Origin of the sequence: Mesorhizobium sp. M1322, assembly GCF_040318085.1 — a bacterium.
Lineage (GTDB): Bacteria > Pseudomonadota > Alphaproteobacteria > Rhizobiales > Rhizobiaceae > Mesorhizobium.
In genome coordinates, this window is record NZ_JAMYLP010000002.1 from 55,537 (window position 1) to 111,681 (window position 56,145).

The 56,145-nt window shown below is 60.2% G+C and carries 57 protein-coding genes and 2 tRNA genes (2 of these 59 cut by a window edge); 15 read left to right on the forward strand and 44 right to left on the reverse strand.

Annotated features, from left to right (window positions below):
- The 6 genes from ntrC to hflX all read left to right on the forward strand — a co-directional run.
- Positions 1–717, forward strand: the 3' portion of a protein-coding gene (gene ntrC / locus NKH12_RS01060) for a nitrogen regulation protein NR(I) (RefSeq protein WP_352951480.1). Its footprint begins 744 nt before the window's first position; 717 of the gene's 1,461 nt are visible here — the last part of the coding sequence; its start codon lies off the left edge, out of view; it ends in the stop codon at positions 715–717.
- Positions 718–887: 170 nt separating this feature from the next.
- Complete coding sequence (locus NKH12_RS01065) at positions 888–3,218, forward strand: sensor histidine kinase NtrY-like (protein WP_502910717.1); 2,331 nt, start codon at positions 888–890, stop codon at positions 3,216–3,218.
- Positions 3,208–4,569, forward strand: a complete 1,362-nt coding sequence (gene ntrX, locus NKH12_RS01070) for a nitrogen assimilation response regulator NtrX (RefSeq protein WP_065008746.1) — start codon at positions 3,208–3,210, stop codon at positions 4,567–4,569. Before NKH12_RS01065 ends, ntrX begins: the two co-directional genes overlap by 11 nt.
- A gap of 186 nt (positions 4,570–4,755) precedes the next feature.
- The gene (locus NKH12_RS01075) at positions 4,756–5,616 is read left to right on the forward strand and encodes a D-amino-acid transaminase (RefSeq protein WP_352951482.1); all 861 of its coding nucleotides are present in this window, start codon (positions 4,756–4,758) and stop codon (positions 5,614–5,616) included.
- A 144-nt stretch (positions 5,617–5,760) separates the two neighbouring features.
- Positions 5,761–6,006: an RNA chaperone Hfq gene (gene hfq / locus NKH12_RS01080; protein ID WP_006202172.1), complete on the forward strand. Its 246-nt coding sequence runs from the start codon at positions 5,761–5,763 to the stop codon at positions 6,004–6,006.
- A complete protein-coding gene (gene hflX, locus NKH12_RS01085; protein WP_352951483.1) occupies positions 6,007–7,398 on the forward strand; it encodes a GTPase HflX in 1,392 nt (463 codons plus the stop codon).
- Positions 7,399–7,404: 6 nt separating this feature from the next.
- On the opposite strand, the gene mazG is transcribed toward hflX, so the two are convergent.
- From mazG to NKH12_RS01100, 3 genes are all read right to left on the reverse strand, one after another.
- On the reverse strand, positions 7,405–8,229 hold the full coding sequence (gene mazG, locus NKH12_RS01090) for a nucleoside triphosphate pyrophosphohydrolase (protein WP_352951484.1): 825 nt from the start codon (positions 8,227–8,229) through the stop codon (positions 7,405–7,407).
- Between the two features lie 128 nt (positions 8,230–8,357).
- Entirely contained in the window at positions 8,358–9,542 is a 1,185-nt protein-coding gene (locus NKH12_RS01095; RefSeq protein ID WP_352951485.1) for an amino acid aminotransferase, read from the reverse strand.
- A 191-nt stretch (positions 9,543–9,733) separates the two neighbouring features.
- Entirely contained in the window at positions 9,734–10,888 is a 1,155-nt protein-coding gene (locus NKH12_RS01100; protein WP_352951486.1) for an OpgC family protein, read from the reverse strand.
- A gap of 343 nt (positions 10,889–11,231) precedes the next feature.
- Here NKH12_RS01100 and NKH12_RS01105 point away from each other — a divergent pair, with 343 nt between their 5' ends.
- The 3 genes from NKH12_RS01105 to NKH12_RS01115 are packed head-to-tail and all read left to right on the forward strand — an operon-like array spanning position 11,232 to position 13,270.
- Positions 11,232–11,750, forward strand: coding sequence for a sigma-70 family RNA polymerase sigma factor (locus tag NKH12_RS01105; RefSeq protein ID WP_352951487.1), 519 nt, complete (start codon positions 11,232–11,234; stop codon positions 11,748–11,750).
- Between the two features lie 8 nt (positions 11,751–11,758).
- The gene (locus NKH12_RS01110; protein WP_352951575.1) at positions 11,759–12,532 is read left to right on the forward strand and encodes an anti-sigma factor family protein; all 774 of its coding nucleotides are present in this window, start codon (positions 11,759–11,761) and stop codon (positions 12,530–12,532) included.
- A 21-nt stretch (positions 12,533–12,553) separates the two neighbouring features.
- Positions 12,554–13,270, forward strand: coding sequence for a Bax inhibitor-1/YccA family protein (locus NKH12_RS01115; protein ID WP_292513732.1), 717 nt, complete (start codon positions 12,554–12,556; stop codon positions 13,268–13,270).
- A gap of 70 nt (positions 13,271–13,340) precedes the next feature.
- Here NKH12_RS01115 and NKH12_RS01120 read toward each other — a convergent pair whose 3' ends face one another.
- Together NKH12_RS01120 and NKH12_RS01125 are read right to left on the reverse strand one after the other, a co-directional pair.
- Positions 13,341–14,252, reverse strand: a complete 912-nt coding sequence (locus NKH12_RS01120; RefSeq protein WP_352951488.1) for an agmatinase — start codon at positions 14,250–14,252, stop codon at positions 13,341–13,343.
- Positions 14,253–14,544: 292 nt separating this feature from the next.
- Entirely contained in the window at positions 14,545–15,492 is a 948-nt protein-coding gene (locus tag NKH12_RS01125) for a homocysteine S-methyltransferase family protein (RefSeq protein WP_352951489.1), read from the reverse strand.
- Positions 15,493–15,735: 243 nt separating this feature from the next.
- On the opposite strand from NKH12_RS01125, the gene NKH12_RS01130 reads away from it, so the two are divergent.
- Positions 15,736–16,395 carry a TetR/AcrR family transcriptional regulator gene (locus NKH12_RS01130; protein ID WP_292076300.1) on the forward strand — a complete coding sequence of 220 codons (660 nt, stop codon included), beginning with the start codon at positions 15,736–15,738 and terminating at the stop codon, positions 16,393–16,395.
- Positions 16,396–16,412: 17 nt separating this feature from the next.
- On the opposite strand, the gene NKH12_RS01135 is transcribed toward NKH12_RS01130, so the two are convergent.
- The 8 genes from NKH12_RS01135 to NKH12_RS01170 form a co-directional block, all read right to left on the reverse strand.
- A complete protein-coding gene (locus NKH12_RS01135) occupies positions 16,413–16,883 on the reverse strand; it encodes a YbaK/EbsC family protein (protein WP_352951490.1) in 471 nt (156 codons plus the stop codon).
- Between the two features lie 15 nt (positions 16,884–16,898).
- The gene (locus NKH12_RS01140) at positions 16,899–17,717 is read right to left on the reverse strand and encodes an MBL fold metallo-hydrolase (protein WP_352951491.1); all 819 of its coding nucleotides are present in this window, start codon (positions 17,715–17,717) and stop codon (positions 16,899–16,901) included.
- A 3-nt stretch (positions 17,718–17,720) separates the two neighbouring features.
- Positions 17,721–18,515 (reverse strand): TatD family hydrolase, encoded by a 795-nt coding sequence (locus NKH12_RS01145; protein WP_352951492.1) that lies wholly within the window; start codon positions 18,513–18,515, stop codon positions 17,721–17,723.
- On the reverse strand, positions 18,515–20,068 hold the full coding sequence (metG, locus tag NKH12_RS01150) for a methionine--tRNA ligase (protein ID WP_352951493.1): 1,554 nt from the start codon (positions 20,066–20,068) through the stop codon (positions 18,515–18,517). The genes NKH12_RS01145 and metG overlap by 1 nt, the downstream gene beginning before the upstream one ends.
- Before the next feature lie 80 nt (positions 20,069–20,148).
- Positions 20,149–21,204, reverse strand: a complete 1,056-nt coding sequence (locus NKH12_RS01155; RefSeq protein WP_352951494.1) for a DNA polymerase III subunit delta' — start codon at positions 21,202–21,204, stop codon at positions 20,149–20,151.
- Positions 21,201–21,872, reverse strand: a complete 672-nt coding sequence (tmk, locus tag NKH12_RS01160) for a dTMP kinase (RefSeq protein ID WP_352951495.1) — start codon at positions 21,870–21,872, stop codon at positions 21,201–21,203. Before tmk ends, NKH12_RS01155 begins: the two co-directional genes overlap by 4 nt.
- 156 nt (positions 21,873–22,028) lie before the next feature.
- Positions 22,029–23,195: a D-alanyl-D-alanine carboxypeptidase family protein gene (locus NKH12_RS01165; RefSeq protein ID WP_352951496.1), complete on the reverse strand. Its 1,167-nt coding sequence runs from the start codon at positions 23,193–23,195 to the stop codon at positions 22,029–22,031.
- Between the two features lie 114 nt (positions 23,196–23,309).
- Positions 23,310–24,539 (reverse strand): septal ring lytic transglycosylase RlpA family protein, encoded by a 1,230-nt coding sequence (locus NKH12_RS01170; RefSeq protein WP_352951497.1) that lies wholly within the window; start codon positions 24,537–24,539, stop codon positions 23,310–23,312.
- Between the two features lie 403 nt (positions 24,540–24,942).
- Between NKH12_RS01170 and NKH12_RS01175 the strand changes: the two genes are divergently transcribed.
- Positions 24,943–25,032, forward strand: a tRNA-Ser gene (locus NKH12_RS01175).
- 142 nt (positions 25,033–25,174) lie between these two features.
- Entirely contained in the window at positions 25,175–25,582 is a 408-nt protein-coding gene (locus tag NKH12_RS01180; RefSeq protein WP_352951498.1) for a ParB/RepB/Spo0J family partition protein, read from the forward strand.
- Here NKH12_RS01180 and NKH12_RS01185 read toward each other — a convergent pair.
- The 4 genes from NKH12_RS01185 to NKH12_RS30530 all read right to left on the reverse strand — a co-directional run bounded on the left by NKH12_RS01185 (position 25,579) and on the right by NKH12_RS30530 (position 26,713).
- Entirely contained in the window at positions 25,579–25,776 is a 198-nt protein-coding gene (locus NKH12_RS01185; RefSeq protein ID WP_352951499.1) for a hypothetical protein, read from the reverse strand. The genes NKH12_RS01180 and NKH12_RS01185 overlap by 4 nt on opposite strands.
- Positions 25,777–25,845: 69 nt before the next feature.
- Positions 25,846–26,175 (reverse strand): HNH endonuclease, encoded by a 330-nt coding sequence (locus NKH12_RS01190; protein ID WP_352951500.1) that lies wholly within the window; start codon positions 26,173–26,175, stop codon positions 25,846–25,848.
- Positions 26,123–26,455 (reverse strand): hypothetical protein, encoded by a 333-nt coding sequence (locus NKH12_RS01195; RefSeq protein ID WP_352951501.1) that lies wholly within the window; start codon positions 26,453–26,455, stop codon positions 26,123–26,125. Before NKH12_RS01195 ends, NKH12_RS01190 begins: the two co-directional genes overlap by 53 nt.
- 96 nt (positions 26,456–26,551) lie before the next feature.
- On the reverse strand, positions 26,552–26,713 hold the full coding sequence (locus NKH12_RS30530) for a hypothetical protein (RefSeq protein ID WP_502910718.1): 162 nt from the start codon (positions 26,711–26,713) through the stop codon (positions 26,552–26,554).
- An 84-nt stretch (positions 26,714–26,797) separates the two neighbouring features.
- Between NKH12_RS30530 and NKH12_RS01205 the strand changes: the two genes are divergently transcribed.
- Positions 26,798–26,938: a hypothetical protein gene (locus NKH12_RS01205; RefSeq protein ID WP_352951503.1), complete on the forward strand. Its 141-nt coding sequence runs from the start codon at positions 26,798–26,800 to the stop codon at positions 26,936–26,938.
- Positions 26,935–27,315 (forward strand): hypothetical protein, encoded by a 381-nt coding sequence (locus NKH12_RS01210; RefSeq protein ID WP_352951504.1) that lies wholly within the window; start codon positions 26,935–26,937, stop codon positions 27,313–27,315. Before NKH12_RS01205 ends, NKH12_RS01210 begins: the two co-directional genes overlap by 4 nt.
- Here NKH12_RS01210 and NKH12_RS01215 read toward each other — a convergent pair.
- The 5 genes from NKH12_RS01215 to NKH12_RS01235 form a co-directional block, all read right to left on the reverse strand.
- Positions 27,308–27,652, reverse strand: a complete 345-nt coding sequence (locus NKH12_RS01215; RefSeq protein WP_352951505.1) for a hypothetical protein — start codon at positions 27,650–27,652, stop codon at positions 27,308–27,310. The two genes, NKH12_RS01210 and NKH12_RS01215, sit on opposite strands and share 8 nt — an antisense overlap.
- Positions 27,649–28,050 carry a hypothetical protein gene (locus NKH12_RS01220; protein WP_352951506.1) on the reverse strand — a complete coding sequence of 134 codons (402 nt, stop codon included), beginning with the start codon at positions 28,048–28,050 and terminating at the stop codon, positions 27,649–27,651. The genes NKH12_RS01215 and NKH12_RS01220 overlap by 4 nt, the downstream gene beginning before the upstream one ends.
- A gap of 5 nt (positions 28,051–28,055) precedes the next feature.
- On the reverse strand, positions 28,056–28,367 hold the full coding sequence (locus NKH12_RS01225) for a hypothetical protein (RefSeq protein WP_352951507.1): 312 nt from the start codon (positions 28,365–28,367) through the stop codon (positions 28,056–28,058).
- A gap of 3 nt (positions 28,368–28,370) precedes the next feature.
- Positions 28,371–28,961, reverse strand: a complete 591-nt coding sequence (locus tag NKH12_RS01230; RefSeq protein WP_352951508.1) for a hypothetical protein — start codon at positions 28,959–28,961, stop codon at positions 28,371–28,373.
- A 195-nt stretch (positions 28,962–29,156) separates the two neighbouring features.
- Entirely contained in the window at positions 29,157–31,589 is a 2,433-nt protein-coding gene (locus tag NKH12_RS01235) for a right-handed parallel beta-helix repeat-containing protein (RefSeq protein ID WP_352951509.1), read from the reverse strand.
- Between the two features lie 56 nt (positions 31,590–31,645).
- Between NKH12_RS01235 and NKH12_RS01240 the strand changes: the two genes are divergently transcribed.
- Positions 31,646–31,987: a hypothetical protein gene (locus NKH12_RS01240; RefSeq protein WP_352951510.1), complete on the forward strand. Its 342-nt coding sequence runs from the start codon at positions 31,646–31,648 to the stop codon at positions 31,985–31,987.
- Here the strand turns inward: NKH12_RS01240 and NKH12_RS01245 are convergent.
- From NKH12_RS01245 to NKH12_RS01350, 22 genes are all read right to left on the reverse strand, one after another.
- The gene (locus NKH12_RS01245; protein ID WP_352951511.1) at positions 31,965–36,170 is read right to left on the reverse strand and encodes an AAA family ATPase; all 4,206 of its coding nucleotides are present in this window, start codon (positions 36,168–36,170) and stop codon (positions 31,965–31,967) included. The two genes, NKH12_RS01240 and NKH12_RS01245, sit on opposite strands and share 23 nt — an antisense overlap.
- Positions 36,170–39,262, reverse strand: coding sequence for a transglycosylase SLT domain-containing protein (locus NKH12_RS01250; protein ID WP_352951512.1), 3,093 nt, complete (start codon positions 39,260–39,262; stop codon positions 36,170–36,172). Before NKH12_RS01250 ends, NKH12_RS01245 begins: the two co-directional genes overlap by 1 nt.
- Positions 39,262–39,759, reverse strand: coding sequence for a hypothetical protein (locus NKH12_RS01255; protein WP_352951513.1), 498 nt, complete (start codon positions 39,757–39,759; stop codon positions 39,262–39,264). Before NKH12_RS01255 ends, NKH12_RS01250 begins: the two co-directional genes overlap by 1 nt.
- The gene (locus tag NKH12_RS01260; protein ID WP_352951514.1) at positions 39,741–40,103 is read right to left on the reverse strand and encodes a hypothetical protein; all 363 of its coding nucleotides are present in this window, start codon (positions 40,101–40,103) and stop codon (positions 39,741–39,743) included. Before NKH12_RS01260 ends, NKH12_RS01255 begins: the two co-directional genes overlap by 19 nt.
- Positions 40,104–42,830 (reverse strand): phage tail protein, encoded by a 2,727-nt coding sequence (locus tag NKH12_RS01265; RefSeq protein WP_352951515.1) that lies wholly within the window; start codon positions 42,828–42,830, stop codon positions 40,104–40,106. It lies immediately after the preceding gene.
- On the reverse strand, positions 42,831–43,457 hold the full coding sequence (locus NKH12_RS01270) for a phage connector family protein (protein ID WP_352951516.1): 627 nt from the start codon (positions 43,455–43,457) through the stop codon (positions 42,831–42,833).
- Between the two features lie 2 nt (positions 43,458–43,459).
- Entirely contained in the window at positions 43,460–43,885 is a 426-nt protein-coding gene (locus NKH12_RS01275) for a hypothetical protein (RefSeq protein ID WP_352951517.1), read from the reverse strand.
- Between the two features lie 76 nt (positions 43,886–43,961).
- Complete coding sequence (locus tag NKH12_RS01280) at positions 43,962–44,606, reverse strand: hypothetical protein (protein WP_352951518.1); 645 nt, start codon at positions 44,604–44,606, stop codon at positions 43,962–43,964.
- A 155-nt stretch (positions 44,607–44,761) separates the two neighbouring features.
- Positions 44,762–45,349: a hypothetical protein gene (locus NKH12_RS01285; protein WP_352951519.1), complete on the reverse strand. Its 588-nt coding sequence runs from the start codon at positions 45,347–45,349 to the stop codon at positions 44,762–44,764.
- Between the two features lie 57 nt (positions 45,350–45,406).
- Positions 45,407–45,685 carry a hypothetical protein gene (locus NKH12_RS01290; RefSeq protein WP_352951520.1) on the reverse strand — a complete coding sequence of 93 codons (279 nt, stop codon included), beginning with the start codon at positions 45,683–45,685 and terminating at the stop codon, positions 45,407–45,409.
- 14 nt (positions 45,686–45,699) lie between these two features.
- Positions 45,700–46,542: a phage capsid protein gene (locus NKH12_RS01295; RefSeq protein ID WP_352951521.1), complete on the reverse strand. Its 843-nt coding sequence runs from the start codon at positions 46,540–46,542 to the stop codon at positions 45,700–45,702.
- A 183-nt stretch (positions 46,543–46,725) separates the two neighbouring features.
- The gene (locus tag NKH12_RS01300; protein WP_352951522.1) at positions 46,726–47,694 is read right to left on the reverse strand and encodes a hypothetical protein; all 969 of its coding nucleotides are present in this window, start codon (positions 47,692–47,694) and stop codon (positions 46,726–46,728) included.
- Entirely contained in the window at positions 47,694–47,975 is a 282-nt protein-coding gene (locus NKH12_RS01305) for a hypothetical protein (RefSeq protein ID WP_352951523.1), read from the reverse strand. The genes NKH12_RS01300 and NKH12_RS01305 overlap by 1 nt, the downstream gene beginning before the upstream one ends.
- Entirely contained in the window at positions 47,972–49,612 is a 1,641-nt protein-coding gene (locus NKH12_RS01310) for a portal protein (RefSeq protein WP_352951524.1), read from the reverse strand. Before NKH12_RS01310 ends, NKH12_RS01305 begins: the two co-directional genes overlap by 4 nt.
- 6 nt (positions 49,613–49,618) lie before the next feature.
- Positions 49,619–49,804 (reverse strand): hypothetical protein, encoded by a 186-nt coding sequence (locus NKH12_RS01315; protein WP_352951525.1) that lies wholly within the window; start codon positions 49,802–49,804, stop codon positions 49,619–49,621.
- An 11-nt stretch (positions 49,805–49,815) separates the two neighbouring features.
- Complete coding sequence (locus NKH12_RS01320) at positions 49,816–50,052, reverse strand: hypothetical protein (protein WP_352951526.1); 237 nt, start codon at positions 50,050–50,052, stop codon at positions 49,816–49,818.
- Positions 50,049–51,614, reverse strand: a complete 1,566-nt coding sequence (locus NKH12_RS01325; RefSeq protein WP_352951527.1) for a terminase — start codon at positions 51,612–51,614, stop codon at positions 50,049–50,051. Before NKH12_RS01325 ends, NKH12_RS01320 begins: the two co-directional genes overlap by 4 nt.
- Entirely contained in the window at positions 51,611–52,084 is a 474-nt protein-coding gene (locus NKH12_RS01330) for a terminase small subunit (RefSeq protein WP_352951528.1), read from the reverse strand. The genes NKH12_RS01325 and NKH12_RS01330 overlap by 4 nt, the downstream gene beginning before the upstream one ends.
- 215 nt (positions 52,085–52,299) lie before the next feature.
- Positions 52,300–52,370: transfer RNA gene (locus NKH12_RS01335), tRNA-OTHER, on the reverse strand.
- 150 nt (positions 52,371–52,520) lie between these two features.
- Entirely contained in the window at positions 52,521–52,670 is a 150-nt protein-coding gene (locus tag NKH12_RS01340) for a hypothetical protein (protein WP_352951529.1), read from the reverse strand.
- Positions 52,667–53,659 carry a hypothetical protein gene (locus NKH12_RS01345; RefSeq protein ID WP_352951530.1) on the reverse strand — a complete coding sequence of 331 codons (993 nt, stop codon included), beginning with the start codon at positions 53,657–53,659 and terminating at the stop codon, positions 52,667–52,669. Before NKH12_RS01345 ends, NKH12_RS01340 begins: the two co-directional genes overlap by 4 nt.
- Before the next feature lie 221 nt (positions 53,660–53,880).
- Positions 53,881–56,145, reverse strand: partial view of a bifunctional DNA primase/polymerase gene (locus NKH12_RS01350; RefSeq protein WP_352951531.1) — the 3' portion only. 105 nt of this gene lie beyond the right edge of the window; the window shows 2,265 of its 2,370 coding nt (coding positions 106–2,370); its start codon lies beyond the right edge, outside the window — the gene reads right to left on this strand; the stop codon is at positions 53,881–53,883.

Genomic DNA, 56,145 nt, shown 5'->3' on the forward strand with positions numbered 1-56,145 from the left:
GCGCAGACGCGCCTGCTGCGTGTCCTGCAGCAGGGCGAATACACCACCGTCGGCGGCCGTACGCCGATCAAGACCGATGTGCGCATCGTCGCCGCCACCAACAAGGATCTGCGCACGCTGATCAATCAGGGGCTTTTCCGCGAGGATCTGTTCTATCGCCTGAATGTCGTGCCGCTAAGGCTGCCGGCGCTGCGCGAGCGGTCTGAGGACGTTCCGGATCTCGTCCGGCACTTCTTCAAGCTCGGCGCCAGCGAAGGCCTGCAGACCAAGCGCATTTCCGCAGGCGGCATCGAACTGATGAAGCGCTATCCGTGGCCAGGCAACGTGCGCGAGCTCGAAAATCTTGTCCGCAGGCTGGCCGCGCTCTATTCGCAGGATGAGATTTCCGCCGAAGTGATCGAGGCGGAACTGAAGACCGGCGAGAGGCCGGTCGTTCCCGGTGGCGGCAACCTCATTCCCGACGATCTGTCCATCGGCCAGGCGGTGGAACATTTCCTGCAGCGCTATTTTGCTTCGTTCGCCGGCGATTTGCCGCCCGCCGGCCTCTATCAGCGTATTCTCTCCGAGGTCGAATATCCGCTGGTCCTGGCCTCGATGACGGCAACCCGCGGCAACCAGATCAAGGCTGCGGAGCTCCTTGGGCTCAACCGCAACACGCTGCGCAAGAAAATTCGCGAACTCGGCGTCAACGTCTACAAATCGAGCAGGCAGGCTTAAAGCGACATCCGCTCGGACGTAGAAAGTTCGCTCTAGCACTTTAAGTGTCGCATCGTGCTTTGCGAAAATCGATTCCGATTTTTGGGCTGGTGCGACAGAGCGAGGCCTTTTCGGGGGATCGATCACCGAAACAGTTCCGTCCAGGTCACACTTGTTGCATAATCGCCACAATGCGTTGCATACATCCGACGCATTCACTGGCTCTAGACGGCGACATGGCTTCACAGGCACCGACACCGAGCAAAACGCTTTTCAGCGAACCTGGCACACGGGACGGGCGTCGGCTGCTTGCGCTGCCGGGCGTGGTGGCAATTGTCGGTGCGCTGGTTACGGCGGCGATCTCCTTCGCCATCCTCGTCGGCGCCACGCCGATCACGCCGGACGAGAGGACAACGCTGGCGCTTATCGCCCTCAATGCGGCGTTCATCCTGTTTCTGATCGCGCTGGTCGGCCGCGAAGTGCATCGTATCGTGATGGCGCGCCGGCGCGGCAAGGCGGCGTCGCGGCTGCATGTACGGATCGTGGCGATGTTCGCGCTGGTCGCCGCGATTCCCGCCATCATGGTGGCGATCATCGCCTCGATCACGCTCGACATCGGCCTTGATCGCTGGTTCGAGATCCGCACCAAGACAATCGTCAATTCGTCGCTGTCGATCGCCGACGCCTACGTGCAGGAGAACGCCCGCAATCTCCAGGGAACGACCCTGTCGATGGCTTACGATCTCGACGCCTCCCGTACGCTCTACGGCCTCGATCGAACCGGCTTCCTCGATCTCATGAACAAGGAAGCCGTCGGCCGCTCGCTGGCCCATGCCGCCCTGGTCAGGCCCGACGGTTCATTCGTCATGAGCGCCAAGACCGACGCCGATTTTGCCATGCCGGAGCCGCCGGAAGGCGCCATGGCCAGTGCCGCCGGCGGCAGGCCGGTGCTGATCGAGCCGAAGACGCGCAACATCATGGGCGCCATTGTCAAGCTGCGCGAGATCGAAGGGCTCTATCTCTACACTATCCGGCTCGTCGATCCCGAGGTGATCAAGGCGCGGCAGATTGTCAGATCCAACACCGACGAATATCGCGGTCTGGAAGACAATCGCCGTACCTCGCAGGTGGCCTTCGCACTTCCCTACCTGTCGCTGACGCTGATCATCATTCTGTCCGCCATCTGGACCGGCATTGCCGTGGCAGACCGCCTGGTGCGGCCGATCCGCCAGCTCATCGGCGCGGCCGACGAGGTCGCGACCGGCAATCTCGATGTTGCGGTTCCGGTTCGGCCCTCCGACGGGGACGTCGCATCGCTCGGCGATACCTTCAACAAGATGCTGCTGGAACTGAAATCGCAGCGTAACGAGATACTGTCCGCCAAGGACTTGATCGACGAGCGGCGGCGCTTTTCGGAGGCCGTGCTTGCTGGTGTCACCGCCGGCGTCATCGGCGTCGATCCATATGGCATCGTCACCATCGTCAACCGGTCGGCCGAAACGATGCTGGCCATATCCGCCACCGCCGCACTCGGGCAAAACCTCTCCGCCGTGCTGCCCCATGTCGGCCGCGTCTTCGAGATCGGCCGCAAGTCCGGCAAGCCTGTCCACCGCGAGCAGGTGACTTTCTATCGCGCCGGTACGGAGCGCACGTTCAACGTGCAAATTACGGTCGAGGCCGGCGACGACGGTTCCGAGGAGAAATCCTATGTCGTGACGGTCGATGACATCACCGATCTGGTCCAGGCGCAGCGTTCCTCGGCCTGGGCGGATGTGGCGCGGCGCATCGCCCACGAGATCAAGAACCCGCTGACACCGATCCAGCTTTCCGCCGAGCGCATCAAGCGCCGCTACGGCAAGGTCATCACCGAGGACCGCGAGGTTTTCGATCAGTGCACCGATACGATCATCAGGCAAGTGGAGGACATCGGCCGGATGGTCGACGAGTTCTCCGCTTTCGCACGCATGCCCAAGCCCGAAATGAAGGCCCTCGATTTGCGCGAATCGTTGCGCGAAGCCTCATTCCTCGTCGAAGTGAGCCGCGCCGATATCACCTTCGAGCGCGTGTTCGGCAACGAACCGCTCAAAGGCACCTTCGACAGCCGCCTGATGGCGCAGGCTTTTGGCAATGTTATCAAGAATGCAGCCGAGGCGATTGACGGACTTGATCAAAAGGACCGCTCGCACGGCATAATTCGGATTCAAGCCGGGCGCCAGAATGGTGCGATTCGCATCGACGTCATCGACAACGGCAAGGGCTTGCCGCGCGAGAATCGCCAGCGATTGCTCGAGCCTTACATGACGACACGCGAGAAAGGCACGGGGCTCGGCCTCGCTATCGTCAAGAAGATAGTGGAGGACCATGGCGGCCGGCTCGAACTGCATGACGCGCCGGCGGATTTCCACGACGGGCGAGGCGCGATGATCAGCATCATTCTGCCGCTCGCCGCCACCGTGCCGTCGCGCGGCGAAGGCAGGACGGAAAACGAAAGAGAAACTGAAAAGGTCGGTAATGGCGTCTGACATTCTCATCGTCGATGACGAGGAAGACATCCGTGAACTTGTCGCCGGTATCCTAAGCGACGAAGGTCACGAAACCCGCACGGCATTCGATGCCGACAGCGCGCTGGCGGCGGTCGCCGACCGCGCGCCGAGGCTGATTTTCCTAGACATCTGGCTGCAAGGCTCACGCCTGGACGGACTGGCGCTGCTGGACGAGATCAAGACGATGCACCCGAGCCTGCCTGTGGTGATGATCTCGGGCCACGGCAACATCGAGACGGCGGTCTCGGCCATCCGCCGCGGCGCCTATGACTTCATCGAGAAACCGTTCAAGGCCGACAGGCTGATCCTCATCGCCGAACGTGCGATTGAAACCTCGAAACTGAGACGCGAGGTTTCTGATCTCAAGCTGCGCAGCGGCGAAACCTTCGACCTGATCGGCATGTCGTCGGCGATGAGCCAGTTGCGCCAGACCATCGAGCGCGTTGCGCCGACCAACAGCCGCGTCATGATCATCGGCCCGTCCGGGTCGGGCAAGGAACTCGCGGCTCGCGCCATCCACACGCTGTCGGCGCGCAAGAGCGCACCATTTGTCACGCTGAGCGCTGCCAACATCACGCCCGAACGCATGGAGGTCGAGCTGTTCGGCACCGAATCAAACGGTGTCGAACGCAAGGTCGGTGCGCTTGAGGAAGCCCATCGCGGCATTCTCTACATCGACGAAGTGGCCGACATGCCGCGCGAAACCCAAAACAAGATCCTGCGCGTGCTGGTCGAACAGCAGTTCGAGCGGGTAGGGGGCACCAAACGGGTCAAGGTCGATGTTCGAATCATCTCATCGACCTCGCAGAATCTGGAGGCCATGATCGCCGACGGTCGTTTCCGGGAGGATCTCTATCACCGTCTGGCGGTGGTTCCGGTCATGGTGCCGGGATTGGCCGAGCGGCGGGAGGACATCCCCTATCTTGTCGACAATTTCATGAAGCAGATCGCCCGCCAGGCCGGCATCCGGCCGCGGCGCATCGGCGACGACGCGTTGGCGGTGCTGCAGGCGCACAACTGGCCAGGCAACGTCCGCCAGTTGCGCAACAACGTCGAGCGGTTGATGATCCTGGCGCGCGGCGACGATATCGATGCACCGATCACCGCCGATCTCTTGCCTGCCGAGATCGGCGATGTCATGCCGCGCACGCCCAACCAGTCCGATCAGCACATCATGGCGCTACCGTTGCGTGAAGCGCGCGAACAGTTCGAGAAGGACTATCTGATCGCCCAGATCAACCGTTTTGGCGGCAACATCTCGAAGACGGCCGAGTTCATCGGCATGGAGCGCTCGGCGCTTCACCGCAAGCTGAAGTCGCTGGGCGTCTGATAGCCAATCCATCCTGGCCTACGCAATTATCGGTTACGGCGCCGGCGGAATCGCATAAGAAAGCGCTGCAGCGCCGCGGGTCTTTGGGGCGCTCAAAGGACGCTGTAGCATTTTGATTTTTGCGCATGACCCCGAAAATCGATTTCGATTTTCGGGGTCATGCGCTGACTTCTCCAGGGGTGCCCCATGCCGCGCATTGCCTATGTGAACGGGCGCTATGTCGCTCACGCCGACGCTTTCGTCCATATCGAGGACCGTGGCTATCAGTTCGCCGATGGCGTCTACGAGGTCTGCGAGGTGGCGCGCGGCTTCATCGTCGATATGCCTCGCCATCTCGGACGGCTGAACCGCTCGCTGACCGAATTGTTGATCGACTGGCCGGTCACGCGGGGCGTGTTGCCGATCATCATGCGCGAGGTGGTCCGCCGCAACCATGTCACCGATGGCCTGGTCTATCTTCAGGTGACGCGTGGCGTCGCCAGCCGTGACTTTGTTTTTCCGGCGGGCACGAAACCGTCGCTGGTGGTGACCGCCAGGAAAGCCGACCCCGCTGCTGCCGCGGAGAGAGCCGAAAGCGGAATCAAGGTTATCACCGTGCCGGAGAACCGTTGGGATCGGGTTGATATCAAGTCGGTCGGCCTGTTGCCAAATGTGCTCGCCAAGCAGAAGGCCAAGGAAGCCGGCGCCCAGGAAGCCTGGTTCGTCGATGCCGACGGCACCGTCAAGGAAGGTGGATCGTCGAACGCCTGGATCATCACCAGGGATGGCGTGCTGGTCACGCGTCCGGCCGAGCACGGCATCCTGCGCGGCATCACCCGTACCACGCTGTTCGAAGTGGCCGCCAAGCTCGGCCTGAAAATCGAGGAGCGGGGCTTTTCGGTCGCCGAAGCCAAAGCCGCGCGCGAGGTTTTCATCAGCTCCGCCACCACAATCGCCATGCCGATCGTGGCGATCGACGGTGCTCCCGTCGCCAACGGCCATCCGGGCTCGATAACACTTTCCTTGCGGCAAGCCTTTTTTGACGTTGCGGAAAAAAGTCCAGCCTGATAACCGCACAGGTGGAATGAACATCAATATATCTCGTTCTGCTTGTCGTATTGATGGCAAGATGGTGTTTGCGCGCTTGACACGTGCCGGGTAATTTGGCGCATTGGCCTGCAAACCGAAGGGGATCGGCGAAAGACAAGAACAATGGCGGAACGATCGCAAAATCTTCAGGACCTGTTCCTGAACTCAGTTCGCAAAAGCAAAAACCCACTCACCATCTTTCTCATCAACGGCGTGAAGCTGACCGGGGTGGTCACTTCGTTCGACAATTTCTGTGTTCTGCTGCGTCGAGACGGCCATTCCCAGCTCGTCTACAAGCACGCCATTTCCACGATCATGCCGAGCCAGCCGGTTCAGATGTTCGATGGCGAGGAAAGCCAGGGCGCCTGATTGGCACGTAAGAAAGACGCGGACCGCAGCGTTCGCGAAAAACCAGCATATCAGCCGGGGACGGAAGCCGAAGGCCCGACCCGGGCCGTGGTCATCGTGCCGGTGCTGACCCGTCAGCCGCGCAGCGACGAAGACACCAATCGTCCGCGCCTGATGCGTTCCGCCGAGGCCCGACACGACGAGGCGGTTGGCCTTGCCCAGGCCATTGACCTCGACCCGATCCATACCGCGGTGGTGACCGTGAATGATCCGCGGCCTGCAACCTTGCTCGGCAGCGGCAAAGTCGCGGAGTTCGCCGAGATCGTCAAGGAGGGCCGTGCCGAACTGGTTATTGTCGACCATCCGCTGACGCCGGTGCAGCAACGCAATCTGGAAAAAGAATTGAACGCCAAGGTGCTGGATCGCACCGGACTGATCCTGGAAATTTTCGGCGAGCGCGCGCGGACCAAGGAAGGCACGCTGCAGGTCGATCTGGCCCACCTTAACTATCAGAAGGGCCGGCTCGTGCGAAGCTGGACCCACCTTGAGCGCCAGCGCGGCGGTGCCGGTTTCCTTGGCGGTCCTGGTGAAACGCAGATCGAGTCGGACCGCCGTGCCCTGCAGGACAAGATCAAGAAGCTGAAGCACGAGCTGGAAACAGTGCGGCGCACCCGTGACCTGCACCGCGCCAAGCGCAAGAAGGTGCCTTTCCCGGTGGTGGCGATCGTCGGCTATACCAACGCCGGCAAGTCGACGCTGTTCAACAGGCTAACCGGAGCAGGGGTGCTGGCCGAGGACATGTTGTTTGCCACGCTCGACCCGACATTGCGTCGGGTGCGACTGCCGCACGGCACGCCGGTCATCCTTTCGGACACGGTCGGTTTCATTTCGGATCTGCCGACGCATCTGATTGCAGCCTTCCGGGCTACGCTGGAAGAGGTGGTCGAGGCCGATCTGGTCATCCATCTGCGCGATATTTCGGACCCCGACACGGCCGCCCAGGCCGAGGATGTCGAGCGCATCCTCGCCGATCTCGGCGTCGATGCCGGCGACACCAAGCGTGTCCTCGAAGTGTGGAACAAGATCGACCGGCTCGATGAAGGCAATCGGGCGCGATTGCTCGCCGACGGCATCGACGGCAACAAGGCGCCGCCGATTGCCATATCGGCCGCCACTGGCGAGGGCATCGATGTGCTGAAGGCGATCATCGAGACAAGAGTGTCTGGCGAACTGGAAACGCTGACCGTCACGCTCAAGCCTGAACAGCTCGGGCTCGTCGACTGGCTCTACCGCAATGGCGACGTCGTCTCGCGCACCGACAATGAAGATGGCGGCGTGACCGTCGCGCTCAAGGCGACGCAAACCGCGCATGAAGAGATAGAAAGCAGATTGCGCCGTAAAAACAACGGATAATCGCTGTTACTTCGCGCTCTTGGCTTGCTGCCAAAGCGCCTCCATCTCATCGAGCGTCGCCCTTTCCAGAGTGTTTCCGGACGCCTTCAGTGCTTGCTCGACATAGTGGAACCGCGACCGGAATTTCTCGTTGGTGCCGCTGAGCGCCGCTTCGGAATCAACCTTGAGATGACGCCCGAGATTGACGACGGCAAACAGCATGTCGCCGAACTCGTCCTTGATCGAAGCCATATCGCCCTTGGCAAGGGCCTGGCGCAACTCGCCGATCTCTTCCTCGATCTTGTCGAGGATCGGTGTGGCCTCGCTCCAGTCGAAGCCGACGCGGGCCGCTTTTTCGTGCAGCTTGAGCGCCCGGGTCAAAGCGGGCAGGGCGACCGGAACGCTGTCCAGAAAACCGTTGCCATGATCCTCAGAATCGTGCCCGCGGGCGAGGCGGGCATTTCGCTTATCCGCTTTTTCCTCGGCCTTGATTTTCTCCCACATGCCCTTGGCCATGCCGGCGCTGCGCGCCTTCTCGTCGCCGAAGACATGCGGATGGCGGCGGATCATTTTTGTGGTAATGGCCTGGACCACGTCGCCAAAGGCGAATTCACCGGCCTCCTCGGCCATCTGCGCATGGTAGACGACCTGCAGCAGCAGGTCGCCGAGCTCATCGCGCAGATCGTCCAGGTCGCCGCGCGCGATCGCATCCGCCACCTCGTAGGCCTCTTCGATCGTGTAGGGCGCGATGGTCGAGAAATCCTGCTCGATATCCCACGGGCAGCCGGTTTCCGGCGCCCGCAGTGCCGCCATAATCTCGATCAGCCGGGAAATGTCCTTCGAGGGTTTCATCAGTCGAATGCTATCGTGCAACGATCACTCGGCAAATGCTGTCAGCCGGCAAGGCCGCATTGTCCACAGTTGCGCAGGCCATGATCCCGAAAAGTGGAAGCCGGTTTTCGGAACGTCAAGCAAAGTGTTCAATCGAGCACGGAGACGATCGCCTTGGCGAGCGCGTCCATGCCGTCCTCTGGCAGGCCGGCGACGTTGATGCGGCTGTCGCCGACCATATAGACGCCGTGCTCGACGCGCAGCCGCTTGACCTGCGCTTCGGACAGGCCAAGCCGGGAAAACATGCCACGATGGCTGGCGACGAAATCGAAGCGATCGGAATTGGACTGCCGCCGCAGCGCTTCGGCGAACTGCACCCGAAGCCGCAGCATGCGCAGGCGCATCTCCTCGAGCTCCGCTTCCCAGTCGGCGCGCAGCGTGGCGTCTTCAAGCACGATGCGCACCGCGGCCGCGCCGTGGTCCGGCGGCATCGAGTACATAGCGCGCGCCGCCGACAGCATCTGGCTCATTGCCACATCCGCCTGCGCGCTGTCTTTGGCCAGGATCATCGCCGCGCCGACACGGTCACGATACACGGCAAAGTTCTTCGAGCAGCTCGAGGCAACGACCATTTCCGGAACTTTCGCTGCCAGCAGGCGCAAGCCGGCGGCGTCCGCGTCGAGCCCCTCGCCAAAGCCCTGATAGGCAATGTCGACAAAAGGCAGCAGGCTGCGCTCGACGACGAGGTCGGCTAATTCAGTCCACTGCGCGGTATCCAGATTGGCGCCTGTCGGATTGTGGCAGCAACCATGCAGCAGCACCACGTCGCCGCTCTTGGCGGTCGCCAGTGCGCTCATCATGTCCGGGAAGCGAACAGCACCTGAGACGGCGTCGAAGTAGGGATATTCGCGTATCTGCAAGCCGGCGGCGCGCATCACCGGCATGTGGTTCGGCCATGTCGGGTCCGACAGCCAGATCGTCGCGTCGGATCGCGTCCTTTTGAGCAACTCGGCCACGAGCCGCAGCGCGCCCGAACCACCCGGCGCCTGCGCCGCACGGATTCGCGTCAGTTCGGCCGCAGGGCCAAAGACCAGCCCCGCCATCGCCGTGTTGAAGCCGGTATCGCCGGCAAGGCCGAGATAGGTCTTGGTGTCCTGGCTCTGCAGCAGTCGCTTTTCGGCTTCGCGCACGGCGCGCATCACCGGCGTCTTGCCATCGCGATCCTTGTAGACGCCGACGCCGAGGTCGACCTTGCCGGGGCGGGGATCGGCGCGATAGAGGCCGATCAAGGCAAGGATCTTGTCGGCTGGGGCAGGTTGGAGGTCTTCAAACATCGGCTCGGTTCCGGTGGCGGCGGAGTGATACGCAAATCAGCCGTGCTGCGCCAGCGGTTTCATTTGCACCAAGCTGAAAACCGCCAAACCGGGAGACAAGCCTTGATTGGCACGGCTCATCGTACTCGTCATTTCCACGACACGATGAGGAGGCGCAGCAGGCAAATGCGGCTTTCCGCATGTCAGCCGTTCTATGACGCCAGCTTGAGGGCAGCCGACGGCAAGGCGGCGACAGGTTGCTGTTTCTTGCCGCCCCAACCGATCCGTGGCAACCATTCGAGGTAATAGGCGAAGCCGAACTGCAGCGCGATGCCTGTCGAGATCAGGATTGCGTCGTAGAGGAGCCCGCCCGGGCTGACGACCTTCATGACCTGCGCGATCATGGCGAGGATCGTTCCGGCGACGAAGACCGGCAGCGAGTGCTTGCCGAGAACCGCGAGCGGGTTTCCGGGCCCAGTCTTCGCCAGGTTGGAAAGCGCCGGGATCGCCACGATCAGATAGGCGATCGCCAGAATGTGCATGAGGCGCGACAGCGACAGGAACGTCTTGTCGAAGCCGGTCAGCACGGTAGGCAGGCCGGAGGCCGTCTCGATGCCCCACAGCGGCAGCCGCACCCAAATCAGCGCGCCGACCAGATACCCGATGGCCGCGCTCGCCATCATCCAGTTGAAGCGGATTTCGCCGCCGCGCTTGATATGCAGCATGCCGGCGATCCCGATGACGAAAAGAAACTGCCAGGAGAGCGGGTTCAGGAACCAGAAGCCGTCGCCGGGAAAATTCGAAGGCGCGATCTGGAAAATGCCGACGATGAGCCAGAGGAGAGCGGACGCAGCAAGCATCAGGCGCAGGCTGAAAGTGCCGATCCACAGGAAAAGCGGCATCATCAGAAGTACGACGGCATACATGGAAAGAATGTTGTTATAGCCGATCTGATGCCCGAGCGCCGCGATGCCGAGCAGCGCTTCCGGCGTGTCCTCGATGATCATCTGGATGTTGATCAGCTTCAAAAGATCGGGCCGCGAGAAATGCAATGCAGCCGCCGAGAAGATCGCCAGCGTCGCGACAGTGGTCATGACATGGGTGACGTAGAGGACACCGGCACGCCGCCAGGCCTTCAGGGTGATGAGCAACCGGTTCCCCGGCTGGAACTTCAACCCGTAGGCGAGCCCAACGGCAATCCCTGAAATCAGCACGAAGGCTTCGGCCGAATCGGAAAAGCCGAAGTTCTTGTGCGTGAAATACTCGAAGATCGTCCCCGGCACATGGTTGACGAAGATCGTCAGTAGCGCTAGCGCGCGAAAGACATCGATGCGGGTATCCCGCTGGGCTGGCACATTGCTTGTCATGTCGGGTCGATAATTCGTTGAACAAGGAGGGCCCAAAGGGCAGTCGCCGAACGGAAGATTCGGCGGTGAATGTTTCCTGCCTATAACTCGCAAGTGCCCCGAAAAAGATGACACCTTCGCGATTTTCCGCGTCACAAATTAATTCAGGTATAAACATCGAAATCCCCGGTGGCGGTAAAACCGCGCGGCGAATTGTGGCGACTGAGGGATCGTTCGCGGACAAAGAAGCCGTACCCGCGATGGTGGCATTGTACCGGAGATGCCAGACCTTCCCGGATCGCAAAAAACTCAAAGAGCGGGATTAAAACCTGCCATGCTCCGTAAACAGGACATGAGAGGGTCGATGCCACGCTTCGATATCATAGGACAGCTTGGGTCCCTGCGGCGCTACGCGCGTTCGCTGACGCGCGACAGCGCCGAAGCAGAGGATCTGGTGCATGACGCGCTGGTGCGTGCCTATGAGCGGCGCGGCACATTCCGATCCGGCGGAAACCTGCGCGCATGGCTGCTGTCGATCGTCCACAATGCTTTCATTGACGGTTTGCGGTCCCGCAAGTCTGAAGCGGTGCGCGTCGAGCAGGCCGGATATCTTGTCGACGCCAGCGTGCAGGCTCCCCAAGAGCATTCCGTCCGCCTGGCACAGGTGCGCGAAGCTTTTTTCAAATTGCCGGATCAGCAGCGTTCGGCGCTGCATCTCGTCGCCATCGAGGGACTTACCTACAGCCAGGCGGCCGAGGCCTGCGGCGTACCGCTGGGAACGCTGATGTCGCGTATCGGCAGGGCGCGCGCGACGCTCCGCGAAATGGAGGACAAATTGCCGGCACGTGCGAAAAGCCACCTCAAGATCGTGGGAGACCCGTGATGTCTGTGTTGAGCGAACTGCGCGACCCGGTGACCGATGCCGACCTTGACGCCTATGTCGACGACCAGCTGGACGTTGCCCGCCGCATCGAGGTTGAGGCGTTTCTTTCCGCCCGTCCGGAGGCGGCCGCGCGCGTGATGTCCGACCTCAGGACGCGCGACGAACTGCGGGTGGCGCTTGCCGGATCCAAGGGCATGGCGCGGCCGGCAACGGCCGATGCGGCACGGCGGCTGGAACGGGGACTGGCTCGAGGGCGCGCCTTACGCGCGTTGCAGCGGGCTGCGGCGGTCGCAGTCTTGGTGGCTGCGGGCTGGCTGGCGAACGGGATCGTCGGGCCGATATCGGTGACGAAAGTCGTCGCTTCGACCCAGCCGCCTGTCTATCTGGAGGAGGCGATCCGGGCGCACATGACGACGATCATGAGCGAGGCCATGTCATCCCAGCCCGAAGCGCCGAATTACGATGCGGAAGAAATCCGCGCCGCCACGGCGATCGTCATGCCGTCGCTGCCGAAAGACTGGAAGGTCCGTGACGTGCAGATCTATCCGTCGCAGTTCGGCCCGAGCGTCGAGATGGCTGTCGAGACAAGGGATCTGGGACTGGTCTCGCTCTTCGCGATCAGGCCCGGAACGTTCGACGTGGTCCAGCCGACCGTCGCCCCGTCGGGCGAAATTTCCTCGGCCTATTTCCAGATCGGCGAAGTCGCTTACGCAGTCGTCGCCCGAAGCGGTGTCCGCGATCTCGATCGCACCGCGGAAACGCTCGCCAACACGCTTTACTGACCTTCACAAAGGAGAGCCCGCATGAACACCCCCAATCTAGGATACCGCACCGGCGTCGGAGCCCAAACCGGCGCCGTCTATGACGAAAGCCTCCGCCAGCACATGCTGCGCGTCTACAACTACATGGGAGTTGGCCTCGTCGTTACCGGCGTCATCGCCTTCGTCGTGGCTTCCACGCCAGCCCTCTACGTGCCGATCTTCTCCAGTCCGTTGAAGTGGGTGGTGATGCTGGCACCGCTCGCCTTCGTGCTGCTGTTCTCGTTTCGGATACAGACGATGTCCGCGGCTGGCGCTCAGGCGATGTTCTGGGCATTCTGTGCGGTCATGGGCCTGTCGCTGGCTTCCGTGTTCCTGGTGTTTACCGGGACCAGCATAGCGCGCACGTTCTTCATCGCCGCCACAATGTTCGGCGCGACCAGCCTTTACGGCTACACGACCAAACGCGACCTGACGCAGTTCTCGTCCTTCCTGATCATGGGCCTGATCGGCGTGGTGATCGCCAGCATCGTCAACATCTTCCTCGGCTCGACCGCGCTGCAGTTTGCCATCTCGGTGATCGGCATCGCCGTCTTCATCGGTCTCACCGCCTGGGATACGCAGACGATCAAGGAGCAGTTTGCGGAAAACTTCGGTGCGGAATCGCAGCAGAAGCTCGCCGTCTTCGGTGCATTCTCGCTTTATCTGAACTTCATCAACATCTTCCAGCTGCTGCTGAACTTCACTGGCGAGCGCGAATAGGGCCATCAAATCAACTGCATGTCGCGGCAGGAGCCGCGACATGGGTTGCGCAGCCGGTCGGGGCGATGCTTCAAACCTGCCGGACGATGGTGCCGATCACATTGACGAGAAGGCGCGCGGCGGTGAGGGCCGACAAGCCGTCAATGTCGGCCGGAGGATAGAGCTCGACAAGGTCGAATCCGGCGATCCTGGCCCGCTTGCCGAGGCCCGCGATCAGGTCAATCACTTGCGTGTAGGTGAGGCCGCCGGGCGTACGCGCCGCCACACCCGGCATGATGCCGGGATCGAGGCCGTCGCAGTCGAGGGTGACGACGACCCGCGCTCCTTCCGGAATATGCCGGAGAGCGGCTTCGACGCCCTCGGCGTGAACTTCGCGAGCGGTCACGAAGCGGCTGCCATAGTGCCGCGCCGCTTCGATTTCGCTGAGGCGTGCGCTGCCGACGCCACGGATGCCGACCTGCACGATGCCGGCGACATGCGTCATCTCACTAGCCCGGCGCATCGGGTTGGAATAGCCGTAGCGTTCGCCATGCAACTCGTCGCGCCAGTCGATGTGGGCGTCGATCTGCAGGATCCACACCGGCCCGTGATCCGCGAAGCCGGCGAGGAAGGGAATGGGCACGGAATCGTCGCCGCCGAGCAGGATCGGTACGGCCGGCAATGCCAGGATCTCGCGCGTCTTCGCCTCGATCCGGGCTCGGTTGCCGGGATTGTCATGCATGGTGGTCGGGATGTCGCCGTCGTCGATGCAGCAGACCGGCTTGCCGTCGAACAGCGGGCCGCCGAGATCGAAATCCCAGTGCTCGACGAGCTCGGCATCGACCTGGCTCGCAGCGCGGATGGCATCGGCTGCCAAGGCATAGCCGCTGCTGTCCTTGCCGGGATAGGTGCTGCCGTGACCGGCTCCGAAGATCACCGCACGGGGCATGCGACCATCGGCGAGGCGTTCGGGAAAGCCGAGAAAGGGAGGCGAAGGGGTCATCTCTGGATGGGCTTGATGATGGCTTAGCTGAAATTTCGGTGTCGAGGGTGCAGGATCGGGTCGCTTGTGGTAGGGGCGAAATCCTACGCTAAACCAATCGACGCAAAAATCAGAGAGTCTTTCGTTCGGTTCACGCCGAGATTTCCACCCATCTGAAAGTCGCATAAGATAGATTATGGAACTGAACTGAGGTGCGGTTTTGGTTGCGTTGCTTTTCGGCCCAACCGCAGTTCCTATTCCCTAAACGGAATTGCGGTTGGTAGCGTTTCGTCTCCTGGGACGCACACAGGTCCTACGCCGCTTGCGGCACGCAGGCCTCGCAGATCGCCGCGATGTGCCGGTGGTCGGTGCCGCAGCAGCCGCCCAGGATGCGCATCGTCGGAAACGAAGCTGTCAGTCTGCTGTAGCGCCGCCCGAGATCCTCCGGATCGCCCGCGTCAAGCGTTTCCGATTCGTCCAGTTCGGCATGGCTTTTGGCCGAAGCATTCGCCTTCACTCCATAGACGCGGTCGAGCCAGCGCTCGCCCTTTTTCAGCGCCTGGATGAAATGCGTCGGATGGGCGCAGTTGATCATATAATAGGCCGGCGCACCGTCTGTCGCGTCGTCGACCCTGTCGATCGCCTCGCCGAGGGCCATGCCGGTCACCAGCTTCCCGTCCGTCTCCACGGTGAACGAGATCATGCAGGGCATGGCATGCGCTTTGGCCGCCAGCGCCACGCCGATTGCCTCTTTGAAATTGGTGAGCGTATAGGCCGCAACCATGTCGGCTTCGGTCCGCGCGAAACTCTCGATCTGCGCCGCGTGATAGGTTTCCGCGTCGTTGGCGTCCATCTTGCCGGCTTTGTAGCCGTCGCCGCGCGGTCCGATCGCGCCGCTGATGACGCAGGGCGTTTCCGCGGTCTCGAACTCCTTGCGCAGGTCGAGAAGAAGCTCGATCGAGGCCTCGTTGACGGCGCGTAGCGCTTCCGGCCCGTAGCCGAGCAAGGCTCCCCAATCCGGGTTGGCCCGCCACGTCGGCGTGTCGAGGATGAAGCCGGTCCCGCTGCTGCGCGCAATGGTTAGATAGCGCACGTAATAGTCCTTGAGCTTCTGCCGACCTTCAGGCGTTGCCATCAGCGTGAATGAAGCAAAATGCGGAAGGTCGAGGCCTTCGTGAAAAATGAGGGTCGTTTCCATGCCGCCATCACTCAGGAATGTTCTGTTGGCGAGTTGCGGCAGATTCTGGCAATACTTGGCCATGTTTGTCTCCAGTGGTAAGATGACACCGTGTCGCCCTGGTGGCGGTCGGTTCGGAATAGCCAAGTTTTAGCAGCACGTGCCGCCGGTGCGGTAGAAGGCTTGTGGTCCGGTACTCCATCGAAGCGGAAACCGCAGTAATTACAGACGGATAGCCGCGCTGGGCCGGTCGTATTGCTATCGGTGCCGATGTTGGCGGGTGTGAAAACCATACCGCCGGTACAGTAAATTTGAGGGCATTCGGTCATGCGCAAGGGTGCGGAAACGCGCGAACGCATTCTGGAGATCGCCGAGGCATCGGTGCTCGCCAAGGGGTTCGGCGCGACGTCCATCGAAGAGGTGATCGCCGAAGCCGGCATCACCAAGAGCGGCTTCTTCTATCATTTCAAGGACAAAAACGAACTCGCCCGCGCCTTGATGCTGCGCTACGTCGAGGAGAACGACCGCATCTTCGATGATGTATTTCACCGCGGCCGGCAGTTGTCCGATGATCCGTTGCAATCGTTCCTGATCACGCTCAAGCTGCTTGCCGAGCTGATGGGTGATCTGCCGAACGGCCACCCCGGCTGTCTGATCGCGACGTTCACCTATCAGGAACGCCTTTTCGATCGCAACGTTCGCGACATCGCCGCCGACGCCGTACGTTCCTGGAACGGGCGGTTTCGCGATGCGCTGAACGAGATCGCGACCGTTTATCCTGCCCGCAAAGGCATGGATCTCGACGACGTGGCCATCATGTTCTCCTGTGTGATCGATGGCGGCATCATCATGTCGCGGGGGCTCGGCGATCCCCGTGTCCTCGGACGCCAGATCCTCGCCTTCCGCAGCGTGGTAAAGATGCTGTTCGCGCCGGCTGCGCCCGACATCATGCTGCCGCCCGCCCCCACCGCCATCGCCGCCGAATAGGGCCCGGCCCGCTCGATTCAGGCGCTCAGCGTCGCTACGACAGCCTGCGCTGCCTTGATCATTGCGTGTGGCTCGGCGGCGAACACCGCGTCGTGCGCGCCGGCCGCTGCCCATACGCGGTCGAAACCGAGCAGCGTTTCGTCGGCGAACGCCGGGATCGCAATCAGATGACCGATCGGCGCTACGCCGCCGATGGCAAAGCCGGTCTCGTCGCGGATCTGCCGCGGGTCGGCGCGCTTCAGCGGCTCCCCGGTCAGTGCGGCGGCTCTGGCGAGATCGAGCTGATTGGAGCCGGAAACCAGGAAGAGAAACAGCTTTCCGCTGGTTTCCCCCTGGAACACCAAAGATTTGACGATCTGGGCGACTGTACAGCCGCATTGCGCGGCGGCTTCCTCGGCGGTGCGTGTGGAGGCACCCATGCGCCTGATTTCGATGTCGACGCCGGCATCGGCCGCTGCCTTGGTCACACGATCAATGCTGCCAGCCATGAAGAACCGAACCTATCATGATGGTTCCAAAGGGATTTCTATCATCATGCCATCATAGGCCGGCTCGACATCGGCCGGCGTCTCGGCCATCACCGTGGCATAGTCGAGCGGCACATGCATGTGCGTCAGAACGGCCTTTCCCGGCGCCAGTTTTTCGATCCAGCCGAGTGCCTGGCCGAGCGACAGATGGCTCGGATGCGTCCTGTATTGCAGCGCGTCGATGACCAGCACGTCCAGATCCCGCAGCCGTTCGGCGGTGGCGTCCGGGAAATCACTGATATCGGGGCAATAGGAGAGCCCGCCTATGCGAAAACCAAGCGATATGATGTCGCCGTGGATCTGCGGCAGCGGCTCGAGGGTGAGGGCACCCCCCTCGCCTTCGATTACGACCGGTCTGGCGTGGTCGATAATATGCGGCTCGACGATGGGCGGATAGGAACTGCCCAGCGGTGTTTCGAAACAGTAGCCGAAAGCTTCCCTTAACCGCAGCATGGTGGGCTGGTCGGCGTGGATATCGATGAGATGGCGCTGCTCGAGCACGAAGCCGCGCAAATCGTCGATGCCGTGGATATGGTCGGCATGCGGGTGCGTATAGACGACAGCATTGATGCGCCTGACCGATGCCAGCAGCATCTGCTCGCGGAAATCCGGCCCCGTGTCGATCACGACGGTGGTCTTGTCGCCGTTTGCCGCGATCCGCTCGACGAGCGCTGCGGTGCGCATGCGCCGGTTCCTCGGATTGGCCGGATCGCAATTGCCCCAGTCGCCAGTGATGCGCGGCGTGCCCGGCGATGAGCCGCAGCCGAGAATGGTGAGGCGCAGCCGGTCGCTCATGCGTCAGGTGCTCAGCGCGGTCGGGCGCGGCATCTTGCTGAACAGCCGGAAGAAATTGTCGGTGGTGACTGCTGCGATTTCGGCCTCGCTGACGCCGATCGTTTCGGCCAGCACCTTGGCCGTATGCGCCACATACGCAGGCTCGTTGCGCTTGCCGCGAAACGGTACCGGCGCGAGGTACGGCGCGTCGGTTTCGACCAGCAGGCAATCATGTGGCACATCGGCGGCGATGGCGCGCAGCTCGGCCGAATTCTTGAAAGTCACGATGCCGGAAAAGGAAACATAGCCACCGAGCGCCACGCCGACTTCGGCCAGCCTGCGCCCGGACGAAAAACAGTGCAGGATGAAGGGGAAGGCGCCCTTCCCTGTTTCATCCTCGAGTATATCAGCCATGTCGCTGTCGGCGTCGCGCGAATGGATGACCAGAGGCAGGCCCGTTTGACGCGCGGCGGCAATATGGGTGCGAAAACCCTGCGCCTGCGCATCGCGCGGCGCATGATCGTAGAAATAGTCGAGCCCGGCCTCGCCGATCGCCACCACTTTGGGATGAGCGGACAGCCGAACAAGCTCCTCGACAGTCACGTCCAGCTCCTCGGCGGCATTGTGCGGATGGGTGCCGACCGAGCAATAGACTTCGTTAAAAGATTCAGCGATCTCAAGTACTTGTTGAAACCGCTTCACACGCGTCGAGATCGTCACCATGCGACCGATTCCTGCAGCTAAAGCGCGGGCGACGATGGCCGCCCGCTCCTCTGCGAAATCTGGAAAGTCGAGATGGCAGTGACTGTCGACCAACATCAGGCGCTTGTATCCGTGAGCTCGACATAACGTGGAAACACCGGTTCCGGCGCCGGCAGAGCCGTGCCTGAAACCAGCGCGTGAGCCTCCGTGACATGCGCGAAGTCACGTCTGTCCGCCCCTACCGCCAGCATGTCGAGCAGCTTCGCCGCCGAAGTCGGCACCACGGGCTGGCAGAGGATCGCGATGCGCCGGAGCACCTCGGCCGTCGTCCACAGCACGGTTTCCATGCGCGCGGGATCGGTCTTCTTCAGCGCCCACGGCTCCTGCCCGGCGAAGTAGCGGTTGGCTTCTGCCACCACGCCAAAGATCGCCGCCAGCGCCAGATGGATGCCCTGTTCGGCCATCGCCTTGCGTGCCGTGACAAGGGCGGCACTTGCCTGATCGAGGATCGCCTTGTCCGCATCGCTCAGTTCGCCGCACTTCGGCACCACGCCGCCGCAGTTCTTGGCGATCATCGACAGCGAGCGTTGCGCCAGATTGCCGAGATCATTGGCGAGGTCGGCATTGGTGCGGTTCACGATGGCGTCGTGGCTATAGCTGCCGTCCTGCCCGAACGGCACTTCGCGCATGAAGAAATAGCGCACCTGATCGAGGCCGTAATGCTCGATCATCGCGAACGGATCGACGACATTGCCAACCGACTTCGACATTTTCTCGCCGCGATTGAACAGAAAGCCATGCGCGAACACGCGCTTCGGCAGTTCGATCCCCGCCGACAGCAGGAAGGCCGGCCAGTAGACGGCGTGGAAGCGGACGATATCCTTGCCGATGACGTGGACGTTCGCCGGCCAGAAGGACCATCTCTCATCGTCCGTATCTGGATAACCGGCAGCCGTGATGTAGTTGGTCAGTGCATCGACCCAGACATACATCACATGCTTGTCGTCGCCCGGCACCGGCACGCCCCATTTGAACGTGGTGCGCGAGATCGACAGATCCTTCAGCCCGGATTTGACGAAGCTGATAATTTCGTTGCGCCGCTCCGCCGGTCCGACAAATTCGGGACTGTTCTCGTAGAGCGCGAGCAAACTGTCCTGATAGGCGGAAAGGCGGAAGAAATAGCTCTCTTCCTCGGTCCATTCGACGGGCGAGCCGAGCGGTTCGCGGCGTACGCCGTCGTCGCCGACCTTGGTTTCGGCCTCGTCGAAATAGGCTTCCTGTCGCACCGAATACCAGCCGCTATAGCGGTCGAGGTAAATGTCGCCATTCTCCGCCATGCGGGTCCAGATCGCCTGGCAGGCCTTGTAGTGGCGCTCCTCGGTGGTGCGGATGAAAACGTCGTTCGAGCACCGGGTCGCTTCGAGCATAGAGCGGAAGATCGCCGAGTTGCGATCGGCAAGCGCTTTCGGCGTCAGGCCTTCAGCGTCCGCCGTCTGCTGCATCTTCAGGCCGTGCTCGTCGGTTCCCGAGACGAAGAAGACGTCCTTGCCGTCGAGTCGCTGGAAGCGGGCAAGCGTGTCGCTGGCGATGACATTGTAGGCATGACCGATATGAGGCTTGCCGTTCGGATAAAAAATCGGCGTCGTGAGGTAGTATTTTTCGCGTGCCATGGATGAGCCGTCATGAATGTCTGAATGAAGGTGTCGGTGAGATATCGCATCGAAACGGCGATTGCCATCCCGATGGACCGTCACATTCGCATTGCAGAATTCAAGCGGTCGATCATGGTCAAGGCGTGCTGCTTCTTGTCGAGATTGTAGGTGTCGGTTTCAGATATAGCGTTCAAGGCCTCGTGCCAAGTATCCGACAGCGTTTTGGCCCGCGCCAGATCGCCTGCCAGCGCGGCCTGGCTTGCCCCGGTCGAGAGCAGGTCGAGCGCACGGCGATTGAAGATATCGAACTGGATCGCCTGATCGCGCCCGGCGACCGCCTCCGCGAGGCGATAGGCGCGGGCAACATCGCTCTTTCTTGCTGTCACCAGGGCGTCGAGCGTCTCGGCGATTTCCAGCCCGCCATACTGCGTCAACAGGATTGCGGTGCGCGCGCTGCCCCCTGCCCGCTTGGCCAGTGCCGCGCGCGCCGCTGGATCGTCTGGTGGCGGTGGTTCGACGCTCTCCAGAACCGTCATCAGGCTCTCGGCATCGAGCGACGCCAGCCGCACCATCTGGCAGCGCGAGCGGATCGTCGGCAGCAGGCTGCCCGGCGCATGGACGATAAGGATGAACAAAGTGCGTGCCGGTGGTTCTTCAAGATTCTTCAACAAAGCGTTGGCCGCATTGGTATTCATGTCGTCGGCCGGGTCGACGATCACCACCCGGTAGCTACCGTCATGCGAGGTCAGCGACAGAAAGCGGCTGACCTTGCGGATCTCATCGACGGTGACGACCGTCTTGAAGCTCTTCGTCTTGTCATTCGGCGGGCGGGTCAGATGCAGCACCGAAGGATGCGCGCCGGTGGCGATCTGGCGAAACAGCGATGACGCCGGATCAGGAACGGCAAGGACCTCCGGCGCCTGTTCGAACGCCGGATGCTTCAACAGATGATGCGCAAGGTGAAAGGCGAGCGTCGCCTTGCCGATGCCGACCGGTCCGACAAAGATCAGCGCATGCGGCAGCTTCCCGGAGCGATAGGCTGACGCCAGCATGGTCGCTGCCTGGCCATGTCCAACCAGGCGCGGGGTCTCGGACGGCTCCGGTACGCCGTCCAATGTGTCGTGCTGTTCTGGTGCGATCCGTTCGAAAATCATCCCGGCGCCTGCTTCCTGTGCGCCGGTGTCATCGTCTCCAGCGCCGCGAATACGGCGGCGGTGACGACATTCTCCACCGTGTCGGGATCGGCGGACGCGTCGACGACGATGCAGCGCTCGGGTTCTGCCGCGGCGATCGCCAGAAAGGCTTCGCGGCGGCGCTGATGGATATCAAGCGTTTCCTTTTCGAAGCGGTCGGCTCCGGCATCGGCGCCCCGCCGTGCCGTGGCGCGCCGCAGCCCTTCGGCCGGATCGATATCAAAGATCAGCGTCATGTCGGGCACCATGCCGTTGATGGCGACCTTTTCCAGCGCGCCCATGAACACCGGGTCAAGACCGCCGGTGACGCCCTGGTAGACGCGCGAGGAGTCCATGAAGCGATCGCAAAGCACGATCGAGCCGCGTTCGACCGCCGGCCGGATGACCTGCTCGACATGGTCGGAACGCGCAGCGGCGAAAAGCAGCGCCTCCATCCTGGGGCCGAACGGCTCGGCAGCGCCGGAAAGCAGGACATGCCTGACCGCCTCTGCGCCCGGTGAGCCACCCGGTTCACGCGTGACAAGGACATCGTATTTCTTGGCACGTATCTTACTGGCCAGCCGCTCGATCTGCGTCGACTTGCCTGCCCCTTCTCCGCCTTCGAAGGTGATAAAAAATCCGTACGCCAAAGCCTTTATCCATGCTGCGGGACCGTAATAGCCCTGACTTGAGAAAAGGTCCACGCCATGGTGCCAACTGCGTCGCGTCTGAAGAGATGCGACGCGCTTTGCCCTTTTCATGCATGTCGTCGCCGCAAACCGCTGAGCGCTTTTGGGTGACATGCATTAACGCAGCCAGCCGACGGCCAGTTCCTTGGCGGCATCGAGCGCGCGTTGCGGGAGCGAGCCGACGCCAACCGACTCGGCGGCGAAAAGCGGCGTCTCCTGGCTCAGCGTGTCACCGATCCAGACCCGCAGCGCACCCACTGGTTGCCCCTCTTCCACGGGGGCTGCAACCGGCCCGTCATAGACGATCTTGGCGGTCAGCTTGTCGCGGTTGGCGATGGGCAGGAAGATGGCCACCGGCGCTTTTGCCTTCAGCGCAACGCTGGATTTCGCACCGCCGAAAACCTGGGCCTCGCCAACCACTTCGTCCTTGGCGAAAATCTCGGTTTTCTCAAAGGAACGAAGGCCCCAGTCGAGCAGCTTTCGCGCTTCTTCGGCGCGCTCGCGGTCGCTTGCCAGGCCGCTCATCGCCGCAATGACCCGCCTGCCACTGTGGCTGACCGAGCCGACGACGCCAAATCCGGATGCCTCGCTCCTGCCGATCGCCAGGCCGTCGGCACCGATATCCATCGCCAGCAGCGGGTTGCGGTTCCTCTGGGTGATCTTGTTCCAGGTGAAATCCTTTTGGCCGTAATAGCGATAGAGGTCCGGGTACTCGCGCCAGATATGCAGGGCCAGAAGCGCAAGCTCTCGAACCGTCGTCTGCTGACCGTCGGCCGGCAGACCGGTTGAATTGACGAATGTCGATTTCTCGAGGCCAATCTGCCTTGCGCGCTCGGTCATCTCAGTCGCGAAATTCGCCTCCGATCCCGCAAAACCTTCGGCGATGATGATGCAGCCGTCATTGGCGGCCTGAACGGTCACGCCCTGGATCAGTTCTTCAAGCCGGATCGTTGACTTCAGCTTGGCAAACATTGTCGACGTCCCGGATGGCGCCCCGCCCGTGCGCCATGCGTTTTCACTCACCACGAATGTGTCGTCGAGCGTCACGCGCCCCGATTTGATGGCGTTGAACACCACCTCCATCGTCATCAGCTTGGCCAGCGACGCCGGCTGAATCGGCCTGTCGGCATCCTTGGAAAACAGCACCGTTCCGGTTTCGACATCGATCATGAAGGCCTGCGCGGCCTTGGTCTCGAAAAGCTGCGCCGCGGCCGGAGCCAGCGAAAGCAGCAGGAGGCCAAAACCCAGGAGCCCGGCGAGAGGCGCGGCGAAGCTAAATTTCATGAGAGGTTCGACCTGTCAGCCGGCATTTCTGGGGCAAGCTCTACAAGTTATCAGGCTTTGTCCCGGCCGATCAACCGCGCGATGACAACAGGTCAAAACCTCAGGTTTTGCCGGTCAGTTCCGAACCACGAGCGCGTCCGGTGCGCCATGCGACCATGCCGCCTGCAGCATCTCGTCCAGACCACTATGGCCGTCCGAATAGAGATTGACCGAATACCAGTCCTTACCCTCGAATTCGGAGCGCTGGATTTCGGTCTTGCCGAAGCCGGAAAGCTGGGCTGCCACACGCTGCGCCTCGGCGGCATCCTCGAACGAGCCCGCCGCGATATAGTCCGTGGGCGAAGCGGTCGAAGGAACTTGCCGCTTCCACGATTGAAGGATTTCGGCGGGCGACATGCCGGCGCCATCCAGCGCGGCAAAGACATTGGAGGCGCGCCGCACGCGTTCGTTGGCGTAAGACAGCGTCGCTACGTTGAACGGCGATTGCGGCGGCAGACCGATCTGCGGGCGTTCCGGCACGATCGGTCCGAAATCGGGCAGCGTCACAGTGCCAGCGGCCGGCGTCTGCGCCGCCGCGACAGGCTGTGCTGATGCGGAATTCGTCAACTGACCGGGAAAGGGAGCGGCAGCGGCCAACGCCCTGCTCGGCGACGGTCCGTTCATGGCGATCATGACACCGGTCGGCAGGCCGTCCGACGGATCCGGCACCCTGTTGCCCGGATTGTAGGATGCCATCAGATACTGGTCGTCATTGCCGTGAAGCGGCGCCCGGCCGACATATTCGACCTTCACCTTGGCCGTGCCAATATTGGCATAGTCGAGCATTTCGGCGGCGCGCTTCGACACATCGATGATGCGCCCGTCATGGTAAGGACCGCGATCGTTGACGCGCACGATGACGGAGCTGCCGGTCTTCAGATTGGTCACGCGTGCATAGCTCGGCAGCGGCATTGTCGGATGCGCGCCGGTCAGATGTGTCATGTCGTAGACCTCGCCGTTGGCTGTCAGCCTGCCGTGGAAGGCTTCACCATACCAGGAGGCGAGCCCCATCTTGGCATAACGCTTGTCTTCCTTCGGGTAATACCACTTGCCGCGCACCTGATAGGGCTTGCCGAGCTGGTCGCGTCCGCCGCCACGCTGCAGGCCCGACATTTTGAAGGTGACGCGCGGGCTGGCCTTCACGCCGTATTCGGATTCGGAAAAATATTCCTTGGAGCGGGGTTTTTTGTTGACCATCGCCTTCGGCTGTGGCGGCGCGGCGCAAGCCGCCAGCAAGGCAGCCGACAAGGCAAACAACGCGAACGCGGAAGCGCGACGAAGACGCGGGCGCGCCGTGCTTTGCATTTTTCGATTGTCCCCTCTCAACAAAGGCACCGCAACTTGACCGTCGGCAGGGCCAAAACCCACTCGACAAATGCCAGCGCCACCTTGATTCGCAATCCCTTGTGCACAGGAATTGTTTATTACCGTATTAACCGATTGTGGTCGGAACCGGGCGAGATTGTGGCACAAACCGTCGCGGCGATCGCTGTGAAAAATCACCGCTTTTCGACCCTCGGCGCCCGCTGTTCGCCTTGCTTCAGCCTCGCCGTCAAGTGTCGATGCCCTGACGCTGGCCGCGGCCGGTTGACAGGACTTCGCTAGGCGCACTAGAGCATTGAGGCGCGGTCGATCTCTAGGCGGAAGCAGCGTCAACCGGTACGAGTTGAGATCAGGACGAGCATCCAAGTGGTTGAAAAATCACGATGGAGGGATGGCCGAGCGGTTTAAGGCACCGGTCTTGAAAACCGGCGTGGGTGCAAGCCCACCGTGGGTTCGAATCCCACTCCCTCCGCCAGATGTATTGTTTTTGTTATGTTTTTCGGCTTGGAGTGATCGGATATCATAACCGATAAATATCCGCATTTGCCGTATTGGCGGTATTTCACCACCGCTCCCAATGCTCGCCGCGCTTTAGGTGGTGTACGTCAGCCCCGTCGATGCCTTCTCCGCTTGCCCAAATCCTTGTGTTTGGCGAGCGTCGCATTCGTGCTTTCCAGTCGCTTGGCTGGTCGCGCATTCCAGTTCGCCGCGTAAGTGTTACGTCCATCGTTGATGGCGAGCATGATGAGAATGAAATCCGTAAGGACTTCACGGCGAGTGAGCGTGTGGCGATTGCCGAGGCTGTAAAGGAAGGTATGGGGGAGCGCCGTGGTAGGCCCTCGGAAAACAGTGAAAATATTCACGAATATTCCGGCGAGCGGTCGGCGGAAATAGCCGCCAAGAAAGCAGGGTTCGGCAACGAAAACACGTACCGGCAAGCCAAAGCGGTCGTAACCAACGGAGCGCCAACAACGAACCGCAAAAAACCCCGCCGAAGCGGGGCTCTCTCGGGTTTGTCGGTCTAAGACTTTGTCCGCTGGCATTCCGCCAAACTTTTGCGCAAGTCAGGGAAAGCCTCACTCGCCGCTTCGATGGCCGTGGCCGCCGCACCAACCTTCGAGCTTTCCAAACCGGTGGCAGTCGTCAAAGCCGCCTCTGCTACCGTAAGGTACGTCTTGACGGCCTGAACCTGCGTCACCAGCATTTCGATTTTTGTCATTTCACTCTCCTCGTTTTGCGGCCCTTGGGCTCGCGTTTAGATACCTGAATTTTTCCACCAGCGCTCAGATTACGTCATCCTGCCATCGCGGCGCAGAGCGCGGTATACCTCCACCGGCCGGTTGCCGCGTCGTTGGTTGCAATCCTTGCACGCCAAGACAACATTGGCCTTGCCGCTTCCGCCGCCGTCTGCCTTTCGCTGGAGGTGTTCCAGCGTGGCGGAATTGCCCCAGATGTTGTCACGCCGCGCGAAGCTGAGGGACATCATCTGGCCGCAATAGAAACAACACCCCTCTTGCTGGCCGAACAGCAGCCATCGGAGGTGGCGGCGTTGAGCCTTTCCCATTTCAGGCGCCTCTGGCCCAGGCCGCTTCGGCCGACCGGATAGCGTCCTCGTCATTCACAGGCACAAGGACTTCGCCAAGGATCATGAGATACGCAATGGGGACATCGGCAAGGCGCCGGATGCTGTAAATTTCGCGGCCCTTGGTCGTGCGGACGCGGCCGACAATTTCAGACAACATTGGCTGGTCACGATGAGACACCAACTGCCCGACCTCGAATGACCACTCTTCAAGTGGCAACGGGGCGGCTGCTGCCGCGGCGGTGGCGACAAGTGCAGCAGCGCCCATGAGAACGGAGCGGCGGGTGATTGGGGTATTAACTTTCTCGGTGGCCATGCGAATCTCCTTGTTGATTAATATCGCTCAATGCGCTAACTATTAATCAAGGCAGGCGAAACGTCAAGAGGAATTAATCACTATGAGCGATATTAATCAAATCACCGGACGACAACTGGCCGCCGCCAGGGCGTTGGTCGGGATTGGCCAGGTCGAGTTGGCGGCAAGCGCGAGAGTGTCGGCACCGACGTTGCGCCGAATGGAGTCATCGGACGGAATGATCACTGGCATGGCGAACAACGTGGCCGCGATAATCACGGAACTCGAGCGCCTTGGCGTCGAATTCTTGGACGGGGATTACGCTGGAAGTGGCGGCCCAGGCGTCCGACTGAGGGACAAGCCATGACTATGGAAGAGAAAGTCGCCCGCACGATCGCCAAAGCCAGGCATGGCACAGACGCCATGTGGGCGAACTACATGGGCGCAGCTAGAGCGGTCATCCCCGTTATCGAGGCCGCGCTAAAAGCGGAGCCCAAGCCGTGACCGCCAACACCCCGCGCCAGCGCATGACGGCCAAGCGCCGCCATCATATCTTTTCGGAGAACTGCACAGCCCACAACGTCGCGCCGTGCTGCCTATGCGGTGAGCCAGTTCATCGCCATAACGACAAGTGGATCATCGAACACAAGCGCGCGCTCGGCCTGCTAGGGCCGGACACCAACCCGAACTGCGGCCCGGCTCATTTCAATTGCGGCGAGGTGAAGACCCACAAGCAGGACTTGCCGCGGATACGGAAGGCGAAACGCCAGCAGGCCAGACACGAAGGCACACGGCCTGTGTCGGGCGGTTTCAAGGTTCCGGCTAACGCCGTCTTTAGTTGGAAGTGGCGCCGCTATGTAAAGGCGCAGCCTACTATTTGACGGCGCGCTGGCGTGGCGTGCTGCCTGTTTGATACATGCCGTCTATGCGTCCGCCGACAGTTTCGATTGCGCCCTTGATGTCGTGCATGGCGCTCATGATCTCGTCGCGAACGTCGCGAAGCCCCTCTTTCGTGATGTAGGTCTGAGCCACATACAAGCGATGGGCGGCGGTTTCGTCCTTGGCTTGGATGGCGAGTGCTGCGGCAGCGTCTGCAGCCCGCTGCGCCTCAGCCCGTACCGCCTCGACCTTACCCTCGATGCGCCACCATATGACCCAAAGCGCGCCAGACACGGTTATAAAGAAGCCGATCGCGCCGGCCAACTGTTCCCACGTCATTTGCGGCCTCGAATCGCGGATGCAATCGCCGACACGCCCTGCCCAATGGCTTGCACACCGAAGAAACTGAGGAGTATGGCACCCTCCCATTCATCGAATGGTTTCGGATATGCCGCCACGCTCCACGAGAAGTTAAAGCACGTATCAAGCGTAACCAATGCAAAATGCAGCGCTGCGCAGCCGGCAATGACCGCGGTAATCGCGCGCATCTCCCAGAAGCCGGCCGTGGCCAGCCGTATCTCCTTGGCTGTGGCGCGGTCTGCCATCTGCCGCTCGATGTCCTTTAAGGCGACATCGGCAATCAGGCGCTGCGTCTCATTGCTTGCCGCTAGCTTCGCCTTGTAGGCTTCAGTAAGTTGGCCCACCAGAGACCCGGTGAGCCAGTTAATGATTGCCATCCACATCACTTCACCACAGGGTGAATGACGATGTCAGCAACACCAACGGTCGTCTTGATCACAACCGGCTCGTCGGCTGGCACGGACTTGTCGATCGCGAAAGCCGAAGCCATTGCCTTGATCGAGGGGCGAACAAGCGCCGCATAAATAGCTGGGGCTGCGGCGATGAAGGAGCCGGTGATAATATATGCGAGTTGTTCCGTGACCGTTGAAGCGTCAACATCAGAAAAGCCATGCGACGCCAACCATACGCCAACACCTGAAATGGCATAGCGAACGAAGATCATCAGGATGGGCGCTAGGTTGTCTAAATTCATGGCTTAGCCTCGCTTGAACATTGCCAGGATCGCTGTCACAAGCGCGGCAAACCAGTTTGTGGTGTGTGCAGCAGGCTTAGGTGCTGGCCTCGGCGTGGGCACCGGTGCCGACTTGCCGTAACCAATTGCCTTCAGGTCAGCATCATAATCCAGCGCAATAGACGCAATAGACGCGGCTTTATCCGTGCCGTTCACAATGCGACGGGCGTTCGTGAAGTCGCTCTTGGCAAGCGTGATGTAGTCCGCCAACTTTTTGCCAGTGAATGTTCCAAGTCGCATGCCGTCTACGATGACGCGAACGGCGTGCTCTGACTTCAGCAGTAGTTTCGGATTGGCGATGAAGTCAATTCCGAGGCGTTTTGACCAATCCCTGTAGTTTCTCTCCCATGTCAACTGGACGTAGCCCATGCCGACAAATGGATAATACTTCTTGCTTCGCAGGTACGCCTCGCCGCCGTACTCACGTACAGGCTTCATAGTGCGCGCCGTTTCCCAATACGCCGTCGCCAGCACATAGGCAGCTTGATTGCGCAGCAGGCCGGCATTCTGACACGCGCGGATAATCAGGCGCGTGTCGCCAAGGTTCAAGTTCATGGGTCGTTCCTTGATTTGGTCCACCGCGCAAGCTCGACCAAGCAGTGGTCAGGCTCGACAGCCCAAGACATAAGCCGACAGAAGAGGCATCTGGGTCGCCACGCCGCTATGCGGGCGCAAAGCGTTTGGCCTCTCGCGCCGCCCGTGGCTCGGTTCAGGATGCGCGAAAGAGTGCCAAAGATGGTCCCCCGCATCCTAAGCCGCAATGGCCGCTTCGGCCTTCCACGTTCCAGGATTCCCGGCCGTCGTGCAGATCGCGCCGGGAGCCGCCGCCGCAGCAGGCGCCGGGAACGCAGCCCTGTCGCCAGCCGCCCACGTCCCAACGGCAGGAGCCGCCGTCAGTTCAAGCACGACAAGCCTGTCGTCGTCCTTACGGCAGATGTAGCCACATTTGGTACCTGCCACCGTGTAAGTCGCGCTTGCAGCAGTCTTGTTCGTCACGTTGATGAAGCGATTGCCGACCAAAGGAACAACGACAGTGTTGTTCGAAGAAGACAGCCCGAAGCCCCCGGTGCAATCTTCGATGAGGTTGTTCTCATACAGGAGGTCGAAGAACCGGGTGGACACCGTGAAGTAGGCCCCGGAAGATATGGCCACATGGAAGTTCTTTACGTGGTTGTCTCTGATGCGAACAACCAACGGGCTGTTGGTCCAGATGCCGGCGTTGGTATTGACGGCGTTGGTGTTGTCGAAGCCCGCGATAGAGTTCCGCTCCACGATCGTGACAAGGGTCGTGCCGCCCGTTTGTATCCTGATGCCGCGCACGTCATTGCCGCTGGTCCGCTTGATCTTGTTGTCGTGGATGTGGTGACCACCCGTCCCAGCCGCACCGCTGGAGATAGCCTCGATGTCAGTTGATACGGAGCCTATGATCTGGTTTTGAGCGACGTCGACGAGAGCAGTTTGCGCAGTCAACGCGATGCCACGGCCGAGAGAGTTCGTGATGAGATTGCCGTGGACCTTGGTCCATACGCCAAGCGGCGAAGCGGTATTGATCGTAATAGCACCAGTCGCGGAGGTCGTGTTCTGGAAATCTTCAATGATATTTCCGGTGACGAGGTCTTTACCACTGCCGTTGACGAAGATACCGCCAGAGATCGAATTCGAATTATCAAGGCCGTTATTACTGCAATGGTTCCCGATTATCAGAACCCCACCTTCGCTAACACCCTGCTTGTAGATACCAGTCCAACGAGTGTTCTTGCAGATATTATTAGAAATGATTGAGTGGGGACCACCGACAGAACTGCTGTTATACCCTACGACGATGCCGTGTCTACGACGGACCGTGCTCGTCACTCCAGTATAATCGACGGTCGCTTCAGCCCATGTGCCACCCTCGATACATGTCGCAGGATCGAGCGTCACACAATGATTGTTGGTGATAATCAAGTGGGCTTCGTAACCTAGTGCATCGAGGAACATACCCTGAGAGTTATTTGAGAAACAACTATTTCCTGAAATCAACCCTCTGCCTGCTGCTACGGTCGAGTAGACAACGATGTCGCCGGAGCTGGCGATTGCGCCCCATGGGTTGGCAAAGAACACGTTGTTGAGTATCTTGTAGTCGAGACAGCCTCGCAGTTGCACGCCGCAGCTTTCGAACTTCTCGCCGAAGCAGTTTTGGACCAGAACGCCTTTTTTACCAGATGCGTAGATGCCGTTGTTCTTGGTGAAATCCGCCCCGGTCAGCAGATTATCGCCGATCAGGTGCAGCCCTTCAAAGGAGCAGTGATCCCCGGCGATGAAGATGTTCTTTTCGCGGACGGTTTGCCGGATGCGGGAGTGCCAGCCGGCACCACGGATTTTGACGTGCGCCGGAACAGTGACTTCATTGTTCACGTCGATGTATTCGCCAGTTGCCAGCGGCGGCACCCATAGCTCTGTCACATAGCTCATTGCCAGAGTGAGCGCCGCCGAGTTCTGCGCCGCTGTCCTGGCGGGACCAGCGCCAAAAAGACGGATGTCGAAACCCCGCTGGAGCGACGGCTTATAGTCCTGCGTTCCCCCTCCCGACAGTGTGACTGTAAACCCGCCCGAACCAGTTCCCTTAACGAAGGCCACACCGCTGCCGTCATCGACAGCAAGCGCACCGGCAGTCCTGATATAGTTGGGCGCGGCGATCGGGGACCACGCTGCGGCTGTGGCCTTGGTGTCAAATGTGTTCTCGGAAAGGATGAAGGTAGAAGCCAAGCCTTCAGCGACATCCGCTGCCTCTTCAGCCCGTTGAGCAGCCGCAGAGAGCGCTGCAGCATTGACCGATCCCGCAGACAGATCGAACGCAATGGAAGAACTGCCTACAGTAATCGGGCTCTCGGTGGTTACCTCGAACTCGGCAGGCCCGGAATCGCCTTCCGTGACATAGACCCGCGTCCCCCTCGTCAAATCGCGGTTGCTGTCCATGTCGCGGGCGCGTTGCCAGGCGCCGCTAGCTGCGATGTAAATCCCGTTTTGCGATGGCGTGTCTTGGTCGCGGACCAGCACGCGGTCGTTTGCTGCGGTAACCACACCGTCGATCGCCTGTAAACCACTCAGAACGATGTTTGCTGTGGTCGCTAGGCGGCACGGAGCCTTTAGTGCTAAGGTTTCGCCATAGCCAGTGATCTGGTCGACAGAAGTCGTTGCCATTTTTAAAACTCCACGGGGAAGGACCTCGCTTGAGGCGAGGCAAGGGAAGAGGCAAGATGCCTATCGTTCAATATCCGGAAGACCAGAATCCGTTTGCCAAGCCGGCGCTCGGCACGTATGGCGGCATCGACTACACCGAGAACACTGAGTACGTTGCCAGCCAGCAGCAGTTCGCCAAACAGAAAGCTTTTGACGACAAGCTGGTGCTCATCATTGCGGGCGCCGCACTGCTTGTTGTTGTCTTGTTTGGCCGCTGGTTTCTGCGGCTCATGCGAGAATTGTTCCTCAATTCGGCCGCAAAGAGTGTGCGGGCAAAGCGGACGATGTCTGGCAAGGTGGAGAGTTTGAAGCGCGAAATAGTCAGCCGCGCCGATGCTAATCGGAAACCGCTTCCTTGAGCTGCGGCTTTAGGCCGGCATCATCGAGGCCGAAGCCACCTTCGATTGCCCACCGGAAGTAAGGCAGCGTCAAAAACGGGGCCATCTTGAAAGCACGATTGATGTCGGCTTCATTCAGGTCGATATCACCGTGAGTTGCCCGCGCCCCGATGCCGAGCAATTGCGCCGCATCGGTCCCGAGTTGGAATGAGGGGCCAAGCAAGGCGCCGAAAGCATCGCGGTTCGCATAGCGTGACGCTGGCGCGCGCTGCATCCTGTCGGGAAATGCCGCCGCGGCCCCAACATAGATTCCCGAACCGCCTAGCTTCTCCCAAGTGTTGCTCACCTCAAACGCAAGCGAGAAGATGCCAGACTTATCCATCCCTTCGGCAATCCAGTAGCCAGGATTGTCGTTCCAGTCCCGGTTGGACTCGCTCATCTTCGCGTAGGCGGCGACCATCCCCAAGGTGGTCATGCCCACCATACCAAAGATGAACGAGCCGGGACCTTCCTGCAGGCCGCGCATCAGCACCCTTTGGTTGGATGCAAGACCGAAGGTTTTGAACTGCATCAGCGCCCGGCCAGTCGGGGTGTGGGCGAACAACGGGACATCGGCCACGGACTTGGTGACGATGATCGAATCCACGTCTTTGTTCACCGCAGCAGCGAAGGCTCGACGCGCGCCCTCGTCGTTCCAGTTGGCAATCCCCGGAATGTGGACGTTGCCGTCGACGTCGCCAAATTCGGCAAACTGCTTTGAAATCCGTTCGGCCATATGAGCATCAATGCCGAGGAAGCCCATGTATTTCAGTTCGGCCTTACCGAGCCTTTCATAATCCACCGCGGCATTTTTCAGCAGGCGGTTTTGGACCAGCACCGAGGCAATGGACTTGTGTATGTCATTCCAGAACGGCAGCAGCGTCATCTTTGAAAAGATGTTTGCGGCATTGTCCAAGAAACGTTCAAATGGCGAGTTGCTGGCGTATGGGTCAGCCAGTTCGGCCATGGTTGCAAGGCGTCCCTGCAAAGACCGTTCCGTCACGGCGCCCAGCAGCTTCGCGTCTTCGACCGACAGCTTGATAGCCTTCAGGTTGGTGACGAGCGGCGCAATGCCCTCGCCCATGTAGCGGCGCAGGCCATGAACCATCGGCGGTCGGGCAGCATCGGCGAGCGACGAGGCAAGCACCCCGCCCAGCGAGCGTATATAGTTGAATAAGCCGGCCGCGCGCAGCACCCGAGCATAATTCGTGTGTTGCGTGTCGACCTTGTATTGACCGCGCAGCAAATCGCGCACACTGCCAATGTCTTCAATGTCGCTCTTTTCGCTTTTACCCAGATCCAGCAGCGCCTTTTCGCGCGCCTTCGGCTCTAAGTCGCCGGCATTGACCGCTTCGCGAAGCGTCAGGTAATCCGCCCTCACCCGGTCTAGCTGGCTTTGCAGTGTCGGTTTGCCAGCGCCACCGAGGCGCTTATCCAGATTCGTCAGCTCGACATCAGCCGCCATGACACGGGCATAGCGGCGACCAATCAGTTCAATGTCGTGCTCTAGGAACTCCTCAACGAGATGGTCTGGAATGTTGAACGTGCGTTCCTTCAAGGGACCGCGTGCCGCCACTGTCATATCATAGGACGGCATGCCCTGATTTGTGCGGCCGGTAAGCTGAGAGAAAATGTCGTCAACGATGCCTTTGACGTAATCCGCCCGATCCTCCGGCGAGATGAAATCAGGGATTTCCTGTTTCACCTTTGGCATCATCGGTTCAAGCTTGTCGGCTTTTACCTTGAGCCCGTCGATGTTGGCGCGCAGCCGCTCCAGGTCGATCGACTTGGCGTTGAGTTCCGCCAGGATTTCATCATTGGCGCCGCCTTCGGCATCGAGACGCTTGAGCGCTTCAACACGCTTGCTGAGAGTCCTTTCCGACAGTTTCGCCTTGAACAGGTCGCGTCGCGTTGTGCCGTAGTCGACCACCAACGAGACGCGCGGCGATGAATTGGCGATATCCTTCACCGCATCGAGTTCGGCTTCCAGTTTGTCTAACTCTTCGCCTACCGTCTTTGCTTCGGCCGCAGTGATTTTGCTCTCATTGACGATGGCATCCGTTGCCCGGTCGAAGTCCTCAATCTCCTGCTCAAAGCGTGAGATGCGCGTGTCGATACCCGCAGTGTTCGCCTCAGCGCCCCTCACGCGGTCGATGAAGTCGCGAACTTCCTTAACTGTCGAATTCGGATCTAGTCCAATACGGTCCAGCCACTCACTGGCTACTTTGTCCAGATTGTCTAGAGCAGCCGCAACGGCATCTTCTTCGGCCGTGCGCAGCGGATTGCCGCCCAACTCGGAACGGATCGATTCCAGTACCGCAGCCGGGTCGACGTAGCCTTTTCCGCTCTCGGGCAGATTGGCGAAGATTTCGTCTTCCGACTTGACGAAGTTGTCGACGTCACCAATCCCGCCGCTCTTCACGAACATGCCAGGATGCGACTTTGGCGTCACGTCCATGGCCCGCAATTCGCTATCGAGTTTCGAGCCTACGCGGACGCCGCCCTTGCTCTTGATTAGGGCCAGGACCGGCTGCCGTTCGGCGAAGGATTGCTTCTTGCCAGCCGACCGTGCGGCAGCCCGTGATTGCTTTACCGTGTCGACCATGACAGCATTTTCGTCGGTGCCGCGTAGCACCTTCACCAGATCGGCCGGCGCGCGCTCTTTCAGCACGTCTTGCCTGGTCTGTTGCAGATGTCCAAGCGCCTCCTGACGGCGTTGGCGAATGCCCTGTCGGTCAGCCAGGCGCCCTTCGATGGAGTCGAGACGTTCAGAGACCTTGCCGAATGCCTCACGCTTCTTTTCAGCGTCCACAATACGATTGCCCACGCGGATTTCGTCGGCCTTGAATTCCAACTGCGAAAGCTGATCATCAATCCACGGCTTGACGATTTGCTTGAAACGCGCCTCGCCGGCATTGAGGCGCGGAGCGTTCCACAGGCGTGTCAGGTAGGATGTTGCAGTCTTCACATTGACATCGGCAGGCAGAAGTCCGGCAGCAATAGCCTCATCTTTCAGCGGGTCGAAGAGCGTCTTGCGCCAGGACTGCGCCGCCGCAGACACAGCGTCGTTTTCGCCGAGGTCACCGCGGCGCATTGCCTTGCTGACAGCCGTTCGAAATTCTTCCGGGTTCATATTGAAGCCAGGCTCCTTGCGAGCCTTGGCATAAGTGCCGCGCATGTCTTCCAAGGCCTTGGTCAGCGCGCCACGGTCCCAATATTTGACAGCGCTTTCGACAGCGAGATTGCCTTCGCCACGCACATTCTTCTCAAGGTAAAAGCCAGTTTCGGCCGTGCTAGCCATAATCTCCCGGTGCACAGCCGAAGGGCTATGAGCTGCACGCAGAAGTGGATTGAATCCAGATTGCAGAGCGCCAACCGTCTTAGCACCTGAGGCTATCCCGTAGTCACCAAGGACCGGACGATCCACCGCCGCCGCGCCAATGCCTTCGGCGTGAGCCGCAACCTGCTCTGGCGTCGGAACATGGTCCTGCAAAGCGCGTTCGATCGAGGCGAAGGCAGTCTTGCGTTCCGCATGAGAGAAGAGAGCGCCCGCCCCGGCGCCGAGAAGCCCCCCGAGGATTGTGCCGGCCCCGACTGCCAAGGCGCTCTCAGCAAGCGGTCGCGTCTGTTGCGTTGCCTGGAGCGCCACTTCGGAAACGCCAGCGCCGAGAGCGCCGGCTGCGCCAGTGGTGAGCGCCGCCTTGGCTATGGTAGCGCCGATCGACGCTTCGCGCACGAGAGCACCGCCAGGGATTAGGCTGGGAAGGTCGAAGATGCTAACCAGGCCAGATGTCGCCACGCCTGTCCAGCCGGACGCTTCGGAGACGCGCCGGTCTTCGGTTTCCATGTCGATCTGTGCCTTCATCGCTTCGAAGGCTGGACGGTTGAAGACGTTTGAGAATCGATCCCAATTCTTTTCGTATGGCGTCCCCTTGATTTGGTTCCACATGACATCGCCAGTAAAGCCATCTTCGCGGGTGGACAGGTCGACGCCAGCCAGTTTGTTGTTCATCGCCGAGCCCATGGTGCTGTCATGTCGCCAACTGGCGGCGAGCGTCGCAGCGATATCTGGCGCAACTTCCGCCTCTTGCGCTGGCGGCTTGTAACTGACAGCGCCGAACGTGCCGAGGGCCGGACGGTCTTCAGGGTATTGCAGGATTGGCATCAGAGAGCGTTCCACATTGTGGCCTCCGGACCGTCATAGGGCGGGTCCAACGGGTCGGGAGCAGGAGCCGGTTCGCGCTGTTGCCGCAGTTGATCGGCATTGGCCTTGCCCAGGTCTTTGGTCTGGATCGCTTGATTGGCCTTCATCCAGTCCGGCAAGTTCGGGTCATCCAAGATTGTTTCAGCATCGGCAGCGGCGTCACGCTCGATTTCGTTTGCCGCGTCGTTGACTTTGTGGCGGGTCAGGAAGCGTTTCCTTGCGTCTTCCGCGCCCTTGGCCACGCCAACCTTGATCTCCGTTGGATCCAGCCCCCAAGGCCCCGCGAACACTTCATCAAACCTCTTTTGGCCGTCTTCCGTGTACTGGTAGAAAAGCCGGTAACGAGGCGGCCGTTTCATCTCGATATCGGAGCGCGTCGTGGCGGTCGGAATGATGGCGATGTTATCGACCTTGCGCCCATCGTTGAGACCGGCGACGTAGCTTTCCGCCGTCTTCATGGCGTCGTCGCGAAGATAATCATATTTGCCGTCGATCGCGGGATAATGCAGCTCAGGAGGCAGCCGCATCAGGTTAGGCGAGCCCGAGATATTTGAGACGTTCCAGCGGGTCTTTAGTTCGGCCAAAGCCTGTGCCTTCGCCGCGCCAGTGTCGCCGCCCGTATCGTAGAATTTTTCCTCAGCGATTTCCTTGTACTCAGCAAGGAGTGCACTGGTTTGAACGGGCATAATCCCGGCGCCCGGCTCCGCCGAGAAGATGCTGGGATCGAAGGAATCCGTAACGTCGGCCACGGTTAGGGTCTTAGTGAACTTGTCCAGTCCAGGCTTCAGAACTTCGCGGTTCACCCTTTGCGCGGGGTCATCCATGGCAAGGATGCGTTGTGCTGCCTCTTCGCCCGACATGCCGCGGTCGTTCACGAAGTGGCGGAAGGCCGACAACTTGTCGCCAATATCGGCCGCGCCCTCGACCGCACCGAACGAAACAGGCGCGATGCCTTGCAGCGCATCCGCTTGCGACATGGCAGCGGCGAAGACCGACGCGTTCTTAGAAGCCGCACCCTGCCGCACTTGCGCCTGTAGCGTGTCGGGAATGTAGCCAGTAGCCTGGACGAAACCCTGCGTGACAACCGCCTGCTGGTCTTCAGGCGTAACCTTCATCATGGAGTCGTAGGCCTTGTTGGCGGTCGACTTCTGGTCGCCGTCAAAGCTATTAACCGAGGCCTCCGGACTCCCAGCCAAGATAGCCGACACCAGGGCGCCAACACCCCCGTCTTCCTTCTGCTTTGAGCGGAAGGCCTTTAACTGTTTGGTGATATCGCCATCGTCCAGCATCGGGTCACTAAGGATCTGGTCTTCGCTGACAATCTTGCCGGTTTCGATGCCGAGGCTAACGGAATCGTCGTAGGCCTTGTACATCGCCTGCTGTTGAATGCGGGTTGCGGTCGCCTCAGTCTCGATGTCCCTTTGCGTCGACTTGGCGAGCGCATCGCGAGACACATAGTCCATATCGGCGAAGCGAGGATCGACCTTGAAGCCAGCGCCGCCGCGCTGCCCGAGCGGTTCACCCTTACCAGCCATATGTGAAGCGATGGCATCGCGCGCCCATGTCGGAACACTGTCCGAGTGATGCGAGGCGCCCCAGGCGCGGCGGGAACCGATATCGAGATGCAGGGAATTGGCATAGACGCCGATGCCGGTAAAGCCGAGCGACGAAGCGGTCTGGATAAGCCGAACGCGCTCCTCGTTCGAAAGCTTGCTGACATCGAGGTCAAGCGCGTTGCCGTGCATGTGCTGGGATTTGCGAGCGCCGCCAGCCTTGGCATTGCGCTCCGGATCACGGAAGCCAGATACGATCGGCACCGAGGCGCCAAAGGCGTTCTGCACTTGCTTGAAGCGCGAAATGACCACGCTGTTGACGCCGTGAACGTCAGGATTCCCGACGCGGCCCGCTGCATCGCCGATGATTACCGGCTGTTCTTTGCCTCCGCTTTTCTGCCCGCCTACAACGGCACCGCCCTTCGTCCGAGCCATCACCTTCTTGTAATAGTCAGCCGACTCTTGCGGGATAACGGCATCATTGCGACCGCTGGCAATCCATTTGTCGGCCCGCGCAGCGCCGCCATTGTAGGCGATAAGCGCGGCTTCAGTGTCGCCGTCATAACGGGCCAGCAGCTTGTTGAAGTAGTATGTGCCGTACTGCTCAGAGACGGCTGGGTCCTTCAGGTATTCGGCTTGCGCGTCAGGCGTCGCAGGGAAGTTCGGGTCTTGTAATTCCCCTGCAATCTCGACAGCCGTGTCCGGCATGACTTGCATAAGGCCGATAGCGCCCTTGGGCGAGACGGCGCCGGCATCGCCTTCGCTTTCGACGCCTTGGATTGCCTGGATGATATCGTCCTGCCCCGGCGCTTCACCGAGCGCCCGCAGCCGATCGGCCGGCTTCATGCCGTTCAAGGCGGCAAGCTGTGCCTTGGCCTTCCAGCCGCGGCGAAGCGCATCCTTTTCGATCGGGTTTACGTCTTCGTCAGGAATGGAATCGATGTAGTTGTTGCCCTCGAAGACAGCATCATCGAACTTCGACGGGTCGCTATAAAGCCGGCTTTCAATGGCCGTCAGACCTTCATCGACACTGGTTTTATAATAGGACTTGCGCTGCTTTCGTTCGAAGTCGCCAGCGCCGCCCTCACCGTTGATAAGCGATTCTTCGGTGCTGAAGAGCTTCGCGTCATAGACCGGCTTTAGCTCATCCGGCACAGTCGTCATGAACTGCTTCGCCGCTTCCTTGTAGGCACCCTGGTATTGCTCCTTGAAGCCAAAAGCACCCGGTTCAGCCTTGTCGCCGGCAGCAGTAAGATCCTGCGCCTGCGCCGACTTGAACTGCTGAAACCGGCTTTCAGTCGCGAACAATTCTGTCTTGTCGACAGACTCCTTGGCCTTGGTCTCCTTGATCTTCAGACCGGCTGACAACGACTGCGCACCAGCGCCAAGCTGTGCAATGCCGCGCCCTATTGCGGATGTGTCATAGGAAGCGATTGGACGGCCGGAGCGCCCGCTGACAGGGTTGCTAAGGTCTTCAGCGCCAGGCAGTTTCAGGGCCATTAGTAGTAAATCCCCGAGCTAGGAGCGGAGTATGCAGGTTGCTTCCAGTCCTTGGCGAATGACCCGACGCCATCCATTAGCGTGCCGGCCGCGCCGAAGTACGAACCGGTTTGGGCGGCTTTACCTTCCATGCGAGCGGCTGCTGCCTGTGCCCGCCTGCCCTTCGCTCGCTCTTCGCCGCCATAAAGGATCATGCCTTTGTTGACTTCGCCTTGCGTGATGACGTCGCCAGCCAGGGATTGGACTGTTTCATCAAGCGCACCGAGACCGGATGCGCCGGCCACAGCCTGTTGACGCGAAAGAACGAACTTCTTTTCCTTCGTCGCGCGTTCCGCCTCACGTTGAGCCGCTGCCCGCTCTTCCTTGCCCTGCTGTTCAAGCTGTGCCGCCTGGAAATCCCCTGCGCTCTTTGACGCCGCGCCGGCCGCAAGCGTGCCAGCGGCAGAAGCAGCGGTTCCTGCAAGGGCCAGGATGGTGGTTAGTCCGAAGTCTGCCATGCCCACATATCCCCATCGTCGTCAGGCTTGAAACCAAGCCGCGAGAGCCATTTTGCCGATGTCTTTTCGTCTTTGTCGCGCATCGCGATAATTCGCTTATGTCGCGCCTTGGCGTCATTCAGGAGCGCTAGAGCCGTCCTGTGGATGGCATGGCGGTAAGGCCTTGCCTCATCCTTCAGCGAACAGAACGCAATCACGTTGCCGCCTGAGAACCATAGGCCCGCAACCGCGGCAAGTTTGCCGTCAACCAGTCCTGCAAACCCGCGAACAGTCGGGCCGTTGCCCTGTTCACCGTACCATTGCGTTAAGTGCTCCCGCGTGAGCGGAACGATCTCGTGAGACACCTAAACCTTGTCGTTCGTTTCTACGGTGACGACCGCAGCATTAAGCGCGCACGGCTTAGGCGCGGTAGCTCGGATGCAGAGACGGCTATCGGGCTTCCATTCGCCGCCGAATGCCGTTGCCGGCTCTTCGTAGTCGGTGAAGATTTCATCCGCAGTCACAGGCCGCCCCTGGTAGAGACGAGGCAGCTTGTCCATGTTGGTGAAATCGCGGCCGACTTCGATGCCGTCATTGTGCACCAGGCCCATGACGAGGCCGACATAGTTGACCCGCTTGACTTGGCTAAGAGCCGTGCCCGCAGAAGCGGCATAGGCCAGCTTGGTCGACTTATAGAGCGCGGTATATGGCAGGCCCACCAATACATCAGCAGCCGTCACAGCCGCACTCAGAGTGATCGAGCCACCGGCCACCGTGTAGGCGCCGAGGTACTTCCCAGCGCCCCAGGCGACCACGCTCAGGCCCTCCAGATGTGAAAGGCCTGTAACGCTCGTTCCGGTGACGGATGGAACCACGATGAAGCTATCAGCCTGTTTGTTCATCGTACCGCCCAAGCACTCCGACTCCATCGCCATCTTTTCGAGATAGCGAACGGTCGACGCGCTCACGGTGCGCCGGACGCGGTAGAACACCTGATCTTCGTCTTCGCCAGGAAGGACAGACACGCCCTCGACAAAGCCGCTTCCGCCCATCGCAAAGCGCGACCAGCAAGTCACGTCTTCTGTCGGCTCATAAGTGAGCACAACGACCGAGCCGTCATCGAGCCAGAAGTGCGCCCGGGTATCCGGCTGGCGCTGTGTGGCCATTCCGACCACCTTGGCCGATCCCGTCAGGTCCGGACAAAGAAGAGTCAGATCGCGAGGCGCATATTCATAGGTGTTCGGGTCAAAGATCAATTCGAAAAGCCGCTTGCCTGAGCGCTGGGCAAAGATGCCGCGACTATCAATCTTTGCCGCCGCCACGCCCTGTCGAGAGCCTTGCGTTGATGGCGCCCCGGCTTGCGCGTTTTGTGGCGTCAGTGGTTCATCGAACGACGTCGACTTGATTGAAAACTCAGCACCGGGCGTGCCAATGATAGGCCGGCTGAGAGAGAGCATGAAATTTATCGTGTCGACCGGACCAGAGCCGAGCGTCCGGTTGATAGGCCCGGCATCGCCTTCATAGTCAGGATCGAAATTCTCGTAATCATCTGTTACGGAAAAGATGAATCGCGCCTTGCCCGACCATCCAAGCCGGCCCTTGTCGAAGGCAACAGCGCTCGGCCAGCCCTGTTTGTCGGACCAGATTCCCTCCTGCCAGTTTTCAGTATAGGCGGTCGTTCCGAAGCGATCGAGGACTTCAACGCTTACTTCTGTAGCCGAGGTGAAGCCGGTAACACGACACACGCCATAGGAGCCGCCACCGTCGTACGTAATGGCCATCGTGGCCGTACCTGAAGTGTAGGCACCATCCGCAAAACCAACCTTATACCAGATGATCGCGTTGTCATCGCTGTCGCGATTTTCTTGATTGGCAGCAGGGGCTGTGATGTCGATCGCGGCGCTCGATTTCTCTTTCCGAAAGGTTTTATACCCCTGGTCTGGGCCGTCGAACGACCGCTGCCAATTCATCGTCCCTACCCAGACCCCGCTTGCCGTCCAGAACCAATTGCGGTCATTGTAATCAGCGACGGAAGCTATCCCTGTTACCCGGAATGGATCAGTGTAAGCACCGCTCGCACCCAAATTGAACGTCTGGTCTACGCCCTCGTTGAATAGCCGAAAGATGGCACCGACATGCGTCGATTTGAAAAACGGCTTGTCGGCCGTCAGCGTCGTATTGCCGTTGGTCGACGCGACCTTGAGTTTTACCTTGGCCGACCGGGCCGCAAAGAATGGGCCGGTGTCTGGCTGATAGAGGGCAATGGACCAGCTCCTGCCCGTCCCGCGCCGTTCGATCCGGCGCTGCTGATACCCATCGCAGGCCAAGAACAGCACGTCGGCTGATTGGTCCCACCGTACAAGCGGCAGATCCGCCGCGACGTAGGGGATGTCCAGTTCCATCGTTCCGGACGATGCGACCTGGCAGGATGCAACAATCTTGTTGATGTCCAGATCCGATTGGAACTGCACCCAGAAATCGCCGCTTGGCGTGAAGGCGAGACTATGGGCGCCGGTGCGCAGCGTGGTTTCCGGGATATACTCGTCACCGCCTGATGTCGAACCGCAGCGGAAGGTCACCGGACCGCGCGTCACGCTGATGCCGAGCGCGTGTTCCTTGTTCACGTCACCGCCGGCAACCGTGATCTGCCGCCGGCAAAGAGCCAGACCGCCGACATTGACGGCGTTGAGGATCAGACCCGTTCCACCAAAGGTGAGCGTGCCGCCACTGGTCGACCCATCCGTCCAGCTTGCCGAGGTGGCAAAGGCGCTGTTCGAAATCGTGGTGGCAACGGCAACACGCGAGATCAGCACGTCATTGACGCGAACCCGCATCTTGCCGTCTGCGAACTCGATATGCGCCGTGTCGTCGGTGGCGGCAACGAAGGGAATGTCGATCGCGAAGGCATTGTTGCGGCTCGAGCCGAGATAGCCGAAGCCGGGCCGCAGGAACATTGAGCCCGCCGTCTTAGGCAGCCAGTTTTCCATCACCTCCGCCGACAGTCGAATGCGGTCGACATCAACGCGAGTGAGCGCAGAACTTGAGACTAGCCCCCGATTGAAGGCCAGCAGCGGAGCATTGGTTTTTGCCATTCAGCGGAGCCCCAGCGGTCTGCTACGCGAAGACGAACCGCGGCTTTGCACAAGCCGGCCCGAGGGCGGAAAGCGCATCACAGCCTCGTTCATGGCGTCCGTGTTGGACGCATGCGACTTGGCCTTCAGTTTTTGCTTTTCGAGCCTGTCTTTTCGCTCAGCCGAGCCAGTAACCTCTTCGCACACAGCGAATGCCAAACTCGTTTCGACGTAATCGACAAAGCTCTGCGGCCACAGGCCAAGATCCATCCCATAGTCTTCGTCGTTCGAGACGTAGCGAAGATAGATGATGGATTGATCGGCAAAGATTTGGCTAGTTCGGTCGTCGTAGTCCAGCAGCGGAATCTTGCCATAGGCATCTGTCGTCACGCCGGCAGTGCGCAACCAGTCGTCCGGCTTGTCGAAGATGTACTGGTAGCCGAAGTTGCTTCCTACTGAAGGGCTTGTCTCCAGTTCTACAAACCTCATCGCGAAGTTCCAGAAGGCAGCCTCCAGGCAAGCCTTCACGGTCTTAGCGTATTCGGCATCGAGCGCGCGACGTGCCTTCCCCTCATCAGTCAGTGCAGAAAGCCGCGGCTGACCAAGCTTGATCAATGCGCCATTGTAGAGGGAAAGCTGGTCGGTCATACTTAAGCCGCCTTCAGGCCGTCGGCCACAAGGATGGCTTCTTCCTTGGTGGTAATGCCGCTTTTGAAGACGGTCTTGTCCTTCAGTCGGACAACCTGCCACTGGCCGTTAGGCCCACCCCAGCGGACTTCGTACTCTTCGGGAATCGCCACCTTGGCAGTGTTCGTCAGCGCAACAGGACCGCCAATGAATGCTACTCGAGCCCCGGTCTTGTTGCCCTTTGCGGTCTCCAAGACCATGACAACACCGAACCAGGCGCGATCGTAGGCGACCACCTCAATCTGGTCATCAGGCCGCAACTGTGCGCTGACATGAACCCAGAAGTCCGGGCTCAACAGGTCGTCTGGCGCAACATCGGCCGCCAAATTGATGCGGTAAACGTTACGCTTGCCTTCGGCCTGGTGAAGGCCATTTACGTTAAGTGGCATAGATCGGTTTCTCCTTTGATCGGATTTGAATCTTGTCAGAGCGACGCGCCGGCTCTTCCGGCGCCAGTGCCGGTCATCAAGCCGCGCCTACGCCTTGCAGATAGGCGAGATCGGCGTTGTATTCGGCGAGGATCATTGCATCGGTGAGACCTCCACCGAACCCTGCCGATGCGAACTGGTAGTTGTTGAACGAGCCTATGACGCCGCCTGTGTTGACAGCACCGATCACGATTGCTGCAGCCGGCAACGCGGTGGACGCGACGGTATGGGAGCCGATGCTGACGCCATTGCGAAACATCGCTGCCGCGTTGGAGGCAGACCGTCGAGAGACGAAGCCGCCAGAACTGTTGGTTGACCCCGCGATGTTTGTCGGCGATGCATCGACGTTCATGCGCAAGGACATGGCGTCCAAGCTGGTTCGAGGGATTATCAGAGCCTGGGCGGTAGTCGATGCCGTCCGCGAGCCCATGGATACCGTGTTGTTCTGCGCGTCAGTCCGCGACCAGAAAGAAAGGTGGCAGGCGTTGAGTGCGAAGTTCCCACCCGCCGTTGATGGCGTGAAGCCTGTAGCGAGATAGCCGTCTACTCCGTTGCCGGTGTAGCCACGATCCGCTTCGAAAGCGATAGTGCCAGTTGGCGTCAGATTGAACGTGTCAGCTTTCCAGTTGCGTTGGCCGGCCTGCGCATCGGCAGCGGCCGTCATGTAGAAGGCGTCACGCATAGCCCATGCGCCTGAGGCCAACGCAGCGGCGATCCGGGCGTCGATTAGTCTTTTTCTGGCCGTGGACGGGGGCGTCGTAAAGCGGGCGAATAACGCTTTCGACTCAGGCAAGTAACTGCCGCCAAGCACAACCAGATTGCGGGTTGCAGCCAGCACTAGAGTACGACCCCGTAAAGGGTGACCTGCCGAGCGACGGCAGTCGGGGTGAACGCGGCGAGGGTTTGGAGCCTGGCCCACAGTGAAGACGTGGCGAGGCGGATGTCCTGATCAATGCCCGCGCTCTTGACGTAAAGAGCGGCACCAAGGTCGACAGGGGTGCCGAGGGCGAACGAGCCTCGGTATGCGGCCAGATCACCGCTAGCCAGCGTCCATGCATCGTTGTCGGCCTGCGCGCTGGGCTGTGTGGCCGAATAGCCCTGCAACTGGTAACCGGCCTCGCTGGCCTGAAGCGCAGTGATATCGATGCGGGTAATGGCTGTGAGGATGCGGATGAGCGAGCCGGCAGGGATAGCGGTTGCATCGCCGAACGCGAAAGCAAATTCAGCCGATGCGCCCATTACGTCGTTCGCAAGATAAGCTGCGGCTGTCGGCATGAACGAAGCCGTTGCAAAGCAGCCAGACGAGCCGATCACAGGGAGGGGATTAGAGCCTACAAGAGGGTTGCCTGAGCCATCGAACAGACGGACCGGCGTAACTTTGGTTGCAGCCGGGTCGCCGACCACAATAGGCAGAGCTTCGGCCATGGCCGCATCCTTTCGGGAAAGAGAAGCGGCGGGAGCCGAAGCCCCCGCCGTTGACGCTTAGTCGGTGTCCGTGGTGCCGACAGCCAGACCGTCAGTCAGATCCACGCCCGAAGACGAGGCCGAGTTGACAGTATGAATGGTCGTGGTGCCGCTGCCGGTGTCGGTATCCGTGACAAAGATGATATCATTCGCCCGCATGCCGAGCTGCCAGCCGTTAGTGAAGTAGCCGGCAACGCGGACCAATGTGGCCGCGTCAACCGATTCATACTTCCAGAGACGGAAGCCAGCGATGCCCTGAGTAATCAGGACCGGAGGGTTGGAAGTTGCGTAAGCCATAGTCTCAGCCCTCCTTAAGCGCCGACGATGGCAGAGCCATCATGGTTGATGACAACGACACCGCTGTTTTGCAGCAGCTCGGAGCCCATGAAAGCGGACGCGCGCGCCCACGAATAACCCTGCTCTTCGTCGTAGCCGACGAGCGACACCAGGTTCTCCGTATCAGCCGCGTGGCCGATCGATGCCTTGTGATACAAGAAACACTTTTCAGCGTTCGTACCCACGCCCGGAAGGTCCGGGTGCATCAACCAGTTGATCCCTGCCCAGCGTAGTACACGCTTAAGCGCACCACCGGAGAGCGGCTTCACGTCGACGTAGTCAGCGGAGGTGAAGGTCGCGTCGCGCAGCATGTAGGCATACATGGCAGGCGTGATGAGCCCCCACATATTTTCGATTTCCTGAATCGGCACCTTGGCAAGGCCGAGGATGCCGAGCGCCTTGGTTACGAGGGCCAGTGAGCCCGTAGCCGCAGCGCCTGTGTCCACAGTGCCGGTCGCAAGCTCGGTGATAATGTCCGAGTCAATCTTGCGGTTCATCACCTTCAGCGAGGTGTCCTGCATGATCCGCTTCTGATCACCCTGCGAAGCAAAGATGTTGAAGTCGGTCTTGCGAACCAAGTCGTGCCATTCCACCAACGTCGCAGTGTTCTGCGTGAGGTTATCACTGCGGGCAGTGATAAGACCGTTGACGCCGCGCGTACGTGCTTCCGCGCTGCCGCTATCGGCAACAAGGAAAATAGCTTCGTTGCCCTTACGCACAAACTCGGTCGTAACCGACATGCGCAGAGGCGAGTCACCGGATTCGAACCCGGCGATGTATTCCTGTCTATATTGTTTCTGGAAAGCCGTATCGGCCATGGATCCAGTCCTTTTGAAAAGAGGGACGGAAGCCAAAGGCAGGTTGTCCGAGCGGCGGCGTTGCGGGTTGTCCAGTGTTATCCGGAGCCGCTAAACCGCCTTTCGGCGCTGACGATGTGCTTTAATTGGTAGAGGCGCGTTAGACGGAGCCGCGTTGCGGGTTGGCCGTCATTCGGCGCAATATCAGGCCTTAACTTTGTCGCGGGCCGTGATCAGTTGGCGGTAACGCGCTTGCGCTGCCGTGTCTTTGTGCCATGCGCGCCGGTCTTCCGACATGCGCTTTTCCATGGATGCTATCTCGGCGTTGAGGCCTTCCATTGAGTCGCCACCAGTGGGCACGATGGTAGCCATGGGATTCTCTGCAACCGCCTTATTGACGAAGAACTTAAGGACGTCGGGGTGATTACCCACCTTGCGACCGTCAGCCATGCGACCGCCCATAAGATTATCGAATAAAGCTGGGTCGACTGTCTCAAAATAGGGCCGCAGTGCGTTGAAATTGCCTGCATAGTCGCCACCCCATTCCTTCTTAAGCGCGGTCTCTGCCTCCTTCTTGAAGTCGGCATCCGCAGTAGCCTGCTGGAACTGCTGTTCCTCTTGCAAGGCGTAATACTCATCGACCATCGCGGCCATGTCGCCAGGCGCAATGCCGCTCTTGATGGCGCGCTCTGCGAATGCTTCTACGACAGGCTTATCGTCGTCGCCGATGACACGCTTATCGGGCAGCACGATCGCCTTGACGAACTCCTCGACCTTCTCAGGGATGTTGTTCGTCTTGCGATACTCGGCCCACTCTTCAGGCTTGGCGTCGGCGGCCGGCTTGCCCTTCGGCTTAATACCTTCGGAAATCTTGCGCTGCGCCTCTTCCTGTGCGGTCAGCAGGGCATCGGGAGAGGCAAACCGTGCCAGGCGTTCAAGGCGCTTAGCATCGCCCTTAGCGAGCTTATCGCGCCAATCCTTGCCCCAAGGGCCGTCCTCTTCAACGACAGCCGGCGTAGCAGCGGCAGGAGTTGCCGCAGGTGTCGCGGCTGGCGTAGCGGGCGCGGCAGCAGGTGTAACAGTCGCGACAGGCGTAGCGGCTACCGCGGGAGCGGCCACAACAACGGGGTTTTCGGCTACTGCCGCGCCCGCTGCAAGTGTTCCTTCAGACATCAGGAGTCCTTCTTCGATTTGACCAGCAGGTGAATAGGCGTGTTGACCAGTTTAAGAATCTGGTTGCCTACGTTTCGCCTGCCGGTCAGGTGATTACCCACGTCCGGTTGGCCCGGGACAAAGGTTTCGTCATAAGTCATTGCGGCCTTGTGGACGATCCACTGCATACCGCGCAGTTGCTGACCAGGAGAGGCATTGCCTGCCGCCATGGCCTTGATTGCCTCGACGTCTGCCTCTTCATAAGTGGCAGGTGCGAGAGGATTGGATTTCAGCGCACTCATGCAGCCTTACCGCCCTGCAGTGCACGAACCATAGGTGCTGCCTTACCGGCCATCTCTGCGACGCCGGCAGCGGCACCGGCCGCCTCTTGTGCTTGTGCTTCGGCTGCCATCTGTTCGGCAGCCTTCGCCATCATCTTGTCGTTGTTGATCCACTCTTCAGGCCATCCAGTGCGGCGCAGAAGGTCTTTTGCAATAGCCATGGCGTTGGGTAGCTTGGCTACGGCAGGATCAAGCGCAGCGGCTTCCTTGATAACGCCAAGGCCCTCGATGAGCCTTTGCTGCATGCCTTCGTCTTCAAGGTCCTTGATTGGCGACTTGAAGGAAAACTCAATGCCGGAGCCGCGAAGGCTGTCCGGTATATCGTTGGCCGGGAACGCCCCAAGCGAGCGCATCACGGTGAACGTTTCGGAGCACAGCGGTTCCGAATATTCCACCTCGACAGGCTCGAACATGGGTATATGCGCGCGCATCTGTTGCTCGACCACCTTGCGGATTTGGTACGCGGTCATCCCAGACGTGTCAGGGATACTGACTTTATCGGTCATGAATCCCATTCGGATAGTCATATCCAGACGATCGGACATGTTCTGTCCGGCTGGCAGGCCAGAATAGTCCATAGGCAGAGGACGAAGAGCCTCGCCAAGCCTTTCGTCATAGTCCCTGTCTAACCAAGTAATTCCGCCAGCGCCAAGGCCGATATCCGAGCGGACAACCTCCATTGTGGCAATCATCGGCGGGTCGATAGCCTTCTCGCCGGCCTCGAGCAGGATGCGTTCGATTGCCTGCTGCGTGCGGCTGTCAGGCAGGATGATCGAGGTAAAGACCGAACGGGCATACTGCGAGCCAGAGACAGTCGGACCACGCGGAATGATGTAGCCGCGGTACGTGCGGCCGATGTTCTCCAAGACTTCGCCTTCACAATCAGGCAGAACCCATAGCGATATGTGTTGCTGATCAGGGCGGAGCTTGATGCCTGTGTCGTAGACAGTCGCAGGCACTACAACATGACGCGCCTTGATCTTTTTGTAGGGATCCTTAGCCGCGTCCTTAACCAGTGCCTCGGGCACCTTGCCGGGGAACAACTGAATCAACTGCGTGATCGTCGGATTGCAATTGCGGTGCACGTCCGACACAGACCCGGTATAGTCTTCCGACCACGCCACATCACGCAGATGCCAATTGCGATAGAACACGTTGCGACGGTCAGTCGTAGGCGCCACTTCAATAACGGCTTGGCCGAACGTCAGATGATCATGGTCACCAGCTTCGGTTGCGCGACTGAAGCCCGCAGCCTTCCGGTACATGACCGCCCGCTGCATTGCCGTGGCATATTCCAGCCAGGACCGAGCGTCAGGCACCTTGTTCCGGGCATCATCGAGCGACTTGATTTCGAAGAAGTCGGACGGACGCAACATGGTGCGATACATGTCGGCCATATCGCGTCGGTAGATCGCAGCCCGAGACGAGAACGAACCCGCCGCATAGTCGCCGCCGATATTCAGTGGACCAGTGAAGTCTGCCCTATCGTAATAGAAGTGTTCGGCCAACTCCTGCCAATGCGACAGTAGCGGCGTCTTCTCGCTGAATAGCCGGTTGCCGTTGTCGACAATCGTTTGGACGGCAGGGCTGGTCTGCATAGTGGCTTACGCCCCCAGCTTGCCGACAGAGCCGGTCAGATTGTCGGACATGATTGTCGAATCCCGACCGCCACGGGCACGCATCTCGGCCACTTTCTTACGCTTTTCTGCCAGGACAGCCGGATCTTGCGCATCCGGCATCCGCGAGGCAGGTTCGACCTTCGGAGTCTTAGGTTTGAACAGTCCACCCATGTTGATTTTCCTTAGACTAGAGAGAGTGCGGCCACAGCGATCGTGACCCACGACAGTACGGCGGCGCCGATGTCGGACCAGAACAAAACTGGCTTTGCGCTTACCAGTCCGGCTTCGCGCAGTTCTTGAGCAACGAAGGCCAGCGCTGCGGTGAGTGCTACAAAGCCCCAGGCCATTGGGTTGTTATGCACGAACCCGGCCGCAGCCAGGACGAGGAGCAACACAGCCCCAGCGGTGTTCTGGTTCATCGACGGTTTACCTTCTGCTTTGCGTAGCCGAGCTTTACTTCCGGCATACGTCCACCAAGCGCGCCCTCATGCATCTTGCGGACGGCCATTCTTTCGCCTTCCGCCCAACACATGAACACGGCGTCGCCATCATCCGGCGATCTGCCAATGCGCTTGCGAATCTCTTCCTTGCTTTCGATCTGAATGTTGCCCGCGCCGACTGGCTTCCAGCGGTAGGACACAAGGTCCGCAACCAGCATAGGGTCAGGCGGCAATGCTATAGGCGACCCGCCTTCTTGGCCGGGATCCAGCGCCTCACGAAAGCGCCAGATAGACTCAGCCCGCTTATTGGCGAAGCCAAGCGACTTATCGACGGTGCGTGCCGTCGAGCCGTGCGAGGCATTGAAGCCGGCCACCAAGACGCTGTTGTCTTTCAGGAAGCGTACAGCGTCACCACCGTACCCGCCGCCCACGTCTACAATGACGATGCATCCGTCACGACGGATCTTGAACACCTCAGCGCCAATGCTGGGGCCGTCTGGCGTTTCCCTGCCGGGCTTACGCACCAGTTCGGCGAACCATGTCCCGTACCGAGCGGCAAACGAGGACTTGTCAGTGCCGCCCTGTGCCACGTCGGCAGCCAAGGCAGTCATCTTAAGGCCCCTAAAGCCGTCAGGCTTCCAACGGGTCTGCGCCTGCCTGATCCAGTCCGACGGTATTACCTGCCACCGGTCATCTTGCTGCCCGACGTCGAAGCGGCCTTCCCGCAGCATGGTGCGGAGCGGCTCAGGCATCGCCTCGATGGTGGCCGCATATCCCGTTTCGGCGAGGTCCGGATTGTCTTCTAGCGTCGATGGAATGAATGTGCGGGACCGCGGCCGCTCGGACTTTGGTCCGACATAATCCTTATCGACTTCCGTGTCTTCGCCGTCGATCGTGGTGTACCAGCGCAACTCGCCAGGCTTCGCCGGGTTATGGTGCGTAGGATCCAGCCAAGCGCCCCACCGCTTGATGACCCACTGGCCTTCCGCGGTTGAGGGGGGATTGCCTGTAGCCACAACCCGACAGCGCTGCTTTGGGTTGGCAGAGCGGTTCCACCCGATGATGTAGGTATACTGCGTCTCAGTGAACTGCGTCAGCTCATCGAACGCCTTCAGGTCGTGCGCAACGCCCTGGTAGTCCTCTTTATTGCCTTCGTGCTCACAGTGGCCAAGGTCGATCACGCCGCGTGCGTGCTTCCATGTGCCAGACTGTTCGCTGAAGCCGTTGCGCGAGCCCAACAGGCCCTGCAGTTCACGCTTAACGCCCTTAAGGTTCTTGCCGATGCGCCTAAGGATCAGCGAGTATTGGTGCTCGTTAAGCGCCAGCAGGCAGATAAGGAACGTTTTACCGCCACCAGCAGAGCCACCATAGAAGGTTTCGTCTGCCTTGCTGAAATAGGCGTCAGTCTGTGGCCCCGGATTAGGCAGCGCGACCTTCACGCCGACCAGCGATTGTGCGGTCGCGAGTATTTCGTTTTGCTTCTCTTCGGGCAGCGCGCCGTATGCCTTGAGTATGTCGTCCAGCGTGCCGCCGACACTCATTCGGCCGATGCCCGTTGGCCAGCAGCCAAGGCGAAGGCGATAGTCCGTGCAAGGTCGCGCCCGTCCACTTCCGGAACAAGCTCCTTGCCGTCCTTGCCGGTTACTTCAGCCTTATCGACCAGCAGGCCGTGAAGCTTTGCCATGCCCATGGTTGCGGACACAGCAGCCGAGGCGCCCTTCTCGTCTTTCATGGCGTGCAAGCGGGCTTGCTCCAGCCGATCGGTCAGCGTGCCGACCGAAATCAGCATCAGGTCGCGAGCTTCTGCCTGAAGCTCCTTGATCCTTGATTGAACCTTGACGTCGCCCAGGCACCGAGATGCAGCCGACCAGATGCTTTCAGGCTTTGTCTCAGCACCGACGTCGTGAGTGCGTCTATAGGCTTCAGAGGCGCTGCCTAACTCTACCCATGCGACCGCGAACGCTTCCTGCTTTGCAGTGAGTTCTGGCTTGGCAACCGAGCGCTTAGTCATCGATTGGCTGTTCCGCGGCGATCGCTGCTTCTGCTTCAGCCTTTCGCTTGGCGATAGAGACCGCAAGCGCGATCTGCTGCCTTATAGCGGCCTCGGCTTCGCGGCTATCCTTTGGTGTCATGGCGCTGCGACGCCGCTGTAGAAAGTTCATGAAGGCTGATGCCGCACGCTAGGCCGCACAATGTAATCGCGCGCCATGTTGCGTTCCTTGATTTTGGTGCTGCCGGCGAGGGATCGAACCCGCTTACTTCGCCGAGGCGATGCTCTTCCTGTGAGCTACGGCAGCGAATAAAAGAACGGCGAGCCAATCGGCCTCTTGGTTATCGGCGCGAGGCAGTGCCCATACGTCGACCGTCGAATTTGAAGCCCTGCCCGACGCTCCTGTAGCAAAAGCGTCGGGCGGACATAATTATAATCCTAGTACCACTATACCACGTCAGGCCGTGGTGACCGTGGTCTGGGTGTTATCGTTGGCGGGCACAATTGCGGGCTTAGCTTCCGGCACGTCCTTGGGGCCGTCACTCTTCAGAACTGCATACAGGTATGAGCCAATCAGCACCTTGCGAGGCACGGCGCCGAGCTTCATGCCGCCCTCCTCCGCTCGAGCAGACCGTATCCGTAGGCCAGAGCCGTCAGACCGTTCACAAGGCGTTCCTTGGCCACAGCGGCGGCCATGTCGCGCTGTTTGTACGCCGTGACCTCCACGCCTACGTCTGCCAGCGCACGCCCCGCCAGGACAACCGCATTCACGACACGTGCTTGGTCAGGCGTCATGGCTCCTTGAGCCGCTGCAAACTTACGCCTTGCCGCTTCCGCACGTTCCGAGATCGTCGGGCCAGAACTGCCATCGACATAAGTCCGCGAATAGTCGATGGCACCCAAGGGCGATAGGCCAGTTTGCCGAAACTCGGATTCGTACCGCAGACCTGCCGCATGAAGGAGGCCGTTCAATTTCGGATCCGCGCTTAGTTGCTTGCGTGTCGCCATGCGTTCAAAACCGTCGATGAGCCGACGAGGGGAGCCAGCCGCGTTACCCACTTCCGCGGTCTCTTCACGCTTCTCACCGAAGGACACACGCGCCAGGCTAATGCCGGTCACGCGAACAGGCGCCTTGCTCTTCGCCGACCACCAATAGGCCGCCAAATCTTCAATGCCTGCCGCCAGGGGCGATAGGTTGTCGAGGTCTGCCAAAGGCGACACGGCCACGAGCGCATGCCGCACAGCCACGCGACGATGCGAGGCGCGTATGCCGAGCAGCGCTTCATCGACCTTGCCTGCCGTTGCTTTGCGTGGCTCTCGCACGGTCGACCATTTGCCGTCAGCGTCGCGCCAGGCGTAAGAGCCCTCATCGCGCAGCGTCGACTGACCAACGCGAGCCATCTTGTGCAGGATAGTCGCTGCATCTCGCTCCTCTGACGTCAACGATCCGTCAGCCGCCATCGTGGCAATGAGCCTCAGCGGCTCAATCGGCAGTTCGTCGGTCTTGTCTAGGTTATCGTGGAGTTCGTCGCGCGGGTCACGCGCGGACTGGTCTGCTAGGCTTTTGATCGCGGTTTTGCTTGGCGCGACGGTCAAGTGTGAAGTCATAAAATCCAAATCCTCGGGTGTCTTCTACGTAGGTCAGTCTGTGTACAGAACTCACTGATTCAATGAATCAATATATATATGGATAGAAGGGTATATATATCTATTAAGCTATTGAGACTCCTATCTAATTTCCTTTGGTTTCGTCCTAGTCGATAACCCTTCCGTCTAGGACGAAAACCCCTTGTGGGTGTTTCATCCAAAGGACGAAACTATCCTTTGGACCAAACAAGACGCTTCCGTGGGCGCCCGCCCGTGCTGGAGGTTTCTTCGCGAACTGCGTCTGACTCCTTCAGGTCTTTTAGAATTTCATCACGCTGGCGGGTATCAATGGCCTTGAGGCGGTCTGCTAGTCGCCCAGTGGTTATGCCCTTTGCACCCGCCGCCTTGATCAGCGCGGCAATTTTCTTATACGCAGCTTCACGCGGGTTATCGGAAAGCCGCTCGGTGACTTGCGAGAGCATACCGGCTGCACAGGTCCAGGCCACGCTTGCCGCCCAGTCTATATTCGCCTCCGTAATCACCGGCTCTTCATGGTCGATGCCTACAGCAACGATGAGAGCCAGCTTGATGGCGTTTTCGAGAATGCGGCGAACGAAGGGCCGAGCTTCAGGAACAACAAGCTTTTCGCGCTCGGCCACTGCCTGCTTGATGGCCTCGAGCTGCTCGAGCGCGCCTTCGCTCCATGGAACCACCTGTGGCGTAGTCGGCTGGCTTGTGGCGGAAGAAGTTGGCGGAAATTTACTCGTCCTTGCCTTCACCACGTCTATTCCTGCCACGTCCGACATCTTATCGAGCAGTGACGACGGCACATACCGGACATCCAGCGAAGGCGCGACCACGGCCGGAACAGCATCAACGTTAAACAGCACCAGGCGAGGCAACAGCCCATCCTCCGCGCTGGCCGTCGACAGCGCGCTCCAGAACTGGTCTGGCGTTGACGTGCCGTGGATGCAGAGCCCTGGGTTGTGCATCAGCTTCGGCGGATTGCCGCGGTAGGCGGCGCCCTCAAAGAAGGTTGAACTGGCGCTGTAATAGTCCCGCAGGTCGGTCGAGATAGCGCGCTGGTGACCGCCTGCCCGCCTGTCCGTGATATCGCGAACGAAGCCGCCGAACTCGTCAATCTGGCAATTGACCGATTGTCTGGCTTCCAGCACTTCACGCAGCGCCGACGCAGACATAATACGCGCAGGCCCGCCGAACTTATCAAGCACGCCATGGCTGCCAGCCATGAGACGCTTAATCTGGCTGCGTGCGTGTTCCTTGCCGAAGCCGGACTCGGCCAACGCCACGCAATAGATATTCGGTCGCGTGTCACGTTTTCCAGTCGAGTAGCGCGGCCCCATAAGAGCAGCAACCATCGGCAGGGAGGCGGCCAACGCCAAGGTACGGCAAGGCTGTTCCGCTGACGCCACTATCCAGTCGATAAGGTCTTGCACCAACCCGCCAGGATGAGTCAGCGTTTCCAGATCACCAACAGCCTCGAGAACGTAATCTGGAAGTTCGTGGTCTTCGCTTGCGGCTACTGGCAGGCAATCTCCTTCGACGGGAACTTCGCCAGCATCACGCTTGTTGTTCTCTATAAATCCGGCAATGGCATCAGGGTTGGTCGGCCAGTTATCGTTATGCGCGCATTCCGGAACCTGTCGTGGATTGCGGATGCCGGCGTCAAGACCGCGGCGAATTTTGGCATGCGTCTCCTTAGGCCCATCGGTCTTGACGCCACCGTTAGCTTGGGCTGCCGCAAACAGGTCGGCTTCCGCCTGCGCGCGATCGAGCACGCCAGCGCCCACGAATTGGCCAAGCTTGTAGGCCGTGCGATTCAATAACTCACCACGGCCTGGATGCGCCTTGCGGGCGAGCGTCGATAACTCGTCGTTTACCGCGGCGGCAACCCACGCTGGATTTTCACCGGCCGCCACCAGACGGCCAGACCATTCAGAGGATGCCTGTTCGAACGGCTTTGGCAAGACGAGCGACAGGAGCCATTCTGGCGCCTCTGCGAAATCAGGCAATTCGTCGCCATCATGGTCGAGCCACTCATATCGCCTTCCGTCCTGCATGACGGATCCAGCACCAATCACATACCCGCCATCGCCACGACAATCCAAAGCTGCTCCAAGCCCACCACGATTGCGGACACCAGCGGCGAATTTGAAATAGAAATGTCTTCCACCGTTCGCAGTCGACACCATTGCGGTTGCGGGCAATGCGCCGTGGATGTCCTCAAGAGCCTCTAGCGTTTCGAAACCATTGAGGACCGCGCCGTCCGGCAAGCGCTTGACGTCAACGTCGAGAACCCATGCGCCTAGTTTCTCGCCTGTCGGTACGCCGACTAGCGCGTTCGGATATTTCTCTCCCCACCAAATTCTAACAATGCGTTCGTTGGCGGTCGCATCCTTAAGACCTTGCATGGTCAGCGGTGATTTTTCGGATTTCTCGGTTATCTCTCCGGTCGCGAGGTCGAAGACGTCCTC

Excerpts from the sequence above, each read along its gene's own strand:
- NKH12_RS01065 (WP_502910717.1), top strand. The coding sequence starts at position 888 with ATGCGTTGCATACATCCGACGCATTCACTGGCTCTAGACGGCGACATG.
- ntrX (WP_065008746.1), top strand. The coding sequence starts at position 3,208 with ATGGCGTCTGACATTCTCATCGTCGATGACGAGGAAGACATCCGTGAA.
- NKH12_RS01075 (WP_352951482.1), top strand. The coding sequence starts at position 4,756 with ATGCCGCGCATTGCCTATGTGAACGGGCGCTATGTCGCTCACGCCGAC.
- hfq (WP_006202172.1), top strand. The coding sequence starts at position 5,761 with ATGGCGGAACGATCGCAAAATCTTCAGGACCTGTTCCTGAACTCAGTT.
- mazG (WP_352951484.1), bottom strand. The coding sequence starts at position 8,229 with ATGAAACCCTCGAAGGACATTTCCCGGCTGATCGAGATTATGGCGGCA.
- NKH12_RS01095 (WP_352951485.1), bottom strand. The coding sequence starts at position 9,542 with ATGTTTGAAGACCTCCAACCTGCCCCAGCCGACAAGATCCTTGCCTTG.
- NKH12_RS01100 (WP_352951486.1), bottom strand. The coding sequence starts at position 10,888 with ATGACAAGCAATGTGCCAGCCCAGCGGGATACCCGCATCGATGTCTTT.
- NKH12_RS01105 (WP_352951487.1), top strand. The coding sequence starts at position 11,232 with ATGCCACGCTTCGATATCATAGGACAGCTTGGGTCCCTGCGGCGCTAC.
- NKH12_RS01115 (WP_292513732.1), top strand. The coding sequence starts at position 12,554 with ATGAACACCCCCAATCTAGGATACCGCACCGGCGTCGGAGCCCAAACC.
- NKH12_RS01120 (WP_352951488.1), bottom strand. The coding sequence starts at position 14,252 with ATGACCCCTTCGCCTCCCTTTCTCGGCTTTCCCGAACGCCTCGCCGAT.
- NKH12_RS01125 (WP_352951489.1), bottom strand. The coding sequence starts at position 15,492 with ATGGCCAAGTATTGCCAGAATCTGCCGCAACTCGCCAACAGAACATTC.
- NKH12_RS01130 (WP_292076300.1), top strand. The coding sequence starts at position 15,736 with ATGCGCAAGGGTGCGGAAACGCGCGAACGCATTCTGGAGATCGCCGAG.
- NKH12_RS01135 (WP_352951490.1), bottom strand. The coding sequence starts at position 16,883 with ATGGCTGGCAGCATTGATCGTGTGACCAAGGCAGCGGCCGATGCCGGC.
- NKH12_RS01140 (WP_352951491.1), bottom strand. The coding sequence starts at position 17,717 with ATGAGCGACCGGCTGCGCCTCACCATTCTCGGCTGCGGCTCATCGCCG.
- NKH12_RS01145 (WP_352951492.1), bottom strand. The coding sequence starts at position 18,515 with ATGTTGGTCGACAGTCACTGCCATCTCGACTTTCCAGATTTCGCAGAG.
- metG (WP_352951493.1), bottom strand. The coding sequence starts at position 20,068 with ATGGCACGCGAAAAATACTACCTCACGACGCCGATTTTTTATCCGAAC.
- NKH12_RS01155 (WP_352951494.1), bottom strand. The coding sequence starts at position 21,204 with ATGATTTTCGAACGGATCGCACCAGAACAGCACGACACATTGGACGGC.
- NKH12_RS01165 (WP_352951496.1), bottom strand. The coding sequence starts at position 23,195 with ATGAAATTTAGCTTCGCCGCGCCTCTCGCCGGGCTCCTGGGTTTTGGC.
- NKH12_RS01170 (WP_352951497.1), bottom strand. The coding sequence starts at position 24,539 with ATGCAAAGCACGGCGCGCCCGCGTCTTCGTCGCGCTTCCGCGTTCGCG.
- NKH12_RS01180 (WP_352951498.1), top strand. The coding sequence starts at position 25,175 with ATGCCTTCTCCGCTTGCCCAAATCCTTGTGTTTGGCGAGCGTCGCATT.
- NKH12_RS01185 (WP_352951499.1), bottom strand. The coding sequence starts at position 25,776 with ATGACAAAAATCGAAATGCTGGTGACGCAGGTTCAGGCCGTCAAGACG.
- NKH12_RS01190 (WP_352951500.1), bottom strand. The coding sequence starts at position 26,175 with ATGACGAGGACGCTATCCGGTCGGCCGAAGCGGCCTGGGCCAGAGGCG.
- NKH12_RS01195 (WP_352951501.1), bottom strand. The coding sequence starts at position 26,455 with ATGGCCACCGAGAAAGTTAATACCCCAATCACCCGCCGCTCCGTTCTC.
- NKH12_RS01205 (WP_352951503.1), top strand. The coding sequence starts at position 26,798 with ATGACTATGGAAGAGAAAGTCGCCCGCACGATCGCCAAAGCCAGGCAT.
- NKH12_RS01215 (WP_352951505.1), bottom strand. The coding sequence starts at position 27,652 with ATGACGTGGGAACAGTTGGCCGGCGCGATCGGCTTCTTTATAACCGTG.
- NKH12_RS01220 (WP_352951506.1), bottom strand. The coding sequence starts at position 28,050 with ATGGCAATCATTAACTGGCTCACCGGGTCTCTGGTGGGCCAACTTACT.
- NKH12_RS01225 (WP_352951507.1), bottom strand. The coding sequence starts at position 28,367 with ATGAATTTAGACAACCTAGCGCCCATCCTGATGATCTTCGTTCGCTAT.
- NKH12_RS01230 (WP_352951508.1), bottom strand. The coding sequence starts at position 28,961 with ATGAACTTGAACCTTGGCGACACGCGCCTGATTATCCGCGCGTGTCAG.
- NKH12_RS01235 (WP_352951509.1), bottom strand. The coding sequence starts at position 31,589 with ATGGCAACGACTTCTGTCGACCAGATCACTGGCTATGGCGAAACCTTA.
- NKH12_RS01240 (WP_352951510.1), top strand. The coding sequence starts at position 31,646 with ATGCCTATCGTTCAATATCCGGAAGACCAGAATCCGTTTGCCAAGCCG.
- NKH12_RS01245 (WP_352951511.1), bottom strand. The coding sequence starts at position 36,170 with ATGCCAATCCTGCAATACCCTGAAGACCGTCCGGCCCTCGGCACGTTC.
- NKH12_RS01250 (WP_352951512.1), bottom strand. The coding sequence starts at position 39,262 with ATGGCCCTGAAACTGCCTGGCGCTGAAGACCTTAGCAACCCTGTCAGC.
- NKH12_RS01255 (WP_352951513.1), bottom strand. The coding sequence starts at position 39,759 with ATGGCAGACTTCGGACTAACCACCATCCTGGCCCTTGCAGGAACCGCT.
- NKH12_RS01265 (WP_352951515.1), bottom strand. The coding sequence starts at position 42,830 with ATGGCAAAAACCAATGCTCCGCTGCTGGCCTTCAATCGGGGGCTAGTC.
- NKH12_RS01270 (WP_352951516.1), bottom strand. The coding sequence starts at position 43,457 with ATGACCGACCAGCTTTCCCTCTACAATGGCGCATTGATCAAGCTTGGT.
- NKH12_RS01275 (WP_352951517.1), bottom strand. The coding sequence starts at position 43,885 with ATGCCACTTAACGTAAATGGCCTTCACCAGGCCGAAGGCAAGCGTAAC.
- NKH12_RS01280 (WP_352951518.1), bottom strand. The coding sequence starts at position 44,606 with ATGCGTGACGCCTTCTACATGACGGCCGCTGCCGATGCGCAGGCCGGC.
- NKH12_RS01285 (WP_352951519.1), bottom strand. The coding sequence starts at position 45,349 with ATGGCCGAAGCTCTGCCTATTGTGGTCGGCGACCCGGCTGCAACCAAA.
- NKH12_RS01290 (WP_352951520.1), bottom strand. The coding sequence starts at position 45,685 with ATGGCTTACGCAACTTCCAACCCTCCGGTCCTGATTACTCAGGGCATC.
- NKH12_RS01295 (WP_352951521.1), bottom strand. The coding sequence starts at position 46,542 with ATGGCCGATACGGCTTTCCAGAAACAATATAGACAGGAATACATCGCC.
- NKH12_RS01300 (WP_352951522.1), bottom strand. The coding sequence starts at position 47,694 with ATGTCTGAAGGAACACTTGCAGCGGGCGCGGCAGTAGCCGAAAACCCC.
- NKH12_RS01305 (WP_352951523.1), bottom strand. The coding sequence starts at position 47,975 with ATGAGTGCGCTGAAATCCAATCCTCTCGCACCTGCCACTTATGAAGAG.
- NKH12_RS01310 (WP_352951524.1), bottom strand. The coding sequence starts at position 49,612 with ATGCAGACCAGCCCTGCCGTCCAAACGATTGTCGACAACGGCAACCGG.
- NKH12_RS01315 (WP_352951525.1), bottom strand. The coding sequence starts at position 49,804 with ATGGGTGGACTGTTCAAACCTAAGACTCCGAAGGTCGAACCTGCCTCG.
- NKH12_RS01320 (WP_352951526.1), bottom strand. The coding sequence starts at position 50,052 with ATGAACCAGAACACCGCTGGGGCTGTGTTGCTCCTCGTCCTGGCTGCG.
- NKH12_RS01325 (WP_352951527.1), bottom strand. The coding sequence starts at position 51,614 with ATGAGTGTCGGCGGCACGCTGGACGACATACTCAAGGCATACGGCGCG.
- NKH12_RS01330 (WP_352951528.1), bottom strand. The coding sequence starts at position 52,084 with ATGACTAAGCGCTCGGTTGCCAAGCCAGAACTCACTGCAAAGCAGGAA.
- NKH12_RS01340 (WP_352951529.1), bottom strand. The coding sequence starts at position 52,670 with ATGAAGCTCGGCGCCGTGCCTCGCAAGGTGCTGATTGGCTCATACCTG.